Origin of the sequence: Candidatus Pantoea formicae, assembly GCF_011752625.1 — a bacterium.
Lineage (GTDB): Bacteria > Pseudomonadota > Gammaproteobacteria > Enterobacterales > Enterobacteriaceae > Pantoea > Pantoea formicae.
Window position 1 is genome coordinate 1 of sequence record NZ_VWXD01000020.1, and the last position, 45143, is coordinate 45143.

Sequence of the window (45143 nt, forward strand, 5' to 3'; positions counted from 1 at the left end):
ATAAATTCGAGGCGTTGCATGGTAACAGTCTCATTCCAGGGCATAGTGAGTCTCCTCTGCTATGCCATTTATAACTGTTACCCATGTGCCCGGTCTAAAGTGTTACCCATGTGCCCGGTTTGTACCTGAATGCGCCCCCTACGGGAAATGTAGAGTCACCGTTCGTGGTGACCTGTGGCTTATTAAATCTGGAAATCGATAGCGGGTTCAGACTCCGTTTCATAGGAGAGCGCCTGACGCTTAATCTCTTCCAGCGACAGATTGGCATTACACAGTTCCAGAAACTGCCAGACGTAATTGCGTTGCAGCTGGCCACGCTTCAATCCCAGCCACACGGTGTTGGCATCAAACAGATGATGAGTGTCGATTTTCACCAAATCTTCACCCTCATAGATGTCGCATGCCTGATCAGCCAGAATGCCGACGCCGAGACCCAGCTCAACATAGGTTTTCACTACATCCGAATCCTGCGCGCTGAGCACGATATCCGGTTTAAGGCCCGCTGCCTGGAACGCGCGGTCAACACGTGAGCGTCCCGTAATCCCCTGACGATAGGTGATCAATGGATGGCGACTCAAGCTAGCCAGCGTGATCGGCTGATGCTGTAACAGTTCATGGTCGTGCGGCACCAATAACGAGTGGTGCCAGCTAAACCAGGGAAAAGCAGCAAGACTGCTGTTGTTCACCAGTTGCTCGGAGGCAATACCAATATCAGCTTCACCCGCCAGCAGCATAGCCACAATTTCCTGCGGCGAACCCTGATTGAGTTCAAGACGAACATTAGGATAGAGCTGTCGGAATGCTTTGATCACACGCGGCAGACTATAGCGGGCCTGCGTATGCGTGGTGGCAATCGTCAGCACGCCGCTGGTTTCATTGGTAAACACATCCGCCAGGCGACGCACTTTGCCTGCTTCATCAAGAATGCGTTCAGCAATGGTCAACAGCGCCTTGCCCGGTTCTGTCATGCCCAACAGTCGCTTGCCGCGACGGATGAAAATTTCGACGCCGAGCTCATCTTCCAGATCGCGTATATGGCGGCTGACCCCGGATTGTGAGGTAAACAGCGTGTTCGCCACTTCTGTCAGGTTGAATTCGCAACGTGCTGCTTCACGTATAATTTTAAGTTGCTGGAAATTCACACCCTTTTCTCCTGTTCCCTGCCCTGTTTCGTCCATGTTATGAAGTTGGCGTCATTGCAGGAAATAATAAAAAACGGTGTGTTATGCGGAATAGTAATAAGGAGGCGGAGTTACGTCGACGTATGTGAAGAGGTTAAAGCTAGAAGCGTTTACCCCAGCCGTTGAAAGCTGGGGTATAGAAAGGGACTAACCGACCAGCATCAACTCGCGTTCTTCTGTCACCGGCTTATTCAGCAGTGACAGCAGGATGTTTTTCACTGCCTGCGCGGAAGGTGAGAGTGGCAGGCGCGCAGAGATATTCAGCGAGAGCGGCAGATTCAGCGATGGACTGTTAATACGAGCCATCCACGCGTGAGTTGAACTCACCAAGGCACGAGCCGCTGATTCCGGCAGAACGGTCACCCCCATACCGCTGGAAACCGCTGCGGTCAGGGTTGAAATTGACTCGATTTCACCGATGATTTTTGCGCTTAGACGGCGCAGAGAGAAAGCTTCATCTACACGTTTACGCACCGCGCTGTAATCACGCGGCAGGAACAGATTCATCTGCGCCACATCGGCGAGATCAACGGTAGCGCCCGGGCATGCGGTCGCACCGACCAGATACAATTCTTCTTTCATCAATGGAATGCTGTTAATGCCGGCTGTCGGAGCACGGTCATACAGCACCGCCATATCCAACTGACCGTTCATCACTTTTTCATTTAAAGACGTGCCGCTGTTCTCATGCAGATACACCAGCACATCAGGGAATTGTTCACGCACCGTTTGCAGCAGCGGCATCGTCAGCGAAGAAGCGGCGGTTCCCGGCGCCAGGCCAATCGATACCTGGCCATTCAATGCCTGACCCGCGTTGATGACGGCGGTTTGTGCTTGTTCACACTGGCGCAGAATAGTACGAGCATGAGCATAAAGAATTTTGCCCGCTTCGGTTGGTGTTACACCACGTTTGGTACGGATCAGCAACTGCTGGTCGAGTTCGTTTTCCAGCGTCGCAACCTGTTGGCTAAGCGCAGGCTGCGCGATGTGCAACACTTCTGCTGCCTGAGTCAGGCTGCCGATATCGACGATTTTAACAAAGTACTTCAGTCGTCTTAAATTCATATTGCCTCCGTCAATCCCCGAATAACCCGTTTGGGTGTTTCAGCCTGCTGGCTTGTGTTCATGAAGTTGCAATATGCAGGCCAAGTTTATTCGAAGCCTAAAAAAGCAGTGCCAGAATATTCCTAACGGCACGGAAAATAAGCCTTTCTGATTACCTCTTAAGAGTTAATAAGCTGAGCAGATGACGCAGGGTGATTAAAAACCAAGCATAATGCACCACCATGGTGCACAAATTGCGTAGCAGATGTGCAAAAAAGTGATGACCGAAAGCGTCGCAGTGGTGCATAACTCACAGAAAATGACCTAAAACGGTCAGAACGAAAGCAAACGCGGGGAAAGGAACAGGATCAACCAGTGGGAAAACTTATTGTGAGGACAGGCAGCTAAAATGAGACATGACTCAAGAAGCAAGGTTTTGATTCCAACACGCTCAAGGCTACATGTTCACTCATTCGCGCTGTAAAAACGGAAACGGCCGTTCAGCCTGGGGTATATAGATAACGGGTAGTGGTGAATGTAGCAGTGAATTGTTTTACAACCTACTCACTACTCACAAAAAAGCAGATACGCGAAATAATTCGCGCTGTAGCAAGGCGGCAAGCCCGTTTAGCCCTGGGAGCATAGATTACTATGTGACCAGGGTAAACGGGCGCAGCCAACGCAGCTACAGTGTGAAGTATGAAGCGTATCAGCGTTTTTTGCGGTTGCGGTGCATATCGATGGAAACTGCGGCGACGATGATTATGCCTTTAATGATGTCCTGCACGTAAGCATCGACGCCTACAAAGGTGAATCCGCTCTTAATCAGTCCCAGAATCACAGCACCAATCAAGGTACCCGTGATGCGACCGACACCACCCATCAGGCTGCTACCACCGATAACCGCGGCGGCAATGGCATCCAGCTCATACGCCACACCCATACTTGACTGGCCACTGCTGACGCGTGCTGCTAACACCACACCCGCCAAGCCAGACAGCGCACCTGCGATGGTATAAACGATAATCAAATACTTGTTAACGTTAATGCCTGACACCTTGGCTGAGGTCATGTTGCCGCCAATGGCGTAGACGTATTTGCCATAGCGGGTGTGCTTCAGGGCAATGTGGAACAGGAAAGCCACCACCAGGAAGATAATCACTGGCATCGCACCCTGGCCGATAGAGGTGAAACCATCAGACAAGAAGCTGATAGGGTTACCTTGGGTGTAATACTGTGCCAGACCACGCGCAGACACCATCATCCCCAGAGTGGCAATAAAAGGAGGGATGCCGGTTTTAGTAATCAGAAAACCGTTCATCAAACCACACAGCAGCCCCACACCAATACCGGCCACAATGGGAATCACGGCGGGCAAATTAACCAGTGAAGGATACATTGGCGTCAGACTATCGGACGTTTGTGCCAGACTCGCCGCGACTACCGCCGTCAGGGCAATAACGGAGCCGGATGATAAATCAATACCCGTAGTGATGATGACCTGTGTCACGCCCACCGCAATGATGCCGATAATCGCCACCTGTAAAACGATCAGCACTAAACGGTTGGTGTTGAGCAGGAAAGATTGGTCACGAACGTACCAGCCTGCAATTTCAAAGATCAAAGCAATGCCTAACATCACCACAAAGATGCCGGTATCTTTCGGCAACTTATGGCGCAGATTGCCAAAGAAGGATGTCGATTCCGCGGCCTGCGGGGCCGTAATTTTTACGTTACTCATAGATGTCTCGCGCCTCACTCGGATGCCAACGACAAAATGGTTTCCTGATTGGCCTCTTCTTTATCGAGGATGCCAGTTATACGCCCGCCGTGCATAACCATCACGCGGTCGCTCATGCCCAGAATTTCCGGCAGCTCCGACGAGACCATAATGATGGCCACGCCGCGGTTCGCCAGTTCGCTGATTAAGCGGTAAATCTCGGCTTTTGCCCCGACGTCAATACCGCGCGTCGGTTCATCGAGGATCAGAATTTTCGGTTGCGCCAGCAGCCAGCGCGCAATCAGCACCTTCTGCTGGTTACCGCCACTGAGGTTGTTGATGATCTGATCCATGGTCGGCGTTTTAATATTGAGTTTGCGGATCTGATCCATGCAGTCCTGCGCCATCTTCACGTGGCTAACGAAACCTGTTTTGCTCACATAATCCGGCATGTTAACGATGCTCATGTTCTCCAGCACCGACAACACCAGGAATAAGCCGGATTTTTTACGGTCCTCGGTCAGGAACGCCATGCCCTTCTCTATCGCTGTGGAAGGCGAATCAATTTTGACCGGCACGCCATCGATCAGCACTTCACCGCTGTCAAAACTTTCCATTCCGAATAAACTTTCCATCACTTCACTACGTCCCGCCCCCACCAGCCCGGCAACGCCCAGGATTTCCCCTTTGCGCACCGTAAAGTTGATATCGGTAAAACGGTCTTTGCAGGTCAGGTTGCGCACCGTCAGCACTTCTTCACCGATTTCACCATTGAATTTCGGGAACAGCTGCGTCAGTTCACGCCCCACCATCTGAGTAATCAGCGATTGACGAGTAAATTCGGAAGTGCTGTTGCTGCCCACCCAGGTCCCGTCACGGAAAATGCTGATCTCATCGGTGATGGTGAAAATTTCATCCATCTTGTGACTGATATAGATGATGGCTTTACCCTGCTCGCGCAGATCGCGGATGATGGTGAAAAGATGCGCCACTTCGGTTTCCGTCAGTGCCGAGGTCGGTTCGTCCATAATCACGATGTCGGAGTTCCATGATACCGCTTTGGCAATTTCCACCATCTGCTGAGCGGCGATACTCAGCTCGCCAACCATACGATCAGCTTTTAGACGGATATTAAGTTTGTTAAGTAATTCCTGCGTCTGCTTGTTCAGCAACGCGTGATCAACAAAGCCGTACTTCATCGGTTCGCGACCTAGCCAGATGTTCTCGGCCACGGTCATGTAAGGCACCAGATTCAGTTCTTGGTGTATCATCGAGATACCTGAACGCAGCGCATCCATGGTGTCCTGAAATTGCACCGGCTCCCCTTTAATGCGAATGGTGCCCTTATCGGGACGATACATCCCGATAAGGCATTTCATTAAAGTGGATTTGCCCGCGCCATTTTCACCCATCAGGGCATGTACCGACCCCGGTTTGATTCGCAGTGAGACATTGTCGAGTGCCTTCACTCCGGGGAAGAACTTGCTGATGCCTTCGGCTTCAAGCGCAAAAGCGGTCATACATCACCTCCGTACGGCTAAGTCGGGAACAATTACTTCTGGTTACGAGATTCGAACTGCGCCATGTTGTCTTTGGTGATCAACTGGTAAGGAATGTTAATCACCTTCTCCACTTTTTCGCCCTTCGCCAGTTTCACTGCGGTCTGAACCGCACCTTCACCCTGACCTTTAGCATCCTGGAATACAGTGGCCACCATTTTGCCGTTCTTCAGCATCTGCAACGCATCCGGTGTACCATCTACGCCCGCAATCAGGATGTGGTTTGGGTTTTTGCCCAGTGCCTGCAGCGCACCGATCGCCATTTCATCGTTGTTAGAAGCAATCGCCTGAATGTCATCGCCTGCGGTCATCCAGTTACTCACCACGTCCACTGCGTCATTACGGGTGAATTTTGCAGTCTGTTTCTGAACCACTTTCAGGCCCGGATATTTAGCCACTACCGCCTCAACACCTTTGGTACGGTCACGGGTGGATTCGTTAGCCAAGTCGCCCATCAGAATCGCGACGTTACCTTTACCGTTCATCGCTTTTGCCAGCGCTTCCATTTGTAGACGGCCCGCCAGCTCGGAGTCAGAACCGACGTAAGCCATTTTGTCGGTCAATTCACCTGCTGGTTTGCGGTTAACAAAAATCAGCGGCACACCGGCTTTAGAAGCCGCATCCATCAATGGTTTGACGGCGTTGGTATCCACTGGGTTAACGATAATCGCGTCAACGCCCTGACCGATGAAGTTCTGAATTTGTTGCAGCTGTTGGGAGACATCACCTTTCGCGTCTTCTACCTGCCCTTGCACACCATCTTTTGTCATCTCTTTCTGCATAGCCGTACGCAGAATGGTCAGGAAGTTGTCGTCAAACAGCGCCATTGAAACGCCCACCTGAAGGTCTTTTGCCATCACTGCGGCAGGTAACATGCAAGCTAACAGGGAAGTCACTAACGCTTTTTTGAATTTCATAGGTAACCCTTCTTATTTGTTAACAAGCTCAGGTTGGCTGATACGACGAATGAAAAATATTTTTTACATTCACTCAACGTCGCTGGCGTTATTTATCTGGTTGTAGAGGTAAGGCTTCTGGTCTAACGCTATCTGTACGGAAAAACTCCATATTTAAAACTATTTCTTATCAAGAAGTTATTTTCAAAATGATGTTTCAGATTTTGAATCTAGTTCCGCTCGTGATGATAAGCAGTTCATTTATTTCATCTGATCATCATTTGAAATTTTCATCATAAAAGCACTGAAATGATTGTTTTAAAATCGGCAAATAACAAAACTTTGACACGCCTCTAACATCTCAAAGGAATTGCGTTTAAAGTGAGATCTTGTTGGCAGTTTGAAATCTGAACATTTAAGGCAGAAAAACACCATTCCGCTGCTTTTACGTGCACTTAAACCAGAAGTGTGCGATCGGGCTTTGACAACGAGGATCGTCATCGCTAATATGCGCCTCGTTCACACGATTCCTCTGTAGTTCAGTCGGTAGAACGGCGGACTGTTAATCCGTATGTCACTGGTTCGAGTCCAGTCAGAGGAGCCAAATTCTCGTTTTTATGCTGCTTTGCGAATCCTTATATAGTTGAGATTCAATAGTTTAGTGTGAAAACTCTTCCCGATGCATTTTCATCCTATCCTTCGCATCGGGGAAATTTGGTGGTCAGAATTGGCGTCAAGTTGACTCGATGACGAAGTGACCCCCGAATATCTCTAAATGACTCAAAAATCCGCAAGCAAAAACCATCCAAAAAAACCTTCAAAGTTTTCGCTTCTCACAGTCTGTATTTTTTAGTTAATTCAGGCGGTTTAGGCCTTTGGTATCTCAAATAGCGCATCAATCAAAAAGAATCGCGCCTCGGCTTAAGGACCTATCGTGATGTATCTCTGGCCGAGAATGCAGTACATCAAAGAACCGGGGGCCTTCTTAAATAAAGAGATTAAAGATATCTGGGTAGCGGGTATGCAGGTCAAATTGAAGTTCTCAACAAAAACGCCTTCCACGTTAGCCGTGGAAGGCGTTTTTTAATCAGGCAGGAATTAATGACCGCTTAGCGCAACATCAATAGTTTTCAGTACCTGATGCAGCTGTGCAGCATCGACCTGGCCCGGCGCTGAAGCCGTACCCAACATACCGAAAGTCAGGTCGTCGCCAAACACTTCACCGGACAAACGGGAAATAGCACCCAATCCACCCATGGACATGGTCAGCAGCGGTTTGCGCGAATATTGATTACGAATCTGCGCAGTCGCATCGATCAGTTTCACCACATCGCCCGAATCATGCGGCATTACCGCGATTTTCAGGATATCGGCACCCATACTGTCTTGTTTACGCAGGCGGGATACGATCTCGCTGGTTGATGGCGTTTTGTGGAAGTCATGGCTGGACATCACCACTTTGATCCCTGCCTGGTGAGCCGCAGTCACCACCTGATGAATCACGGTCGGATCGCGGAACATTTCCACATCAAGAATATCGATGAAATGGTCTTTAATCAGCGCCAGATATAACTTGCCATAATCCTTATCGTTGATCGCTTTCGCGCCACCTTCAGACTGGGTACGGAACGTCAGGATTAGCGGTTTACCCTGGACATCTGCGGCAACCTGTTTACCCAGCGCGCCAACCTGGGCGGCGTCAGTGGCAAAATTTAGGTAATCAATACGATATTCAATCAAATCGCTATCCGGGTTGGCACCGATGGCTTTCGCCTGGGCCAAAACCTGGTCGGCTGTCGCCCCCGTGGTCGGAATAATGACTTTCGGCATGCCTTCGCCAATCGCAGTCTGGCGGATAACAATCGGCTCTGCGTGACTCACGCTAATTGCAGCGGCAGATAGGCTGGTGGCAGCGATGGCGTTACTCACGCCCATCAAGGCCAACAGCAAAGAAATCGCTAATACATTTTTACGCAAGTTCATGGTTTGTTCCTGTTTCGCTAATGACACACCTGACAGGATGAGAACGGCAGGGTTGCTGTCTCTTTCCGGTCGGACTATTTTTTTAATTTCAGGTGAATGCCGTCAGGTAATGCGATGTCGCAGCTTATCCAGGAAAGAGTTATTGCATTGGGGCTGGCTTACTTAATGGGGAGGTTGCACCGTCATTGGTGGTGGCTGTCGAGGTCACATTGGCAACCTGCAAATCAGCATTTACCCGAGTCTGATAGTGAATGGTCCCATTGCCTTGCGCATTAATTGCGACCATCTCATAACCGAGGAAATGCTCAGCTTCATCCATGGCAGTCTTGCTGTTGGAGAAGAACTCAATACGGTATTCCGTATTGGCTTCACCTTTGACATTACCGTCTACGGTCAGCGTGTTCTGATTACGGACGACACGGGTAATAGCCGGGGCATGCTGGTCTTTATTCGGTGTCGGTTCACAACCGGCAACGTTACCATCAATCGCGCAGATTTTTTCCAGTTTGCTGGTGTCATTGCTAATACCACCACCACGATTACCGATAAATGCCGCATGTTCCAGACCAGGCACATTAAATACAATCGCTCCGGCATAACCCGGTAGACAACTACCACCGGCAAAGCAACGTTTAATCTCTTTACCGTTGCCGACCATAATATTTTCAGTGATACGGTTTACGGCGGGGCCGGAGATACGGTTAATACCAAAGCTACCATTTTTACCCGGCTCACCCTGCGGACGAACAGAAACCGCGACGCGGTTACCGCTCATAATATTCCCCGCTACCACATTACCTGTACCACTTAAGGTTACCGCTGAAGAAAGATTGGTGAAGGTATTATCGGCAATATAGTTACGATTACCCCAGTTCAACTGTACCCCATCGGAATAATTTTCAAAGTGGTTGTGAATCACTTGGTTGCTATTACCCCATAACATTTCCAGACCCTGCGACGGTTCCTGATTATGTATGCTGTCCGTGGTGACAAAGTTATCCGCAATCAGATTGAATGAAGCGCCACGGGTGGCTTCCATTGCATCGCCGTTGTTAATAAAGGTATTGCGGATAATTTTATTACGCTCGGTAGTGGTTGCGGTGGAATTACCTTTGCCATCATCACCGGTCATCATAATACCGGCACCTCCGTGGTTACCGACAATACGGTTATCTTCGATGACGTTATTTTTGGCGCGATTGATCAGGATGCCGATACAGAAATTACGTACTTCAACCCCCCGCAAGGTGACATCATGGGTATCACGCAGGACCAGACCCGGCATAGTGGTGGTACGGACATTCGCGCCATATTGGCCGCTTACAGCCCCCGGACAGGATCGTGGATCGACTTCTTTAATGTAACCCGAACCGTCAATAGCCACATAGCTGCCATTTCTGAGAAAATCGCTGTTAATAATTTCTACTGGCCCTTTAATTTCCGGCAAAGGTTTAATAGGTTTAATAATCAGTGGCTGGTTATTAGTGGCATGTAATTCGATGCGATAATGACCAGGGTTTTGGTTATTTTTTTCCAATGCCCAACGCAGCGTACCATTGCTGCCATCGTCAACTGGAGAAGTCACCTGTAATACTTCCTGAACCTGTGTTGCGTTATCCGCTGCGTATGATGCCAATGGCAATAGCAAGGCTATTGCGCAAGTTATTTTATTTTTGATCATGATAAATTCCGATCTTGTTTAAGATACCGTAAAGTTAATCATCCATTTCCGGCCCCTGGATTTATAACATTTCCATCTCATCTATACTCTGTTACTTACATTCCTCCCTTAAAAGAAACTGGTCCATAGCGAAGAGATCGGCATGGCTAAAACCAGCGCAGGTAACATATTTGCCACCGGGAAGATTTTAATTCCGCAAATACGGAAGCCAGTCGCAAACATTAATACACCCCCGACCGCCGAGAAATCTGCCTGCATCGCTGGAGTGGTCAGCGGTAAAATAAATACCGCACCATAGGCCAGCAGTAGTTGAATAATTAACTGAGGCACCGCAACCACGGCTACAGCAAAACCCAAAGAGGTGGCAAAGATTGCGGCAGTGAACAGATCAAGGAACGATTTCGCAATCAGGACGCTGGTATCTCCGGTCATGCCTTCATGCATTGAACCGAATATCCCGGTGCCGCTGGCGCAAAACAGCACGATAATCGCCACATAACTTTGCAGAAATTGTTCCTGCGACTCCTGATCCTGCGCACCTGAACTGACAAACATCTCCACCAGCCCACGAGCCTTGCTGCCCAGCTTGCCAATGCCTTTCTCGAGATAACACATCTCACCGAGCAGTGCGCCTAGGATCACTGATAGCACCATCACCGGCATATGACTGACTTTCACCACCAGCACAATCCCCATACACATGGAGGCAGCGCCGAAGATCAACGGCATGGAGGTTCTGATACGCTCGGGCAAGCGTGAACTGAGCAACGCACCGACGATGCCGCCAATCAATACCGCAGAGCCATTAATATAGGGTCCAATTATCACGATTGATTACTCCTGGTCATTAAAGTCACGTCTTCTCCCCAACGCGGCAGATCGGCGCAATCCAGATCCATCAGCCCCAGAGCGCGTGCAACGCTATGTGCAATAATCTCTTCCACACTTTGCGGCTTGGCATACAGTGCAGGCACCGGAGGAAAAACAATCGCGCCGGATTCGGTCGCCTGTTGCATATTGCGAATATGACCCAGATGGAGCGGGGTTTCCCGCACCATCAGGACCAGCCTGCGCCGCTCTTTTAATACCACATCAGCAGCACGCGTCAGCAGATTGTCGGTCAGGCCGTTGGCGATAGCCGCCAGGGTGTGCATCGAACAGGGTGCCACCAACATGCCGAGAGTACGGAATGAACCGCTGGCGATCGCCGCCCCTACAGCACGGATGGGATAAACCACATCGGCCAACTCCGCCACATCCTCTGCGCTGAGGTTGGTTTCATGTTCACGATTAAGGTGCCCTGCGGGAGAGATCACCAGATGGCTCTCCACATCCAACTGACGTAAATAGCGCAATGCCTGAACGCCATAACAAAAACCTGAGGCACCGCTAATGCCCACAATCACCCGAGGTTTACCACTGTTGCGAATTACAGCCCCTGACATGCTGCCTCCTTATTTTTTGTTAAAACCTGGGATAAAACGATTCACATCCACTTCGAGAAACTCACTGCGGTGGAAATTTGCTTTCAGGTGATAAGGCACGGTGCAGTCAAAAATCGCTTTGCAGGCAATACCGTGGTCACGCACTGACGGGCTGTAATCTGGATCGGATGACGGATCGAGCGGATGGCAGCGCACGCCAGGAATCGTCACGGTATCAATATCGGCCTGATAGCGAGTGGTCATCGCCCACATCACGTCATTGATATCGAATACATCGACGTCTTCATCCACCAGCATCACATGTTTCAGCTCGGAGAAGGCGGCGAAGGCCAGCAGTGCCGCCTGACGCTGACGTCCTTCATCAACCGGAGTACGTTTTTTCACCTGTAATACCGCCAGATACTTACCGGTGCCCGGACTTGGGCAGTGTACAGTCTGTACAAAGCCAGGTAGCGCACGTTCCACCATTTGCATAATGCTGGCTTCGGTCGGGATACCGGCCATGTTGGTATGTTCATCGCTTGGACCGATACAGGTTTGCAGAATCGGTGAACGCCGATGGGTGATGGCTTTCACTTTAATCACCGGAACCGCGGCCTGGGCTGCGCCGGTATAACCTGGGAATTCAGGCATGGCTTTACCGGAGTTGGTGTTCTGGTCTTCTCGCACACGCACGCCTGGCAGCAGTTCACCTTCAATCACCACTTCGGCATTAGCGATACCCAGCGCTTTTACGGTCAGACATTCGGTTAATTCAACCGCCTGGTTGCGCAGGCTACCGGCGATGGACAGCTCATCAAAGCCCAGCGGTGTTGTTGGCGGCTCAAAACAGGCACCAATCTCGATCGCGGGATCGACACCGATGCTGATAGAAATCGGCAGCGGTTTACCAGCGGCTTCCGCTTTCTGACGGAAGGTATCCAGATGGCGACCCGGCACGAAATACATGGAAATTTCGTCTTTGCTCTGTACGCACAGACGGTGGATGGTGACATCGTGCTCGCCGGTTTCAGGATCAGCGGCATAACACATACCCAAGGTGAAATACGGACCGGCATCTTCCGGGGTATTGGTCGGTGCAGGCAGAATTTTCAGAATATCAAAATCCGGGTCGCTAGCCAGATGAACCACTTCCTGGCAGGCTGCCTTTTCACGCGGGATAACAATCGGTGCGATCGGGTTAGCGACGGAATCTTTCAACATAAATGCAAGGTTTTCCGGGGTGGTGCCAAACAGGCGCGCCACACGTTTACGTGATGAAAGCAGGCCGATAAGCACACGCATATCGTTGTAGCCTTCGATTTTGTTGAAAATCATCGCCGGACCGATTTGCGTTGGACGTTTCACTGTACCGTGAGCGCCAACATAGCGGTAAACGCCGGATAATTCCGCGATAGGGTTTACGGGTTCATCGGTATAGATCAATTCATCATCGTACTGGCTTAATACTTCCAGTGCGGAACGCAAATCAGTGACTTTCGTTTGCTTAACAGACATATCAATGTCCCTCTTAATCGTGGTAATCGGTGATGCAGCAGCGCAGACAAACGCAGGCACACCTTGAGTAAAAAAGCAGGCAATTCAGTGACATAAAATCTGAACATCCCGTCATTGCCCTCACAGTTTTAGAGGATCAGTGATAAGAGTCCAATAATAATACCGGTGGTTTTGATAAGGAGTTATTATCAGTAAAAATCAGGAGAGAACCGATGGATTACCGGCATTTACACGCATTCGTGGTACTGGCAGAGGAGCTACATTTCGGCAAGGCAGCACTGCGCCTGAATATCGCTCAACCGGCGTTAAGTCAATACATTAAGGCACTGGAAAAGGAGTTGGAATTCGCACTATTCACCCGTGACAGGCGGCATGTGGCGCTGACCTTCGAAGGCGAACAGTTGGTGGAGGATGCACGCATTGCGTCAAGCCATTACGTGAAGTTTCGCGATAATGCCCGCAGCTTACGCCTCGGTTATCGTGGGCAGATCAAGCTCGGTTATGTTGGGTCTTCCATCCTCGACCCGGCGCTGACGCTGTTAATTAACGGTTACCGCAAGCGTAAACCAGGCATTGATATCATGATTGAAGAACGCAATGTTCACGAACAACTTACACTTTTGTTAACTAATCAAATAGATGTCGCCCTGGTTCGCTCGCCTGTGCCACGATATGATCAGCTGGAATATCTCGATCTTGCCACCCGTCCGCTGATTGCGGTTCTACCACGCAGCCATGCGCTGGCCTGCCAACCGCGCATTGCGCTCTCACAACTCGCTACTGAACCGTTCATGATGCAGGAAGATCCACCTGGCGTCGGGCTTGGCTGGTCGGCACTGAACGCGTGTCAGTTGGCAGGATTTGTGCCGCAGAAAATCCAGCCGACCCATGATGTCTCGGTAGCAATAGGTTTAGTTTCGATGGGGATGGGCGTCACGCTGGTGCCTGAAACCCAGCGTTCGGTGATGATACCGGACGTCAGCTACTGCTTTTTACAGGATCAGTACGCCACCTCCACGCTAACCATGAGCTGGCAGCGGGAGGTAAAAAACAAGGCGTTACACGACTTTATCCAGTTTGCCAAGGAGCTGACACAGTAGTCAGACGCTAAGCAATTGTTGCGGCGACAAGCTTGTACCGCCCTACAGCACCCGCGGGTTGCGCGCAAACCTGAATTAAAGTTCGCCACTCTGCCGCCGATATCACGTAAGGAATCCATCAATCAGGGAATAACGATGTCCCTCCAACGCAATATCCTGGCTTCCATGATGTTACTCGGCGCAATCTCTCCGGCTATGGCCGCTTCTTTTGACTGCGCCCGCGCCAGCACTGCACAGGAAAAACTTATTTGCCAGAATCCGCAGCTCTCGGCATTGGATGAAGCCTTAGCCGCTGCTTATCGCAAAAAAATGTCTGGTCTTACCGGCCCCGATGCAGCGCAGTTAAAACAATCACAACGCGAATGGCTGAAACAATTACACAACCATGGCATCCAAGTGGGCCAATTACAGGCGGACTACCAGCAACGTATCGCGGCACTCATCGGTGCAGCTACTGCGCCTGTGGTTGAAAACAAAGCACCGGTCGCGCATACGCCAACCGCAGCAGTGACGTCTGTACCGGAGCAGCCGATCACCACGACTTATTATATCTATTATCAAGGCTCCACCACGCCGGAACCCTATACCCCACTTCGCCGCACCAATGTTACCCATGTGATGCCACCCGATGCGGTCATTATCCGCACTGGCACTTATAAATGCGGCTTCAATAATATCCCGGACCCGGCCAACGGTACCGCCTACACTCTGGTTGCTCTTCAGGTCGGAACAGATAGTATCAATATGCTTAATCAACATTTTCAGTTGATGCAGACTCAGCATCAGCCTAAAGACCCTAAGCGCAATGTTCCCTCGTATATGAGGAAGGAGTTTCGCTCTGCCGATAACCAGACCATTATTACGCAGCAATTCGATGAGTTTCATCTGATATTTACTGGCGAAATTAAGGGCATAAAGGTCAAGAAAGCATGCGAGTTTGACCACTAGAGAGTAGGCTCATACAGGAGCAAGGTGACGGAAAGATCGGTACACACCCAGCTCGCCGCTCCGTCAACATGAAAATCGTAGGTTTCCCCTTCTCAAAGCGATTCAACAGCGAGGTGGAAATCGTGCGCGGAAGTGCTGCGGAAAAGAACATCGGGTTGTTGTTCAGTGCCTGCAATACCGCCGCATGCAAACGATCGTACAGGCAGTACGGGTATCGATTTGCTGGTTGTCTTCTACCATGGCCCCTAATTAACAACCGTTAGCCGGCCATCGACCCACTCGCCCTGCTGCAGCAGGGTACTAAAACTGGCGACATCTTCCGGTGTCAGGTCGGCGAAATGTGAAACATCATCGCAGTATTCTTTCTGAAAAAATGATGCACAACGGCCCATATTAAACGCTTAGAAATGCACGTTGGCGGCCAATAGCTTACCCGAATGATAACGGTCACCACTCCATCACCAGGAGTGGTTAAGGTGTTCTCAACAAAGCCCTCTTGGTCAGAAATGTAAAACACAAAAAGCCCGCTCTGGTTTCCCTGAGCGGGCTTTTGCCATTCTTAAAATGTCTTCTTTATATTAGCGCGCCAGCGAAGCCGCCTGACTCAGCGTCATGTTGCGGGTTTCCGGTGCCAGCCATACCGAAACCAGCAGACCAATAAAGGACACAATCGCTGCAGCATACATGGTGTATTCAATGCCCAGACTTTGCAGGGAAATCGGCACCAGCCAGGTACCTGCTGCGGAACCAATGCGTGACATTGATGACCCCATACCTACCGCAAAGGCACGCACTTCAGTTGGGAACAGCTCGTTGGGATACACCAGTTCCAGCACCTGCGCACCACCGATAAATACCGCGTAAGCACCAAACATGACCAGCACTAGCATTTCAGAACCATGTGAGAACATCCCCAATGCTAGCAACGCCAGGCTTGACCACAAGAAGCTGTGGATGATCAGACGGCGGCGACCCATGCTATCAATCAAACGGGTAGCCACAACACAGCCCACCACAAACAGCAAGGTGATGGCTATCGAACCCAGTGACGCCCATTCGCCGTCCAGATTCAGGGCTTTCAATACCACCGGTGCAAACGAATACACCGCAAACATCGGCACGACAGCAGCACTCCAGAATACGGAGACAAACAACATACGTTTGCCATAGCCCGAACGCACCAGATCTTTCAACGTGACTTTGGCTTCCACCGACTCTGCTGGCATATTCTTCAGCGAAAATTCTGGACCGTAGACTTTCTTAATAATTTGCTCAGCCTCATTGAAACGACCTTTGCTGACTAACCAACGTGGCGATTCCGGTGTGCCAAGACGCAGAGCGAACAGCAGTATGCCCAGTACAGCCGGACTCGCCAGTACCAGACGCCAAGCTGCATCGCCGCCAATCGAGAGGATCAGGTTACCCACGATGTAAGCCAACGCTGCACCGGCGAACCAAAGAATGGTTAAACCGGCCAAACGTTTACCGCGGTGCTTTTGTGGCAGGAATTCAGTAAGCAATGATCCGGCAACCGGATACTCCAACCCCACCCCGACGCCTACAAGGAAACGCAGGATAAATAGCGTGAGCGCCGACTCTGCCCAGAAGGTACCAACCGACCCGAGGATAAACAGAATTGGCCCGACGAAAAACAGGCGGCGACGGCCGACGATATCGGTTAACCAGCCACCAAGAAAACCACTGCAGAAGGTGCCGAGCATCGCGGAAGCGGCAACCATTCCCTGCCAGAAAGTATCCAGTTGCAGATGCTGAGAAAACTGCACAATCGCCACGCCGATGATGCTCAGTACGTAGCCATCCAGAATCCAGCCGCCACCGGCGCGTAGAGACATTAACTGGTGAAAGTTATTAAGGGGGACATCTTCAATGGATATATTGTTGTTATTCATAGCAGGGTATCTCCTGTTAATTAATCTTTTTTGGGTACAGCTGTCCGCCTGAATCACAGGTGATTCAGTAAGCGTGAATTGGAAATAAGGGCTCAGGTCATTAAATTACGGGCATTCTTCTCCGGGATAGTCTGACTCAACAGGTTGTTACCTTATCTATCCCTGATGTAACGCGTGCGTTAACCTACTCTGGCAAGGTTTCAGGCGTGAGCGTTCCCAACACAAATCATGGTGAGTTGCGATGTGATAATCTTTTTTAGCTAATTAATCGCGCTATTTCTCGACCGGGCGTAAGTATATTCACCCCGTTATTTAAATAATATCAAGCTTTGCGATTGATTATTTCTCCGCGATAGATGTTGCCAGCTTTAGCACAGCGTTCGATCTTTCTGATTACGTGCTTTGTTGGTTAACTTCATGTTCAAACTATGCTGCTTTCACAGCGCTGTAAATACACTCAAGCGCACGATATTGCGAGAATGTGATCACTCTCAGAAATCAATTAGAAAATTATTTCACGCGATATGACTAAGTAAACATATGATATTTATAAATTTAATTTTTAACCTCGGTATTTTTATACTATTTTTTTGTATTTCCTTTGTATTTTTCATGTATGCAAAAAAGTTAACCACTAAGGTCATTTTTAGGGTGAGAGAGTTAGGCTTAAAGGAAAAATAATGGCGTGAAGGCAGCGCGTCAGCGGCGTGAGTACTCCCAAGCCCCTGAGCGGCCCCCTACTACGTTATCACCACATGTCTAACTGATAAGAATTAGCAGGCTAGTGGACTTCTTCGATAGGTTGACAAGTGAGCGAGAAAACCTAAACAACAAACTCAAAATGTGACCCGTCCGCAAGCTCGATATCCAGGCGAAGTTTTCCACCAGCGGCTTCAACATAACGTTTGAGTGTGGAGAGTTTAATGTCTCGCCCAGGCTTTTCCATTCCTGCCACCGTCGGCTGTTTAACGCTCAACGCTTGAGCCATTTCTACCTGTGTTTTACATACGCGTTCACGTAATTCAGCAAGGTGAATATTCAACAGGATTTCTGCCGCAATACCTTTGGCATCTGCAACCACTTCAGGTTTTTCTGTTGCAAGAATATCTTCAAGTGTTCTGCCCATGAGATTACTCCTTCGTTTTGCCACGCTTAAGATGATGGGTAAATTCCAAATCCGCCAAAGGAATCATTTGTTTATAAAATCGCTTCTCATTACCAACTTTATGACCAGCACAGAGCACGACGCCATTGCGGCAGGGATCAAAAGCGTAAAGCACTCGAATAGGATCACCTTTGCTCTGTACTCGCAGCTCTTTCATGTTGTTGTAGCAAGAACCTTTTAGGGTGTCCGCATAGGGCCTGCTCAATCCCGGACCAATTTGGCGCAGAACGAGCATAGACGCGAGCACACAGGCGCGATCTGTATCGTCCAATGCGACTAGCCAATGATCAAAAGTGTCCGTCGTTATTATCTGCCACATAATACTCCCTCACTGATATAGGTCAAATGCTATATAGGTTGTAGCCAATAATCAGTGTGCCGAGGCATAACGTGAAAAGCACCTCTTCAGGAATGGTTTGTAGAGCAGAATTCCAATAAAAAAACCCGCTCAGACATCCTGAGCGGGCTTTGTACGAGGTTTGTTAACTCAATCTATAGCAGATGGCAGAGGTGCCAACTCCAGACTGCTGCGGAAGTCATTGCCTTGGTAATCGCTATCCAACAGATTGCGACGGCGTAATTCAGGCAACAGTCCATTAAGCAGCGAGTCTTGCTGATCAGGATTACCTAAGCCGTGCAATGAGATCACATCCAGCACACCCGCACGGTAACGCTGTTCAATCGCATCCGCGAGTTGCTCTGGCGTACCTGCGACAAACCAGTGTCCTGTCTCTTCCGCTTTAATAATCAGCTCGCGCAGGCTCAGCCCTTCCAGCGCATACTGCCTGAAAATGGCGGCACGCCCCTGGCGGCGATGCACCTGTTCTAACGGCGGAATCAACGCAGCGGGCAATGGCTGGTCGAGCGCCACATCGTTGAGATCCACCTCTCCGCCCAGCATATCTGCCACACGTAACCTGCCCTGCTGATAATTAATGCGCTCATGTTTATCTCGCAGCCGACGCGCGACATCCGCATCGCTCTCACCAATGATGGAGTGGAACGAGTTCATGATCAGCGGAGAATTATGTTCACGGCCAAATCGACGCGCACGCTGCTGTACATCAGCAACAAATCCCTGTGCCGCTTCGAAGGTCGGCTGGGAAGTATAAATGACCTCTGCGTAACGGGCGCCCAAGGTCACACCAGCTTCGGATTGCCCGGCCTGAAACTGCACCGGACGCCGCTGCGGTGGGGGTGGCACATTCAGTGGCCCAGCGACCTGGAAAAAGTCACCACGATAATTGATAGGATGCAGTTTGCGGTGATCGACGCGAATACCACCGCTTGCAGTGCGCTGCACCGAGGCACGCTCGTTCGCGTCATAAAGCGCATTCATCACCTCAATAAACTCTGTCGCACGGGCATAACGCTCCTGGGGTGAGGGTAGCTGGCTGTCACCAAAGTTTTCCTCACCAACCGAAGAGGTCACTGCATTCCAGCCCGCTCGCCCGCCACTGATATGATCCAGCGTGCCAACCTGACGCGCTAAATTATAGGGATGAAGCCAACTGGTACTCACCGTGGCAATCAGGCCAATCTGTGATGTCACCTGGCTCAACGCGGCTAAAGCAATCAGCGGGTCTTGCGTTCCCGTCGTGCCCGCCAATCCAGCAGGATCAGCTTGCAGCAGGTCGGCAGTAAATAACCCCGTGATTTTTTCACGCTCGGCGATTTTCGCCAGTTCAATTGCACGCGCGATACCTACGCCAGGCTGGCTGTCATTGCCCGCTGAAATCACACTACTGGCACCCACTAAGGTTTTAAGTTTTCTACGATAGGTTTGCGACACAGCGATCTCCTTTAGGCTTGACGCGCAAAATCGGCTTTAACGGTGTGCAGGGCTTCGGCATCGGTTAACAGACGAAGCCCAGTGCGTGCCAGTACACGAGCGCCGATCAATAACGCTTGATAACCTCGCTCGGAGTTGGCCGCTTCGCGGAAGGGAACCGTGTGAAAAATCAGATCGTCGGGACCGATTTTCAGCCACGGATGGGCAGTCGGCACCGCATGGCTGATGTCTCCCGCATCCGTTGAGACTTTGTTTTTTTGGGGTGACACATCGACCTGTTCACCCGCCGCGCTAAACTCCTCCAGCAACAGTGCATCCAGCGCCGGGTTGAGTTTGAAATCACGCGGACCGATTTGATGGTCAATTTCCACGCGTGCTCCGGTCGCCAGCGCTACACCTTCTGCAATGGCCCGCAGACGGGGTTCCAACGATTCCACCACCTCGCGGCTATTGGCGCGGATGTAGTAATGCGCCGAGGCGTATTCTGGGATCACATTAGGCGCCTGACCGCCATCCGTAATAATGCCGTGCACCCGCACCCCATCAGGCAACTGCTGGCGTAGGACGCTAATACCGTTATAGAGCAGCACTAGCGCATCCAGGGCATTGATCCCTTCATGTGGCGCGCTGGCCGCGTGCGAAGGTTTGCCATAGAAATGGAAATAAAGATGATTGTTCGCCAGCGTCGATTCGGTGAGACGCGTTTTCCCTGAGGGATGCACCATCAGCGCCACATCAACTTCGTTGAGAAGCCCGGCTTCGACAAAACGTTTTTTGACGTTACCTTTGGGGCCACCGGGACCGGCTAAACCGCCCTCTTCCGCTGGCGTACCGAGCACAACAACCCGGCCACCGGTTTGTTCCAGTACCTGTGACAAGCTGATTGCCGCGGCAACACTGGTGGTGCCAATCAGGTTGTGACCACAGGCATGACCTATGCCGATTAATGCATCATATTCTGCAAGAAAAGCGATGGTCGGCCCCGGTTTGCCGCCGGTTTTCACTGCGTAAAATGCCGTTTCATGGCCGGCAACATTGCGTGTGACAGTAAACCCCTGCGCAGTGAGCAACTGGGTTAGTTGCTCGCTGGCAAAATATTCATTGTTGCCAGTTTCCGGCTTCGCAAAGATCGATTGGGCCACAGCGATGTAGCGGGCGCTGTGCTGTTCAAGATGGTTCTCAAGCGTGAGCTGAAGGGTGTTCAGCGACATAACGGATTCTCCTGAATCATGGCAAGTCATTGCCATCACTGTATGCGCGTTAGCTGCTGATGTTTAAAACGAAATAGTGATAAGGTTTGCGGGAAAATGCACAACTGATTGACGGCAAAAGCGCGCAAATCCCGCCGCTACGTTTTTTTTGCAGGGGGCGAGCCTGTATTGGGCGGCCTGAAGGCCGCCCCTCAAAAATGCTTGATGTGCAAGACGTCAGCTAAGATATGCAGCGCACCTAAATCGGTAACACCGCACGAAGTCTAGTGTCGCTTATCGATGCGCTGCACTAACCGGTCACCCAGCCACTGAATGCCGCACACCAGCACGATCAACACGGCGATCACCGCAAGCATCACCGAGGTTTCAAAACGCTGATACCCATAGCGGATGGCCAAATCGCCAAGCCCACCCGCACCAATCGCACCGGCCATCGCCGAGGCACCAATCAGTGCAACCAGCGTCACCACAAAACCAGAAAGAATGCCGGGCAGCGCCTCAGGAATCAGGACATCCCACACGATACGCAGCTTACTGGCCCCCATGGCGCGAACGGCGTCAATCAAACCGCGATCCACATCGCGCAGAGACACTTCGGCCACACGGGCGAAATAAGGCGTAGCGGTAATCGACAACGGCACAATCGCGGCCCAAATACCCAAAGAAGTCCCCACCAGAAAACGCGTTAAAGGAATCAGCGCGACCAGCAAAATAATGAAAGGCAGCGAACGGAAACCATTAATCACCAGCCCTAATACACGATTCACACCACGATGCTCAGCGATGCCTCCCGGGCTGGTCATCACCAGAATTAACCCTAGCGGCAACCCCGCCACCAGCGAAATCAGCCCGCTGATGAGGGTCATCAAAACGGTCTCACCCAACGCATTGAGCAGTAAATCAATCATTACTGGGGACATAACCCACTAACTCCACTTGCGCCTGCTGCGCACGCAGCCAGCTGAGAATCTGTTGCTCATCGGCGGCATTAGCGGCCGGAAGCGCGATAAAAAAGCGCACTATCGCATAGTGCTGAATATGGTCGATGCCGCCTTGTAACAGACGAAATTTTCCCGGCAACGCAGCAGCAAAACGGGTGAGCAAGTCGCCCTGGGCATCCTCGCCAGCATAATGCACGCTGTAGATGGCCTCTCCCTGCTTGTGCTCACCGATGCGTGCTGCAATGGCGTCCGGAAGCTGTGGCAGCAGGCCACGCAGTAAAGTGCGCGTCAGGTCCGACTGCGGATGGGCAAACACCTGCCACACCGGACCTTGCTCGATGATCTCGCCGGCATTAATCACCGCGACACGATGCGCCACCGATTTGATCACTTCCATCTCATGGGTGATAAGCAGGATCGTAATGCCGAGTCTCTGATTCAACGACGTCAACAGCGCCAGAATAGATCGGGTGGTTTCAGGATCGAGCGCAGAAGTCGCCTCATCACACAGCAGCAAAGCCGGGCTTGCCGCGAGCGCACGGGCAATGCCAACCCGCTGTTTCTGTCCGCCGGACAGTGCCGCCGGGTAGTGATGCGCCTTATCGCTCAGCCCTACCAGTTCCAGCAGTTCAGCGACTCGCTGCTGACGCTGTACTTTATCCAGCCCGGCAATTTTCAGTGGCAGCGCCACGTTTTGCGCCACCGTTTTCGCCGACAGCAGATTGAAGTGCTGGAAGACCATGCCCACACGGCTTCGCACGGTTTGCAGCTGCTTTTCCGACAGGCCGGTAATATTCCGGCCTTCGATTTCAATGACTCCTTCATCAGGTTGCTCTAGCCCATTGAGGCAGCGAATAAGGGTAGATTTTCCCGCGCCGCTGCGACCAATCAGGCCAAGGATTTCACCCTTTTTAACCGTGAGCGAAATATCGCGTAGCGCCTGCGTTTGACCAAAACGACGCGAAACACCCTGCAACCGCACCACGCTACCGTTATCCCGTGTGAGGCGTTCACGACCCTGTACATTTTCCACCACACCACGCGTGACTGCACCGAAGGGCGTTTCAGCGCCTGAGAATATCGTCATCTTAATTCCTTACCAGGCCGTTTCGCCCGTGCCTTTGTAAACCTTATCAAACACCGTCTTCACAGCGTCATTCTGATAGGAGGCCACCAGGGTTTTCACCCAAGGTGCGGACAGGTTCTCTTTCTTCACGGCGATAAAGTTGTTGTAGGGGTTATCCTTCACCGGCTCTTGCGCAATGCGGTCGTCAGCCGTCAAGCCGCTTTTCAATGCCCAGTCAGTGTTCACCACTGCCGCGTCCAGATCCGGTACTGAACGGCCAATAATGCCGGAGTCGAGTTCTTTGATTTGCAGATGATGAGGATTCGCGGTGATATCCGCGGTTGTAGCGGCAATGCCGACGCCTGGTTTCAGTTTGATCAGGCCTTGCTGCTCCAGCAGCACTAAGCCTCGCGCTTCGTTGGAAGGGTCGTTCGGCACGCCAATCACGGCACCGTCTTTCAGCTCAGCAGCCGTCTTCACTTTCTTCGAGTAAAGGCCAATCGGCCAGACTGCAGTATCGCCCACGCGGACGATATCGTAATGATTGACCTTGATTTGGTTATTAAGGAAAGGCTGATGTTGGAACGCATTGGCGTCGACTTCACCATTTTGCAGTGCTTCATTCGGCTGGTTGTAGTCATTGAACACCACCGTTTTCACCGTCAAGCCTTTGGAAGCCGCCTGCTTAATCACTTCTCGCCAGACGTCTTCATCCTCACCGCTCATGATGCCGACTTTAATCGAGGTTTTGTCCGCAGCATGCGCCAAAGACAGGGGAGCCAAGGCGGAGCTGGCCAGCAGCAAGGCGCCAGCCGTCATTAAAAATTTATTTTTGGCGGATGCCAGTCGTGTGTGCATTCAGTATTTTCCATAAGTAATCATTACGAGGGTCAAAGTACACTGTCGTGATGAACAGATAGCCGCAGTATACGCAGTTGCTTATTCCCCAATAATGCTATTTTCAGAATAACTATACCGAAAATGAATAAACGATTTCAGCCGCTCTCATCGCCACAAGCAATGCTGTGGCTGTGTTACCATGCGATTTTGATTGATCTGTTATTGAGCGATATGTCTGACACTCCAACTAAACGTAAAAATGACCCTGAAGGGCTAAAGAAACGCATCCTTGCCGGTGCCCTCAAAACCTTTGCTGAATTCGGCATGCAGGGCGCACGTCTTGAGCAGATTGCCGAACACGCCCAAACCACCAAACGTATGGTGGTGTATCACTTCGTCAATAAAGAGAAGCTTTATATCGAGGTATTAGAACAGGTCTATCAGGCGATCCGTGAGCACGAGACCGGGCTAAATTTGGCGAAGATGGAGCCGGAGGAGGCGATGATTAAACTGGTAGAAGCCAGCTTTGATTACCATGCTTCGCATCCGGACTTTATGCGCCTGGTGTGTACTGAGAACTTGTTACGTGGCCGTTATATCGTGCAGTCAGAGCGCATCAAAGCACTCAACAAAAGTACACTCGATCTGCTGGATGACATTCTGACGCGCGGTCAAAAACAAGGCATCTTTATTGAAGGCTTGAATACCGTTGATGTGCACCGCCTACTTAGCAGTATCTGTGTGCACCATGTGGCCAACCGTTACACCTTCCATTTTCTTTTCACACCCGATGATAAGGAAGAAGACAGTATTCGCCGTAACCGCCAACTGGCTGTTACCGCTACGCTACGCTACATCCGCAAGGCGTCTTAAACCTGGGCAGTGCTGTGATGGTCTACGCTTAAAGCTTGGGACCGTCACAGACCTCAGTATAAGGAACGCCGTAGTGAACAGAGATTCCCTCCTTTATCCCCTTCGCAACCCGAAAAATACCGAGCATGACAGCGCGCTGTGGAACTGGGCGCAAAACACCGTGGTGGGTCAGCGTAAGCAAGTTCATCAGCCGCAAAATGAAGCCGAACTGCAACAACTACTGAAAACGTCCAAGGGCAAAGTGCGCGTCATCGGCAGCCGTTTATCACCCGGACGCATGCTGTGTGTGAACAGCGACGACCTGTTGCTCGATCTCAGCGCCATGCAAGGCGTGTTGGGAGAGGATGACAACAGCATCACTTTCGCGGCGGGCACGCTTCTACAGCAAGTGTTTGACGCACTCACCGCGCGCAATCGCATGCTGGCCTGTTCGCCAGGCGTGATATCCGTTCAGACGCTGGCCGGCGCGATAGCGACGGGCACCCACGGCCAGGGATTGGATCAGAGTTCACTGGCTGATGAAGTGATAAGCCTACGCATGGTCATGGCCGATGGGAGCGTGCGGGAGTTTCAACGTGGCGACGGTGATTTCCCTGCGGCGCAGACCTCACTGGGCTCGCTGGGGATTGTGACCGCCGTGACGATGCGCACCGAGCCATTTCGCCTGTTTACCTGCCATAAATTTGCCGAGTCCGCTGATACGCTGGAGCAGGATCTGCCGCGCTGGAATCAGCAGTATGAACTGAGCAAAGCCTGGTGGTTTGTGGATGACAACCTGATGCACGTCTGGAATGCCAACCCCGCCAGTGAAGCAGAAGTTCAGGCGTGGCACGCCAATGGCGGTGAGGTGATCGAGCATGGCGATGACACTGACAGCAGTCTGAATGACACCATCGATCAGACGCTGGCGCAGATGCATCGTGATACGCAGATTGAAGGCAAGGGCGGTAAACAGTTCCGCACGGTCACGCGATTCCGCGATTTCACTGACCTCAGCGGCGACATCTATCAGCTGTTTTGTCGCGGTATTGCCGTGCCGCAGATCAACGTGGAAATTGGCGTGCCGTTAGAAAAAACGCCACTTATCATCAGCAAAATCAAAGCCTGGTATGCGGAGAATCATCCGCACATGCACTACCCCATCATCTTGCGTTGCACGGGCGCGTCGGAAGCCTGGCTCAGTCCGGCTTATCAGCACCCCACTTGCTTCTTTGGCTTTGTGGTCTATTACGCCGATGACGGTTCGCTGTCTCAGGACGGCCTGCATTTCCTCACTGAAGTTGAAAAGTTGCTGGCAGCAGAGGGCGGAAGACCCCATTGGGGCAAATACTACGATCCGCAGCGCTACATCTGGCGTGATATCTACCCTCAATGGGATGCCTTTCGCGAAGTGCGCGAGCGGCTGGATCCGCACCATCGTTTTAGTAATGACTATGTCACTGCTTTGTTTGATTAAATTTTTACGGGGGAGAAACTATGTTTGCCTGGGTAACACTGCTGACGCAGCCTGACTATTACATTGGCGTGCAAGCGCTACACCGATCGCTTAAACGCAGTGAGACAGAGTGGCCATTAATTGTCATGGTCACCGATGCCATCGATCTCGAAACCCGAGAAGCCTTGCAGGCGCAGGGCTGTGTGATCCATCCCGTCGAGCCAATGATGCCTGACGCGAAGCTGGAACAGCATTATGCCTCTGCACAATTTGGTGAAGTGTGGAGCAAACTGCGCGCATGGGAACTGACCGGCTGCGATCGCGTGGTGTTTTTGGACGCGGATATGCTGGTGCTGCGCAATATGGATGAGCTGTTTACGCTGGATCTGGGTGATAACGATCTGGCAGCCTGCCATGCCTGCCGCTGCAATCCCAACAAGATCGCCAGTTATCCCGCCAGCTGGCAACCGGAGAACTGTCACTATACCTGGCAGGACCGCGGCGAAACGGCCCCTGCCAGCTTGGATCGTTATCTGAATGGCGGCTTTTTGGTGCTCGAACCGGATGAAGGGGTGTTTAACTGGCTACAGCAAAAAGTCGCTGCCATCACTGATTTACGCCGCTATCCGTTCTCTGAACAGGATTTGCTCAATGAAGTGTTTGAGAATCGCTGGCTGCCGCTGCCGTATATTTACAACGCACTGAAAACGCTGCCGTTCCAGCACAGCGCTATGTGGCAAGAGGATGAAGTGAAGAACCTGCATTTTATTCTGGCTAAGCCATGGAAACGCGACCTCAACCAACCCGAAAGCGAGCGCGACCGCTACTACGCATTGGATAAGCTGTGGTGGGAGTTAGGGGTTAATTAACGTTAACTGAGTTGCTGCCTCAGAACGCCTGAGGCAGCAGCTTACTGATGCGGGCCTCTGTAAAAGCGCTGAGGCTATTAATCTGCAAACACGTGATCAACGCGTTTTGGCAATACGCTCCAGTGCCACCTGAGCCAGAAAACCCGAACGAGTTTTAAATTCAGGATGAGTAGCGACACAACGGTCAATACGGTCAATCAACAGCTTCGGCAGAGTGACATTAATCTTCTCTGAACCACCTAAAATACGGGTCACATCCACTTCCACCAGCACCCAAACATAACCAGTATAGGCGGGATCTTTCATCACACTTTTGAGTTCTGAAACTGCCGGAATATCCTGCTCCAGCTCAACCATTAACTCCAGGTGCCCGATGATGGCCTCTTTCGCGTTTTTCACCGCGTCTTCCAGCGTATCGCCAGCAGAAAAGCAGCCGGGTAAATCAGGAACCGTGACACCAAACGCGGTGCTTTCATCACCCGCTTCAATCGCAATCGGATAGAACATAAGGAATACCTCTCTCAGTTTAATGGACTGCAAGCCCGGCCTGTTTGCGGATGCTTTTTACCGTTTTTATCGGCAGATCTTTTTTCGGGTGCGGAATCGTCACTAAACCTTCTTAGTGGGATGCACAAAATGATGATGGCTGCCGTTAATCCGAATCAGCTCCCAACCATCGGCCTTGATCTCAGCCATTAATGACCTGCTATCCATGTCCATGCCCTGTTTCATCCTGAAAGTAGAACGATAACCCCAATAACTCTAAAAATCAAGAAATGGAGTTATTGGGGTTACCATTTAGTGCTGACTGATATTTGACCACTTCTTCTCTTAACCATGTAATAAACACTTCTTCTTCTGGCGCTGCCTGCCGATCCTGACGTGTGACCAACCAGTAAGGCCATGGATAGTCAACGCTGATTGAAGTGAGTTGCACCAACTCTCCCCGTTGGATAGCGTCATGCACCAATGAAAGACGTTCTAGTGCAATGCCCTGGCCGAGCCGAACTGCCTGCAGAACCAGATTGGAATCATTAATGACGATGCCTCTGGCTGTGATGGGTTGCGACAAGCCTGCGGCTTCACACCAGTCACTCCAGGACTCAAGGGTAAACATGATTTCGCTGGCGGCAATTTGCTGTGGGGTACGAGGCAAGTCGCCACCATTGAAGTGCGGTGCCGCAACGACCAGTAAGCGATCTTTAAACAAATGCTCACTGTGCAGACCCGCCCATTCACCTTTGCCCATTCGAATAGCGATGTCAGCTCCTTCCTGTTGTAAGTCAGTGACGCTGAGGTTGGCCTGAATACGTAAATAGACGTGCGGATACTGAGCGCGAAAACAAGCCAGCCGGGGCATCAACCAGTGGCTGGCAAATGAGGGCACCATAGAAAGCGATAGCTCAGCTCGTCTTGGCCTGACCTGAACCTGTCGGGTGGCATCTGCAATACGGAACAAGGCTTCGCGAATCTGTAGCGCATAGAGCCGCCCTTCTTCGTTGATTTGTACACCACGCACCTGACGGGTAAAGAGCCGCACACCCAATAGTTCTTCTAACGCCTTTATCTGCTGGCTGATCGCCGAGTGGGTAACATGCAGTTCAGTGGCTGCCAGTGTCAAACTGCCTAATCTCGCCACAGATTCAAAGGCACGTAGCATCGCGACCGGTGGGTAATCAGACATGAAAGTTTCCAGTTAATGTGCAAGAAGCATCAGCCTGGCATAGCTTGCGTAAGTTTTACTAACAAAATAGCTAATAAGCTGTTGCTGGTTCACATGTTAACAACGGGGTATTGTCGAGCACTCAGAGTGTGGAATGGACAAGGAGTTGTGATGAAACTGATCGGTATGCTGGATTCGCCCTATGTCAGACGCGTGGCCATCTCGCTGGCCATGTACGGCAAAGCATTTGAACATCAACCGCTTTCGGTATTTGGCGATTACGCACGCTTCGCCGATATCAATCCGGCGGTTAAAGCGCCCACACTGGTGCTGGATGACGGCACCGTGTTGATGGATTCCAGCCTGATGTTGCACTATCTGGAAGCCACTGTTCAGGATGGCAATAAGCTCCTCCCTTCAAATGCATCGGGACTGGCGCAAGATACCCGATTGCTAAGTCTGGCGCTGGCTGCCAGCGAGAAAGCCGTTCAACACGTCTATGAACATCGTTTACGGCCCGAAGATAAATGGCATCAACCATGGGTTGATCGCGTTACGCAGCAGCTGTTGGCGGATTGCACATTGTGGAATGTGGCACTTGAGGGAAGAGAGGCTAAGCGGGATCAGGTTGCGATCACCAGCGCCGTGGTGTGGAGTTTTATTCAACTGATGGTGCCGCACGTGGTACATGCTAATGACTTCCCAAATCTGCAAGCACATGCGCAGCGGATGGAAGCAATGCCTGAATTTATTGATTATCCGATGCATTAAAAAAGGAACGTAGCAGCACCCTACCTTGCGTATCTATCAGCCATAGGTGGCTTGAGAACAACGTAAGACATCGTGCCGCTACGCTTCAATGCTGCTAGTACATTAACGCCAACCCAGCTCAGGTGCGACGTGGGTCAGGATGCTTTCCATCACATGCGCACAGTAGTCCACACCCAACTGATTCGGGATAGTCAGCAGCAGCGTATCCGCTTCTGCAATGCCCTCATCCTGTGCCAGCTGTTTAATCAACTGCTCTGGCTCTGCCGCATAGCTGCGACCGAAGATGGCACGAGTTTTCTCATCAAGGAAGCCCACGGAATCCTGATCTTGCCCGCTGCGACCAAAGTAAGCACGGTCAATATCATTAGTCAGCGCAAAGATACTGCGGCTCACTGAAACGCGCGGTTCACGCTGGTGTCCAGCCGCTTTCCAGGCTTCACGGTAGGCACGAATCTGTTTCGCCTGCTGAATATGGAACGGCTCGCCGGTTTCATCATCCTTCAGCGTTGAACTTTGCAAGTTCATGCCCTGCTGTGCTGCCCAAACTGAGGTGGCATTTGAACCAGAACCCCACCAGATACGCTCACGCAGGCCTTCTGAGAACGGCTCCAGGCGCAGTAATCCCGGTGGATTCGGGAACATCGGCTGTGGATTTGGTTTGGCAAAACCTTCACCACGCAGCACTTCCAATAACTCTTCAGTGTGACGACGTCCCATATCGGCATCGGTTTCACCCTCTTTCGGATTAAAACCAAAGTAACGATAACCCTCGATAACCTGCTCCGGGGAGCCACGGCTCAAACCCAACTGCAAGCGCCCATTGGAAATCAGGTCAGCGGCACCGGCATCTTCTGCCATATACAGCGGGTTTTCATAGCGCATGTCGATGACGCCAGTACCAATTTCAATACGGCTGGTTTTCGCACCGACGGCCGCCAACAGTGGGAAAGGCGAACTTAACTGACGCGCAAAGTGGTGCACGCGGTAGTAAGCGCCATCTGCGCCCAACTCTTCCGCTGCTACGGCTAAATCGATGGACTGCAACAACACATCCTGTGCGGAACGGGTAGCTGACTGGGATGACGGGGTCCAATGACCAAAAGATAAGAAGCCAATCTTTTTCATAGTGAAATTCTCCTGGTGGGCCGCACTGGCCCGCACGTGATGCATTAAGTTTCGATGGAGAAAGGTTACGCCACGCGTGAGGTGACTGATAGCCAATAGTTTTCGTGCGCTTCATCAACTTTTTTGCATAAGTCATAAATACACGGTCTTTGTGTTTATCACGGTGATCAATCATCGTGCCAGGTACTTCCCTCGTTTTGCAGGTTTAGGGTGCCCACATGGCTAATGACTATATCAATGCACAGCAGTGCGCAGTGGTTCATCAGCTGGCGCGAAGCTGGCTGTGGCGCAGCGAGTTGCCGACTTGGTTGTTAATCGTGACCGTCTACAGCGGCTGGTTTGCCTGTGTCATTTTTTGGCAAACGCTGGGACTGTTCGCCACCACCCTGCTGCTGATCGTCTTGACCACTTGGTATATGTCGCTCCAGCATGAACTGATCCACGGCCACCCTACCCGTTGGCCACGCCTCAATCAGTTGTTCGGCACCTTGCCGCTGGCGGTGTGGTATCCCTATGGCTTATATCGCGATTCGCATCTGGCACATCACCGCAATCACACCCTGACCGATCCTGATGAGGATCCAGAAACCTATTACCTGTCACCAGAACGCTGGGCACAACTCAAACCCTGGCAGCAGCGCATCATCCATCTGCGCAATACCTTCCCTGGCCGTTTGCTGTTGGGGCCGCTGCTGGATAATGCCGCCACCCTGAAAGTGATGGTGCTGGCGCGCGAACGTGCAGCGATATCTATGTGGCTGATTCATTTATCGCTATTGGGTGGGCTTTTCTACTGGATGCAGCAGCAGGGGTTGTCGCCACTGTGGTTTGTAGGTGCCGTCAGCTATCCTGCACTGGCACTGACCAAGGTACGTTCATTCTATGAACACCGTGCAGAAGAGGCCCCGCTGGCGCGCTCGGTGAATAACGAAGCCGCGTGGCCATGGCGGTTGCTGTTCCTGAATCTCAACTATCATTCTGTACATCACGATCTGCCTGGTTTGCCGTGGTACGGCCTGCGTAAAGTTTATCTGCTGTACCGAGAGGGCTACCATCAGCGTAATCAAGGGTTTCGTGTCGCCGGTTATGGCGAGTGGTTAATGCGCTTCTGGCGCAAACCGGTCAACGTTAACGCCCATCCGGGAACGCACAAGGATGCACAGAATGCCGATCATTTCATTGCCGATGTACGACATCCATCACCCGACGACGCTCGGCCTGACTTCAGCGCTAACGACGCTGCTGACACAACGCGGCTTGCAGGCTGAGGTTGAGTGGCCCATCGCGCTCTTACCGCACTGGCGCGACGATAAGCTGTTGTTAAGTCAGACCTGCGGTTATCCGCTGGTCGCCTTACTGCCTGATGTACAGCTGGTTGGCGCGTTTCAATCCAGCGCGCAGGGCTGTGAAGGGCTGCGCTATCGCAGTTGGTTAGTGGCGCGAAAAGAGGACGAGAACCTTACCCTCAGCGATTATCGTGGCCGTCGTGCCGTATGCAACAGTGATGACTCCCACTCGGGCTACAACTCGCTGCGCTATGTCATCGCCCCACTGGCTAGCGCTGGCAACTTCTTCAGTGAAACGCTGCTTAGCGGCAGCCATCGTCAGTCGCTCGCGGCCCTGCGCGAGCAGCGTGCGGATATTGCGGCCATCGATTGCATCACATGGGCACTGCTGCGCGCCCACTATCCTGAAGAACTTAGCGGATTAGAGATCATTGGCGAAACGCCGCTGTGCGCTGCACTGCCATTGATCACCTCATTGAAAACCGATGCCGAAACGCTTGCGCATCTGCGTAGCGCGCTAAGCGAACTCACCACCAGCAAAAAATATCAGCAACTGCTGGCGCAGAGTCTGATCAGTGGCTTTTCCGTACCCGAGCGAGCGTTCTATGACGAGGTGCAAGCCTGGGAGGATCAGGCGGCGGAACAGGGTGTGACGGCGTTGTAATGCGGTGGCTAGCGGCGAAATCTCTTGTGTATTGCCAAGTGTTTTAGGCTTCAAAGATGTGCAAGCGATGGCGCCGCTACCGATTGTGCGGCGCGTTAACTCGATTTTACGCCACCTGCGGACGGCGCTGGGCAGCAAACTGATTTTCCGGCTCGGCTAATCCCAGGTTCTCACGCAAAGTCTCACCTTCATACTCTGTTCGATAGATTCCACGTGCCTGCAGTAATGGGATCACCTGCTCGACAAAATCATCAAAGGCATTCGGCGTGCCGCCGCGCACGATATAGCCGTCCGTCGCCCCCTCCAGGAACCACTGTGCCAGTCCGTCTGCCACCTGCTGCGCGGTGCCGAGGAAACTGGGCCGTGGCGTCGCCTCTTCCAGTGCCGCCTGGCGCAACGTCAAGCCGCGTTCACGGGCATTCTGTTTGATCTTATCAGTGGTGCTACGGAAGCTGTTTTCACCGAGATCGCCGATCTCCGGGAAGGGTTCGTCCAGTGCATATTGGCTGAAGTCATGATGTTCAAAATAGCGTCCCAGGTACTCCAGCGCTTTATCGATGGTCACCAGTTCCGCGGTTTGTTGATAGCGCTGCTCGGCTTCCTGTTCAGTTGCACCAATGATCACGCTGATGCCTTGGAAGACGCGGATTTCATCCGCATCTCGACCACGCGCCACCAGGCGGCGACGCACATCTTCACGAAATGCACGCGCCTCTTCCAGGGTTTCCTGGCGAGTGTAAATGGCATCTGCCGCTTCAGCTGCGAACGCTTTCCCCGCTTCAGAGGCACCGGCCTGGAACACGATAGGACGTCCCTGCGGTGAGCGGCCGACATTTAACGGTCCCTGCACGGCAAAGTATTTTCCTTTGTGATTCAGGGTGTGCAGCTTGCTCGCGTCAAAGAACTTCCCGCTGGCTTTGTCGCGCACAAAAGCACCTTCTTCCCACGAGTCCCACAGCCCTTTCACCACGTGCAGATATTCACTGGCGACACGGTAGCGCTCATCGTGCTCAGGATGGGTGGCACGTGAGAAGTTTTTCGCGGAACCTTCCAGCGGCGAGGTCACCACATTCCAGCCCGTGCGCCCATGACTAAGATGATCGAGGCTGGCAAACTGGCGTGCCACCGTAAACGGCTCGCTATACGAGGTGGAAAGTGTCGCCACTAACCCGATGTTTTTCGTCACCAGCGATAACGCCGAGAGCAACGTTATTGGCTCAAAGCGGTTAAGGAAATGCGGGATCGACTGGGGTGTGATGTACAAGCCATCGGCAACGAAAAGAAAATCGATCTTCGCCTGTTCGGCTTTACGCGCCAGATCCAGCACGTAATCCACATTGATGCTGGCGTCTGCCACCGCGTCAGGATGGCGCCATGCCGACATATTGCCGGATACACCTTGGATGATGGCGCCTAACCGCAGCTGGCGTTGTGTCTGACTCATGTCGTGCTCCTCTTATACGTGTGCGGGCTGCCAGTCAGGGATGACCGGCAGCGCCTGAAGTAGTTTTTGTGTCCACGGATGCTGTGGTGCGGCAAAGACTTGCGTTAGCGCCCCGCTCTCGACGATTTGACCGTTTTGCATCACCAGCACGCGATCCGCCAGATGCTGGATCACGCCAAGATCGTGAGAGATAAACAGCAGTGCGGTGCCATGCTCGGCCTGCATCTCTGCCAGCAGATCCAGCACCTGTGCCTGCACCGACACATCCAATGCGCTGACAGGTTCATCCGCCACTAACAGTGCCGGATTGGGAGCGAAGGCGCGGGCAATCGCCACACGTTGCCGTTGCCCACCTGACAGCTGTTGTGGATAGCGTTGCAGGAAGCGATCGCCAAGCTGCACTTCATCCAGCAGTTGCCGCACGCGCTGACGCCGCGCGTCGCCATAAATCCCCACGCTGTCGAGACTTTCACCGATGATTTTCTCGACCGTGTAACGTGGATCGAAAGAGCTGAACGGGTCCTGCGCGATCAGTTGTAGACGGGCGCGACGGGCGCGACGGGCTTTCTCTGGCAGGCGGTCCCAGCGTTCGCCTTCAAGTTGCAGCGTGCCGCTGTCGGGCTCGGTTAAGCCCATCACCACTTTCACTAACGAGGTTTTGCCCGATCCAGACTCTCCGACCACGCCCAAGGTTTCCCCGGCATGCAGTGTGAAATTGATGTTGTTCAGCACCTGCCGATCGCCATAGGCTTTATTCAGGTTAATGCCCTGCAGCAACGGTGCATGACCCGGCTGTGGACGTGGTGGCAACGGCGTGGGTTCTGCGGCACTCAGGCGTAGTCCTCGGGTGGCCGGTGTGGGCACCGCGCGCAACAGGCGTTGTGTCCAGGCATGCTGCGGGCGCTGCAGCAGCGGGCCACTCTCACCCTGCTCCACCACTTCGCCATCGCGCATCACCAGCACACGATCCGCCAGCTCAGCCACCACCGCCAGGTCGTGGCTGATCAGCAGCAAGCCATGCCCCTCGCGACGGCGTTGTGCCAGCAGCTGCAAAATCTGGCGCTGCACGGTCATATCCAGCGCGGTGGTAGGTTCGTCAGCAATCAAGAGCATCGGACTGCCCGCCAATGCAGTGGCAATTAACGCGCGCTGGCGCTGGCCACCGGAGAGTTGGTGCGGATAGCGCGTCAGGCGACTCTCGGCATCATGAATACCAGCCGCTTTCAGTAGGGACAGACTCTTATCTTCAATCCTTTCACGATGCCCAGCGGCATTCAGTGCATCACTCAGCTGTTGTCCAATGCGGCGCAACGGATCGAGTGAAACCAGCGCATCCTGCAATACATAACCGATGCGCCGACCGCGCAGTGCGCGCCAGTCAGCGCGGCTCGCCTTGCGCATATCGCGACCATCAATCAGGAAGCGGTCTGCACTGATCTCCGCTCCTTCAGGCAGCAGGCCAAGCAAGCTGCGTGCGGTCAGGGTTTTACCCGATCCAGATTCCCCTACCAGCGCCACCGATTCACCTGGCCATACCTGTAGGTTGAGATTTTTCACCACCTGTTGTGGGCCAAAGCGAATGCTGAGATTTTGAATATCAATAAATGGCTGGCTCATGCGCTTCTCCCTTCAAAACGGGCCTGCCAATAGCGGCCCAGCGTGTTCACCGCAATCACCGTCAGGGTGATAAATACCCCCGGCCATACGGCAATCCACCAGGCATTGCGCAGATAGTTACGCCCTTCCGCCAGCATCAAGCCCCATTCGGCGGTCGGCGGTTGCGGTCCCATGCCGAGAAAGCTCAATCCGGCGGTACCGATAATGGCCGTGCCGAGACCCAACGTGGCTAAGGCCGGCACCTGCGCGATGGCATGTGGCAGAATATGGCGAGTGATCAAAGTGAAGCGTGACAAGCCAAATGTACGCGCCTGCTCGACGTACCCAGAGGTCATCACCGTATAGGTTTGTGCACGCACCACGCGGGCAAAACGCGGCACCGATGCCACGCCAAGTGCAATGATCAGATTATTGGTGCCCGGTCCGGTAAAGGCGATCAGCATCAGTGCCAGCAGCAGATCCGGAAAGGCGGAGATCACGTCCACCGCACGGCTTAACAGCTCATCGATCACACCACGCGCCAGCGCGGCAAGCAGACCCAGGAAGGTGCCAAACACCACCGCCAAGGCCATGGCGGCAACGCTGATCAACAGCGAATAGCGGCTACCGTAAATGACGCGAGTCAGCAGATCGCGTCCAAGCTGATCGGTGCCCAGCCAATGTGCGGCGGAAGGCGGCAGCTGGGCATTGACCGGATCGGCTAACAGCGGATCGCTGTGGGTGAGCACACCTGGTGCTATCACCGCGATGGCGAGTAATACCAGGTAAAGCAGTGCCAGCCATACCGCGCTGGGTAATGTGGCGGGTAGCCTTTGCAATGCGGCAATCATGATTTGTTCTCCCCACGCAGACGCGGGTCGATCCACAACGACAGGATATCGACCAGCGTGCTCATCACCACGTAGATCAGCGCCGAGAGAATCGCCACTGCCAACACCACGGGCAGGTCTTTGGCTAAGACGGCATCAACGGTCAGCTTGCCGAGACCAGGGCGACCAAACACCTGTTCCGTGATCACCGCGCCGCTCAGCAAGCCCCCCACCAGCCAGCCGGTTAAGGTCACCGCGGGTAACGCAGCATGGCGCAGCGCATGGCGTAAACGTATAGTGGTTTCCCCCACACCCCAAGCACGCAGTGTCAGGGTAAAGGGAGCATCCAGAGCGCGCTCCAGTTCACGTCTCAGCAGCTGTGCAACCACCGCACCTTGTGCCAGTCCCAGCGCCAGCGCGGGCAACACCAGCGAAGATAACGATCGATCGCCAGCCACCGGGAACCAGCGCAGCGTGAAGCTGAAAATAAACAGCAATACGATGCCCATCCAGAAAGAAGGCGTGGACGCCAGCAGTAGCTCAACGCTGTTGGCAACACGGCGCCCGATACGGCGATGTGCTGTCGCCACAGCAACGGCCACGGCGAAAATAATGCTCACCAGCAGTGCCGCCAGCGTGAGCTTGATGGTCGGCCACAGCTGGGTCGCCAGCAGATGGCTTACTTCTGTGTTGAGCATGTAGGAACGGCCAAAATCGCCGTGCAGTACTCGCCACAGGTAGTGCAGATACTGCCACCACAGCGGCTCGTTCAACCCCCATTCGGCTCGGATCGCCGCTTCAATCGCCGGGGTGCGTACCTGCTCACCAATCAGCAGGCTGACTATATCACCGGGTGCTAAATGCACACCGAGGAAGGCCAGTGAGACGGCGGCCCACAGCACCAGTACACCTCCCAGCAAGCGGCCGATAATGCGGCGCGACAGTTCACCGCGCCAAAGGGCCGGCTTACGCGGTCGTGGTGCGCGGGTTACGATGCTTTCCAGACTCATCTTCGCCTCCTGATTAATGGTCACTTAGCCAGATGTCGTAAGCGTTCTCCGGCATCTGCTTATAACTGCGGAAACCTGCACCCTGCACATAGCGGGCTGCCGCAATCTGGTCTTCCGGTTCATACAACGGAATCGCCAAAGCCTGCTGCGCCAGTGCGTAGTGTTGCAGCTGGCTGTAGAACTTGCGGCGTTGGTTGATATCCAGGGTGGCGGCAGCTTGATCGAGCCAGCCGTTGATTTCCGGGCTATTTACCCGACTGTAGTTGATCGCCCCGCCGGCATTGACCGGGCGGTAGTGGTTTTCAATGTCGATACCGTCTGTCTCAGTATTGGAGTTGGCGATCGAACCGAAGTGGCCGCTTTTCCGCACCTCGGCATAGGTGCCGGAATCGACATAACGCAGTTTGATTTCGACGCCGAGACGTTGGCGCGCCTGTGCCTGAATCGCCTGTAGCAGCACATCACGCTGATCGCGCACCGTGGCCTGTGCCTGAATCACCTCGATGCTCAGGCGCTGGCCCGCTTTGGTGCGGAAACCGTCGCTATCACGCGCTTGCCATCCCGCTTCATCGAGCAGTTTATTGGCCACCGTCGGGTTGTTGCCGTACTGCCCTTCCAGATCGTTGTTATACAGCGGATCCACGGGTGAGGTGATGCCCCACGCACGGGTGCGCTCACCGCGATAAACCGACTTCAGCAACGGATCGATATCCAACCCTTGTAGCAACGCCTGACGCACCTTCACATCCTGCGTAGGACCATAGTCCACATTGAGAAATAACGAATAGGGTGTACCGGTGTTGAGGGCGTGCTGGTAGGTGAAATCCGCACTGTCTTTAAACTCGCTGGCATCATTCCCCGAGATGCCTTCAATCACATCCAACTGTCCGGAAAGCAACGCGCCGGTACGTACCGAGGATTCTGGCAGGAAGCGGTACGTCACCCGTTCCAGATATGCCGGACCTTGGTGATGTGCAGTCGCTGGAGCCCAGTTGTAGTGTGGATTGCGCACCAGCGTGAGCTGCTGCCCCTTTTCGTAGCTTTCGATGATAAACGGCCCGGTCCCGGCGATATCTTTACCGCCTGCTTTGAGCTGCCGGGAGTGCCAGCTAGCGGGTGCCAGAATCTGCAGCTTGGCGGCAAACGAGAGGAATGGCGCATAACCCTCCTTTAGGGTGATCACCACGGTGTCGTTATCGGGTGTCTCAACGCTGGCAATGCGTGCGCTCAAGGCGCAGATGCTGGTTCCGGCGCAGTATTTTGGATCCTGAACCTGGCGGAAGTTCTCCGCCACCGCACTGCTATTCAGTTTCTCACCGTTCGAGAAAGTGACGTCAGGACGCAGCGTGAATCGATAGGTTTTCGCGTCCGGGCTGACTTCGTAACCCGTCGCAAGCCACGGCACAAAACTGCCATCGGTGCGGCGCGCCAGCAGTGATTCCCACACATTACGCAGCGTGACTTCAGCTTTTGACTGACCATTTAACTGCGGGTTTAACGGTGCCGGTTCAGTTTCCACGCCATAGGTGAGTGAACCGCCACTGCGCGGTTGTTCTGCGGCCAACATCGCCGTAGTGTTCAGCAGGCACGCCAGCCCCAGAGCGAGCATGATTGAATTCGCTTTCATAATGTCCCTGTTATTTTAAATGCGCTAAATCAGGCAATATTGGCGATGGGCTGCGGGTGGAACTCCTTTTTCAGGAACACCAGCGCTTCGCCCAACGCATTGGTACGATGATAGAAAGGCTGATAGCCACGACGCAGATAAAGCTCGCTCAGCCATGGATGTTTAGTGGCCGTCGCCAGATAGACGCCCGGCGCTTTAAGTGTCTGTTTCAGCAGTGTGTCTTCGGCGTAGCTGATGATTTCACGGCCATAACCCTGCCCCTTGTAATCGGGGTCCACGGCAAACCAGTGGATAAACGGCAAAGAGGAAGGCGCATCCGTCTCTTGCTGCCATGGAAAACGTACCGTCACGGTCGCCACTGCTCGCTTCCATTTGCGCAGCACCAGCACCGTTTCCTGTTCAATCACACGACGGACTTGCTCCACGTTGCCCTGCGAGATGGTGAAATGCACATCCAGCGCCACCAGCGAGGCGTACGCCCGTTGTAACAGGGCAAATATTTCTTCGGCATCGTCGGGGGTTGCGACCTGAATAGATTGGCTCATCTGCGGGTTTCCTGAATTAATCTTCAGGGAATTATTGAAATCCGGGGAATTAAAGTAAAACGAGAATAGTGGCAATGGATTTGTTAATAATGGGAATAAAATCCTGCATCAATAAATAAAGGTCGTCATGAATGACGACCCGACAATTACCGCGCTAATTTTTCGTCAGGTGCCCATTAATGAGCACCTGTTTATTAATGTTTACTCAACCACACGTCATAGACGCTCTCCGGCATCTGCTTGTAACTGCGGAATCCGTAACCGTGCACATAGCTGGCGGTCGCGAGCTGATCTTCCGGTTCATACAGCGGAACCGCTAAGGCCAACTGAAGCAGTGCACGTTGCTGCAATGCGCTGTAGTGCTGGCGACGCTGATTCAAGTCCAGCGTGGCGGCAGCTTTATCCAGCTGTGCATTGAGTTCGGCGTCATTAACACGGCTGTAATTGATCGCGCCACCCTGTGCGATAGGTCGATAGTGGTTTTCAATATCCACGCCATCGGTCGGCGTGTTGGAATTAGCGATGGTGCCGAACTTGCCGCTCTTGCGTACGTCCGCATAGGTGCCGGAATCCACATAGTTGAGCTTGAGGTCGATACCCAAGCGCTGACGCGCCTGTGCCTGAATCGCTTGCAGCAAGACGTCTCGCTGGTCGCGTACCGTGGCCTGGGCCTGAATCAGCTCAATGCGCAGGCGTTCGCCATTTTTAGTGCGGAAGCCTTCGCTATCACGGGTTTGCCAGCCCGCTTCATCCAGCAGCTTATTGGCGGCATCCGGGTTATTGCCGTATTTCCCTTCCAACTGGTTGTTATAGAGCGGGTCAATCGGTGAGGTGATACCCCAAGCGCGCGTGCGTTCACCGCGATACACCGACTTCAGCAGCGGATCGATCTCCAGCCCCTGCAACAGCGCCTGACGCACTTTCACATCCTGGGTCGGACCGTATTCGACGTTGAGGAACAGCGAGTACGGCGTACCGGTATTGAGCGCATGCTGATAGGTGAAATCGCTGTTGTCCTTGAATTCACCGGCATCGTTACCCGAAATGCCTTCAATGGCATCGACCTGACCCGAGAGCAACGCGCCGGTGCGCACTGATGATTCTGGCAAGAAGCGATAGGTCACACGGTCAAGATAAGCCGGCCCCTGATGCTTAGCGGTGGCTGGTGCCCAGTGGTATTTCGGGTTCTTGACGAAGGTGACCTGCTGGCCTTTCTCGTAACTTTGCAGAATAAACGGCCCGGTGCCCGCAATCTCTGGACCGCCGGATTTCAGCTGCGACGATTTCCAGCTTGATGGAGAGAGGATTTGCAGCCCAGCGGCGAAGGAGAGGAACGGCGAATAAACCTCTTTCAGCGTGATCACCAGCGTATGATCGTCAGGCGTTTCGATCTTGTCGATATGCGATCCCATCAGGCACAGGCTGGTACCGGCACAGTATTGCGCCACTTGGGTTTGGCGGAAGTTTTCTGCTACCGCGTTCGCATCCAACTTTTCTCCGTTGGAGAAGGTCACATCGCGGCGCAGCGTAAAGCGGAAGGTTTTGCCATCCTCGCTGGCTTGATAGCTCTCGGCCAGCCAGGGCACAAAGCTGCCGTCAGGACGGCGTGCCAACAGCGATTCCCAGAAGTTACGCAGTGTGATTTCGGCTTTGTCCTGCCCGTTAAGCTGTGGGTTAAAGGTTGTCGGTTCCGTTTCCACGCCCACCGTCAGGCTGCCACCGCTGACCGGTTTATCGGCGGCAACGGCGTGATACGCACCGCCGAGCAAACTTAAGCCCAGCGCCAGAGAAATTGCGTTTATTTTCATATTATCCTTGGTGATAGCAGGTGTTATTTTAAATAGCCGTGGCCCGGCCTGTTTTTAATTTCCGCTAAATTATTAAAATCCAGATAAATAAATGTAAAACGACAATAGTGGCAAAGGATGTGATGAAATGATTTAAAGACGAAAAAAAAGCGCAATAAATTGCGCCTTTACGGATAGCGACAGGAGCGGATATTAAGTGGCGGCATCCTTTCCGCCCAATAAATCACACTGCACGTGCCTCGATAATGCTCTCGGCCACATTGCGCGGCGCTTCCGCGTAATGCGCAAACTCCATGCTGTAGGTCGCGCGGCCCTGCGACATGGATCGCAGCGTAGTAGCGTAGCCAAACATCTCTGACAACGGCACTTCAGCGCGAATGATGCGTGCACCAAATCGCTCATCCATGCCTTGCAGCGTCCCGCGACGTGATGAGAGGTCACCCATCACCCCACCGGCATACTCTTCTGGCGTCTCCACTTCCACCTGCATCACCGGCTCAAGGATCACCGGGTCAGCCTGTTTAGCTGCCGCTTTGAAACCAAAAATCGCCGCCATACGGAACGCCATTTCCGAGGAGTCGACATCGTGATACGAACCGAAGGTCAGTGTGGCCTTGAGATCCACCACTGGATAGCCCGCCAGCACGCCGGAATTCAGCGCTTCGCGAATCCCCTTCTCCACCGAAGGAATGAACTCGCGCGGGACTACGCCGCCTTTGGTGGCATCTTCAAAGGCAAAACCTGCGCCTGCTGCCTGCGGCTCCAGTGTCAGCACCACATGACCATACTGCCCTTTACCGCCCGACTGACGCACAAACTTGCCTTCCACATCACGCACCGTTTTACGGATGGTTTCGCGATAGGTGACCTGTGGCCGACCAATATTGGCTTCCACACCGAATTCACGCTTCATGCGATCAACGATGATCTCCAGATGCAACTCACCCATACCGGAGATAATTGTCTGCCCCGACTCTTCATCAGTGTGCAGGCGGAATGACGGATCTTCTGCAGCCAAACGCTGCAACGCCAGCCCCATTTTCTCCTGATCTGCCTTGGTTTTCGGCTCAATCGACAGAGAGATTACCGGGTCCGGGAACTCCATACGTTCCAGCGTGATCACCGCATTCGGATCGCACAGCGTTTCGCCCGTGGTCACCTCTTTTAAACCGACACAGGCTGCTATATCACCCGCGCGAATTTCCTCGATTTCGATACGATCGTTAGCCTGCATCTGCACGATACGTCCGATGCGCTCCTTACGCCCTTTCACCGCATTCCACACGCTGTCGCCTTTGCGTAAGACACCGGAGTAGACACGCACGAAGGTGAGTTGGCCCACATAGGGATCGCTCATCAGTTTGAAGGCCAGCGCCGAGAACGGTTCATCGTCATCAGCATGGCGTTCATCGTGTTCGCCTTTTTCGTTCACACCGGAAACCGGCGGCACGTCCAGCGGTGAAGGCATCAGCTCAATTACGGCATCAAGCATGCGCTGCACACCTTTGTTTTTGAACGCACTACCGCACAGCATCGGCTGGATCTCGCCAATCAGAGTGCGTTGACGTAATCCGGCTATCACCTCTTCTTCGCTGAGATCGCCCTGATCCAGATAGCGATCCATCAGCGCCTCACTGGCTTCCGCCGCCGCAGCGACCATGTTTTCTCGCCATTCTGCGGCCAGCGCCTGCAACTCATCGGGGATCGGCGCATAGCTGAACGTCATGCCCTGGCTGGCATCATCCCAATAAATAGCGCGCATCTTGTTGAGATCGACCACACCAGAGAAGTGCTCCTCCGCACCAATGGGAATCACAATCGGCACTGGGTTGGCATTCAGGCGATCTTTCATCATCTGCACCACACGGAAGAAGTCCGCACCTTGGCGATCCATCTTGTTGACGAAGGCAATGCGCGGTACGTGGTACTTGTTGGCTTGGCGCCATACGGTTTCCGACTGTGGCTGTACGCCACCCACAGCGTCATACACCATGACGGCGCCATCCAGCACGCGCATGGATCGCTCCACTTCGATGGTGAAATCCACGTGTCCGGGCGTGTCAATGATGTTGATGCGGTGCGGCGTAAAGCTGCCATCCATGCCCGGCCAATAGCAGCTCACCGCCGCCGAGGTGATGGTAATGCCACGCTCCTGCTCCTGCGCCATCCAGTCGGTGGTTGCCGCGCCATCGTGCACTTCACCCAACTTATGGCTCATTCCGGTGTAAAACAGGATGCGCTCGGTGGTGGTGGTTTTACCGGCATCGATGTGCGCGGAGATGCCGATATTGCGATAACGTTCGATAGGTAGGGGTCGGGGCATGATGCGTCCTTAGTCTGTTCGACTGGAAAAGTGGGCGAGCACCATTGCCCGCCGCTGCGCAACAGCATAGACCTATTGTACGAGTAAATACGAACAGTTTGAGCCTTTTCTAACCATCGGGAAAATCTTGCATTGAATTCAGCATTTACGGGCTGGCAAGCTTAGGTTCTGCGATTTATGGTAAGGGTTCCACTCTCTATGGGAAATCTAACCATGCGCATTCTGGTTGTCGGCGCCGGTGCCACCGGCGGGTATTTCGGTGCGCGTCTGGCGCAAGCGGGACGTGATGTGACTTTTCTGGTGCGTGAGCGCCGTTTTCATCAGCTGCAACAAAATGGCCTGGTGCTGAAAACGCCCAACGGTACGGAAGTGCTTCAACCGCAGCTGGCGCAAACCGGCAAGCTTACAGGCCAGTTTGATCTGATTATCCTGACGGTGAAAAGCTTCGGCCTGGAACAGGCAATTGCAGATATCGCACCGGCAGTGGGGCCAGACACGTTAATCATGCCGATTCTCAACGGTATGCGCCATATTGATACGCTGCGCGCGCGCTTTGGTGACAAGGTGATTGGCGGCCTGTGCAAAATCAATGCAACGCTGGGCGAACAAGGTGAAGTGGTGCAAATGACACCGTTGCACATTCTCTATTACGGTGCGCTGGATGGTCACAATGATGCGCGTTTGCAGCGCGTCGATGAGACATTGAAGATAGCGCAGTTTGATACGGTGTTTGCCGATAACATTATCAGCGAGCTGTGGGAGAAATGGCTGCTGCTGAGTACCTTGGGTGCAGTGTGCTGTATTGCGCGGGGTAATACGCAGCAGGTATTGCGTTCCCAAGGCGGAGAGGCGCTGTTGCAGGGGATTTTCGCCGAGGTGCTTTCAGTGCTCAGTGCTGACGGCTATCAGGAGCGGCCAGCGGTAACGGCCAAAATTTATGAGACGCTGAATAATCCGCAAGTCGCGATGACCTCGTCGATGTATCGCGATTTAACCCAAGGTTATGAGATTGAGGCGGATCAGGTGATTGGTGATCTGTTGGTGCGCGGTGCGCGCAGTGGTGTGGTGACGCCGTTGCTGAATGCGGTGTATGTGAATTTGCAGGTGTATTTGCAGAACCGCAGCGCATAAATGCGGCATTTGAACCTCTGCGGATTTTTGCCAGGTGCGCATAAAGGTACAAACCGGGCACATGGGTAACACTTTAGACCGGGCACATGGGTAACAGTTATAAATGGCATAGCAGAGGAGACTCACTATGCCCTGGAATGAGACTGTTACCATGCAACGCCTCG

General features: G+C 52.9%; 39 protein-coding genes, 1 tRNA gene and 2 pseudogenes. 11 read left to right on the plus strand and 31 right to left on the minus strand.

Translation table 11 applies throughout. From position 1 onward, the window contains the following. Positions 1-182: 182 nt before the first annotated feature. The 5 genes from cbl to F3J38_RS26855 all read right to left on the minus strand — a co-directional run bounded on the left by cbl (position 183) and on the right by F3J38_RS26855 (position 6421). Positions 183-1142 (minus strand): HTH-type transcriptional regulator Cbl, encoded by a 960-nt coding sequence (cbl, locus tag F3J38_RS26835; RefSeq protein WP_045832269.1) that lies wholly within the window; start codon positions 1140-1142, stop codon positions 183-185. 186 nt (positions 1143-1328) lie between these two features. Next, the gene (nac, locus tag F3J38_RS26840; protein ID WP_167144291.1) at positions 1329-2246 is read right to left on the minus strand and encodes a nitrogen assimilation transcriptional regulator NAC; all 918 of its coding nucleotides are present in this window, start codon (positions 2244-2246) and stop codon (positions 1329-1331) included. A 688-nt stretch (positions 2247-2934) separates the two neighbouring features. Continuing rightward, positions 2935-3966, minus strand: coding sequence for an ABC transporter permease (locus F3J38_RS26845; protein WP_167144292.1), 1032 nt, complete (start codon positions 3964-3966; stop codon positions 2935-2937). A gap of 14 nt (positions 3967-3980) precedes the next feature. Further along, positions 3981-5465, minus strand: coding sequence for a sugar ABC transporter ATP-binding protein (locus tag F3J38_RS26850; RefSeq protein WP_167144293.1), 1485 nt, complete (start codon positions 5463-5465; stop codon positions 3981-3983). Positions 5466-5497: 32 nt separating this feature from the next. Beyond that, on the minus strand, positions 5498-6421 hold the full coding sequence (locus tag F3J38_RS26855; RefSeq protein WP_167144294.1) for a sugar ABC transporter substrate-binding protein: 924 nt from the start codon (positions 6419-6421) through the stop codon (positions 5498-5500). 507 nt (positions 6422-6928) lie between these two features. Here F3J38_RS26855 and F3J38_RS26860 point away from each other — a divergent pair. Then, positions 6929-7004 (plus strand) — tRNA-Asn (locus F3J38_RS26860). Between the two features lie 330 nt (positions 7005-7334). After that, positions 7335-7487 (plus strand): hypothetical protein, encoded by a 153-nt coding sequence (locus tag F3J38_RS26865; protein WP_205298431.1) that lies wholly within the window; start codon positions 7335-7337, stop codon positions 7485-7487. 11 nt (positions 7488-7498) lie between these two features. Here F3J38_RS26865 and aroD read toward each other — a convergent pair whose 3' ends face one another. From aroD to F3J38_RS26890, 5 genes are all read right to left on the minus strand, one after another. Continuing rightward, a complete protein-coding gene (gene aroD / locus F3J38_RS26870; RefSeq protein ID WP_167144295.1) occupies positions 7499-8383 on the minus strand; it encodes a type I 3-dehydroquinate dehydratase in 885 nt (294 codons plus the stop codon). 139 nt (positions 8384-8522) lie between these two features. Beyond that, positions 8523-9968, minus strand: coding sequence for a NosD domain-containing protein (locus tag F3J38_RS26875; RefSeq protein ID WP_369411048.1), 1446 nt, complete (start codon positions 9966-9968; stop codon positions 8523-8525). A gap of 204 nt (positions 9969-10172) precedes the next feature. After that, the gene (locus F3J38_RS26880) at positions 10173-10892 is read right to left on the minus strand and encodes a DUF554 domain-containing protein (protein WP_167144297.1); all 720 of its coding nucleotides are present in this window, start codon (positions 10890-10892) and stop codon (positions 10173-10175) included. Continuing rightward, entirely contained in the window at positions 10889-11509 is a 621-nt protein-coding gene (locus F3J38_RS26885) for a UbiX family flavin prenyltransferase (RefSeq protein ID WP_167144299.1), read from the minus strand. The genes F3J38_RS26880 and F3J38_RS26885 overlap by 4 nt, the downstream gene beginning before the upstream one ends. A gap of 9 nt (positions 11510-11518) precedes the next feature. Continuing rightward, complete coding sequence (locus F3J38_RS26890; RefSeq protein ID WP_167144301.1) at positions 11519-13006, minus strand: UbiD family decarboxylase; 1488 nt, start codon at positions 13004-13006, stop codon at positions 11519-11521. 212 nt (positions 13007-13218) lie between these two features. Between F3J38_RS26890 and F3J38_RS26895 the strand changes: the two genes are divergently transcribed. Together F3J38_RS26895 and F3J38_RS26900 are read left to right on the plus strand one after the other, a co-directional pair. Then, a complete protein-coding gene (locus F3J38_RS26895) occupies positions 13219-14106 on the plus strand; it encodes a LysR family transcriptional regulator (RefSeq protein ID WP_167144303.1) in 888 nt (295 codons plus the stop codon). 135 nt (positions 14107-14241) lie between these two features. Next, positions 14242-15054: a lysozyme inhibitor LprI family protein gene (locus tag F3J38_RS26900; protein ID WP_167144305.1), complete on the plus strand. Its 813-nt coding sequence runs from the start codon at positions 14242-14244 to the stop codon at positions 15052-15054. Between the two features lie 5 nt (positions 15055-15059). On the opposite strand, the pseudogene F3J38_RS28235 reads toward F3J38_RS26900, so the two are convergent. The 9 genes and pseudogenes from F3J38_RS28235 to F3J38_RS26940 form a co-directional block, all read right to left on the minus strand. Then, positions 15060-15406 (minus strand): annotated as a pseudogene (locus F3J38_RS28235) (2OG-Fe(II) oxygenase family protein); the annotation flags it as partial. A gap of 226 nt (positions 15407-15632) precedes the next feature. Then, positions 15633-16964: an MFS transporter gene (locus F3J38_RS26905; RefSeq protein ID WP_167144307.1), complete on the minus strand. Its 1332-nt coding sequence runs from the start codon at positions 16962-16964 to the stop codon at positions 15633-15635. 823 nt (positions 16965-17787) lie between these two features. Next, entirely contained in the window at positions 17788-18090 is a 303-nt protein-coding gene (proR, locus tag F3J38_RS26910) for a transcriptional regulator ProR (RefSeq protein ID WP_084935201.1), read from the minus strand. A 4-nt stretch (positions 18091-18094) separates the two neighbouring features. Next, a complete protein-coding gene (locus F3J38_RS26915; RefSeq protein ID WP_167144309.1) occupies positions 18095-18448 on the minus strand; it encodes a type II toxin-antitoxin system RelE/ParE family toxin in 354 nt (117 codons plus the stop codon). A gap of 168 nt (positions 18449-18616) precedes the next feature. Further along, positions 18617-19921 (minus strand): NtaA/DmoA family FMN-dependent monooxygenase, encoded by a 1305-nt coding sequence (locus F3J38_RS26920; protein ID WP_167144311.1) that lies wholly within the window; start codon positions 19919-19921, stop codon positions 18617-18619. Between the two features lie 11 nt (positions 19922-19932). Beyond that, positions 19933-21132: a M20 family metallopeptidase gene (locus F3J38_RS26925; protein WP_167144313.1), complete on the minus strand. Its 1200-nt coding sequence runs from the start codon at positions 21130-21132 to the stop codon at positions 19933-19935. A 263-nt stretch (positions 21133-21395) separates the two neighbouring features. Next, complete coding sequence (locus F3J38_RS26930; RefSeq protein ID WP_167144315.1) at positions 21396-22052, minus strand: methionine ABC transporter permease; 657 nt, start codon at positions 22050-22052, stop codon at positions 21396-21398. Then, positions 22033-23160 (minus strand): methionine ABC transporter ATP-binding protein, encoded by a 1128-nt coding sequence (locus F3J38_RS26935; RefSeq protein ID WP_167144317.1) that lies wholly within the window; start codon positions 23158-23160, stop codon positions 22033-22035. The genes F3J38_RS26930 and F3J38_RS26935 overlap by 20 nt, the downstream gene beginning before the upstream one ends. 9 nt (positions 23161-23169) lie before the next feature. After that, positions 23170-23997 (minus strand): MetQ/NlpA family ABC transporter substrate-binding protein, encoded by an 828-nt coding sequence (locus F3J38_RS26940; protein ID WP_167144319.1) that lies wholly within the window; start codon positions 23995-23997, stop codon positions 23170-23172. Positions 23998-24210: 213 nt separating this feature from the next. Between F3J38_RS26940 and F3J38_RS26945 the strand changes: the two genes are divergently transcribed. The 3 genes from F3J38_RS26945 (at position 24211) to F3J38_RS26955 (ending at position 27156) form a co-directional block, all read left to right on the plus strand. Further along, positions 24211-24852 (plus strand): TetR/AcrR family transcriptional regulator, encoded by a 642-nt coding sequence (locus tag F3J38_RS26945; protein ID WP_167144350.1) that lies wholly within the window; start codon positions 24211-24213, stop codon positions 24850-24852. Positions 24853-24925: 73 nt separating this feature from the next. Further along, complete coding sequence (locus tag F3J38_RS26950) at positions 24926-26308, plus strand: D-arabinono-1,4-lactone oxidase (RefSeq protein ID WP_167144321.1); 1383 nt, start codon at positions 24926-24928, stop codon at positions 26306-26308. Between the two features lie 20 nt (positions 26309-26328). Next, the gene (locus F3J38_RS26955; protein ID WP_167144323.1) at positions 26329-27156 is read left to right on the plus strand and encodes a glycosyltransferase family 8 protein; all 828 of its coding nucleotides are present in this window, start codon (positions 26329-26331) and stop codon (positions 27154-27156) included. 96 nt (positions 27157-27252) lie between these two features. Here F3J38_RS26955 and F3J38_RS26960 read toward each other — a convergent pair whose 3' ends face one another. The 3 genes and pseudogenes from F3J38_RS26960 to F3J38_RS26970 form a co-directional block, all read right to left on the minus strand. After that, entirely contained in the window at positions 27253-27663 is a 411-nt protein-coding gene (locus tag F3J38_RS26960) for a type II toxin-antitoxin system HicB family antitoxin (RefSeq protein WP_100700930.1), read from the minus strand. Between the two features lie 19 nt (positions 27664-27682). After that, positions 27683-27870 (minus strand): annotated as a pseudogene (locus F3J38_RS26965) (type II toxin-antitoxin system HicA family toxin). A gap of 55 nt (positions 27871-27925) precedes the next feature. Next, positions 27926-28840 carry a LysR substrate-binding domain-containing protein gene (locus F3J38_RS26970; RefSeq protein WP_167144325.1) on the minus strand — a complete coding sequence of 305 codons (915 nt, stop codon included), beginning with the start codon at positions 28838-28840 and terminating at the stop codon, positions 27926-27928. A gap of 150 nt (positions 28841-28990) precedes the next feature. Between F3J38_RS26970 and F3J38_RS26975 the strand changes: the two genes are divergently transcribed. Then, positions 28991-29590 carry a glutathione S-transferase gene (locus tag F3J38_RS26975; protein ID WP_167144327.1) on the plus strand — a complete coding sequence of 200 codons (600 nt, stop codon included), beginning with the start codon at positions 28991-28993 and terminating at the stop codon, positions 29588-29590. A gap of 102 nt (positions 29591-29692) precedes the next feature. Here the strand turns inward: F3J38_RS26975 and F3J38_RS26980 are convergent, their stop codons facing one another. After that, positions 29693-30715, minus strand: a complete 1023-nt coding sequence (locus tag F3J38_RS26980; protein WP_167144329.1) for an LLM class flavin-dependent oxidoreductase — start codon at positions 30713-30715, stop codon at positions 29693-29695. 218 nt (positions 30716-30933) lie between these two features. Between F3J38_RS26980 and F3J38_RS26985 the strand changes: the two genes are divergently transcribed. After that, positions 30934-31983 carry a fatty acid desaturase gene (locus F3J38_RS26985; RefSeq protein ID WP_167144331.1) on the plus strand — a complete coding sequence of 350 codons (1050 nt, stop codon included), beginning with the start codon at positions 30934-30936 and terminating at the stop codon, positions 31981-31983. Continuing rightward, entirely contained in the window at positions 31880-32665 is a 786-nt protein-coding gene (locus F3J38_RS26990) for a phosphate/phosphite/phosphonate ABC transporter substrate-binding protein (RefSeq protein ID WP_167144333.1), read from the plus strand. The genes F3J38_RS26985 and F3J38_RS26990 overlap by 104 nt, the downstream gene beginning before the upstream one ends. 106 nt (positions 32666-32771) lie before the next feature. Here the strand turns inward: F3J38_RS26990 and F3J38_RS26995 are convergent, their stop codons facing one another. The 8 genes from F3J38_RS26995 to fusA all read right to left on the minus strand — a co-directional run bounded on the left by F3J38_RS26995 (position 32772) and on the right by fusA (position 43848). Beyond that, a complete protein-coding gene (locus F3J38_RS26995; protein ID WP_167144335.1) occupies positions 32772-34109 on the minus strand; it encodes an LLM class flavin-dependent oxidoreductase in 1338 nt (445 codons plus the stop codon). Between the two features lie 12 nt (positions 34110-34121). After that, positions 34122-35726 carry a dipeptide ABC transporter ATP-binding protein gene (locus tag F3J38_RS27000; RefSeq protein ID WP_167144337.1) on the minus strand — a complete coding sequence of 535 codons (1605 nt, stop codon included), beginning with the start codon at positions 35724-35726 and terminating at the stop codon, positions 34122-34124. Next, positions 35723-36556, minus strand: coding sequence for an ABC transporter permease (locus F3J38_RS27005; protein ID WP_167144339.1), 834 nt, complete (start codon positions 36554-36556; stop codon positions 35723-35725). The genes F3J38_RS27000 and F3J38_RS27005 overlap by 4 nt, the downstream gene beginning before the upstream one ends. Beyond that, the gene (locus F3J38_RS27010; protein ID WP_167144341.1) at positions 36553-37545 is read right to left on the minus strand and encodes an ABC transporter permease; all 993 of its coding nucleotides are present in this window, start codon (positions 37543-37545) and stop codon (positions 36553-36555) included. Before F3J38_RS27010 ends, F3J38_RS27005 begins: the two co-directional genes overlap by 4 nt. A gap of 13 nt (positions 37546-37558) precedes the next feature. After that, entirely contained in the window at positions 37559-39172 is a 1614-nt protein-coding gene (locus tag F3J38_RS27015) for an ABC transporter substrate-binding protein (RefSeq protein WP_167144343.1), read from the minus strand. Positions 39173-39201: 29 nt separating this feature from the next. Next, positions 39202-39717, minus strand: coding sequence for a GNAT family N-acetyltransferase (locus F3J38_RS27020; protein WP_038646074.1), 516 nt, complete (start codon positions 39715-39717; stop codon positions 39202-39204). Positions 39718-39911: 194 nt separating this feature from the next. Continuing rightward, entirely contained in the window at positions 39912-41525 is a 1614-nt protein-coding gene (locus F3J38_RS27025) for an ABC transporter substrate-binding protein (RefSeq protein WP_167144344.1), read from the minus strand. A gap of 223 nt (positions 41526-41748) precedes the next feature. Next, complete coding sequence (gene fusA, locus F3J38_RS27030; RefSeq protein WP_167144346.1) at positions 41749-43848, minus strand: elongation factor G; 2100 nt, start codon at positions 43846-43848, stop codon at positions 41749-41751. Between the two features lie 213 nt (positions 43849-44061). Here fusA and F3J38_RS27035 point away from each other — a divergent pair, with 213 nt between their 5' ends. Continuing rightward, entirely contained in the window at positions 44062-44979 is a 918-nt protein-coding gene (locus tag F3J38_RS27035; RefSeq protein ID WP_167144348.1) for a ketopantoate reductase family protein, read from the plus strand. Positions 44980-45143 lie beyond the last annotated feature (164 nt).

Excerpts from the sequence above, each read along its gene's own strand:
- F3J38_RS26985 (WP_167144331.1), top strand. The coding sequence starts at position 30,934 with ATGGCTAATGACTATATCAATGCACAGCAGTGCGCAGTGGTTCATCAG.
- F3J38_RS26885 (WP_167144299.1), bottom strand. The coding sequence starts at position 11,509 with ATGTCAGGGGCTGTAATTCGCAACAGTGGTAAACCTCGGGTGATTGTG.
- F3J38_RS26975 (WP_167144327.1), top strand. The coding sequence starts at position 28,991 with ATGAAACTGATCGGTATGCTGGATTCGCCCTATGTCAGACGCGTGGCC.
- F3J38_RS26940 (WP_167144319.1), bottom strand. The coding sequence starts at position 23,997 with ATGCACACACGACTGGCATCCGCCAAAAATAAATTTTTAATGACGGCT.
- F3J38_RS26895 (WP_167144303.1), top strand. The coding sequence starts at position 13,219 with ATGGATTACCGGCATTTACACGCATTCGTGGTACTGGCAGAGGAGCTA.
- F3J38_RS26845 (WP_167144292.1), bottom strand. The coding sequence starts at position 3,966 with ATGAGTAACGTAAAAATTACGGCCCCGCAGGCCGCGGAATCGACATCC.
- F3J38_RS27035 (WP_167144348.1), top strand. The coding sequence starts at position 44,062 with ATGCGCATTCTGGTTGTCGGCGCCGGTGCCACCGGCGGGTATTTCGGT.
- F3J38_RS26915 (WP_167144309.1), bottom strand. The coding sequence starts at position 18,448 with ATGTGGCAGATAATAACGACGGACACTTTTGATCATTGGCTAGTCGCA.
- aroD (WP_167144295.1), bottom strand. The coding sequence starts at position 8,383 with ATGAACTTGCGTAAAAATGTATTAGCGATTTCTTTGCTGTTGGCCTTG.
- F3J38_RS26970 (WP_167144325.1), bottom strand. The coding sequence starts at position 28,840 with ATGTCTGATTACCCACCGGTCGCGATGCTACGTGCCTTTGAATCTGTG.
- fusA (WP_167144346.1), bottom strand. The coding sequence starts at position 43,848 with ATGCCCCGACCCCTACCTATCGAACGTTATCGCAATATCGGCATCTCC.
- F3J38_RS26925 (WP_167144313.1), bottom strand. The coding sequence starts at position 21,132 with ATGTCGCTGAACACCCTTCAGCTCACGCTTGAGAACCATCTTGAACAG.
- F3J38_RS26980 (WP_167144329.1), bottom strand. The coding sequence starts at position 30,715 with ATGAAAAAGATTGGCTTCTTATCTTTTGGTCATTGGACCCCGTCATCC.
- F3J38_RS26990 (WP_167144333.1), top strand. The coding sequence starts at position 31,880 with ATGCCGATCATTTCATTGCCGATGTACGACATCCATCACCCGACGACG.
- F3J38_RS26855 (WP_167144294.1), bottom strand. The coding sequence starts at position 6,421 with ATGAAATTCAAAAAAGCGTTAGTGACTTCCCTGTTAGCTTGCATGTTA.
- F3J38_RS26850 (WP_167144293.1), bottom strand. The coding sequence starts at position 5,465 with ATGACCGCTTTTGCGCTTGAAGCCGAAGGCATCAGCAAGTTCTTCCCC.
- F3J38_RS26960 (WP_100700930.1), bottom strand. The coding sequence starts at position 27,663 with ATGTTCTATCCGATTGCGATTGAAGCGGGTGATGAAAGCACCGCGTTT.
- F3J38_RS26995 (WP_167144335.1), bottom strand. The coding sequence starts at position 34,109 with ATGAGTCAGACACAACGCCAGCTGCGGTTAGGCGCCATCATCCAAGGT.
- proR (WP_084935201.1), bottom strand. The coding sequence starts at position 18,090 with ATGGGCAGAACACTTGAAGATATTCTTGCAACAGAAAAACCTGAAGTG.
- F3J38_RS27015 (WP_167144343.1), bottom strand. The coding sequence starts at position 39,172 with ATGAAAGCGAATTCAATCATGCTCGCTCTGGGGCTGGCGTGCCTGCTG.
- F3J38_RS26930 (WP_167144315.1), bottom strand. The coding sequence starts at position 22,052 with ATGTCCCCAGTAATGATTGATTTACTGCTCAATGCGTTGGGTGAGACC.
- F3J38_RS26945 (WP_167144350.1), top strand. The coding sequence starts at position 24,211 with ATGTCTGACACTCCAACTAAACGTAAAAATGACCCTGAAGGGCTAAAG.
- F3J38_RS27005 (WP_167144339.1), bottom strand. The coding sequence starts at position 36,556 with ATGATTGCCGCATTGCAAAGGCTACCCGCCACATTACCCAGCGCGGTA.
- nac (WP_167144291.1), bottom strand. The coding sequence starts at position 2,246 with ATGAATTTAAGACGACTGAAGTACTTTGTTAAAATCGTCGATATCGGC.
- F3J38_RS26955 (WP_167144323.1), top strand. The coding sequence starts at position 26,329 with ATGTTTGCCTGGGTAACACTGCTGACGCAGCCTGACTATTACATTGGC.
- F3J38_RS27020 (WP_038646074.1), bottom strand. The coding sequence starts at position 39,717 with ATGAGCCAATCTATTCAGGTCGCAACCCCCGACGATGCCGAAGAAATA.
- F3J38_RS27000 (WP_167144337.1), bottom strand. The coding sequence starts at position 35,726 with ATGAGCCAGCCATTTATTGATATTCAAAATCTCAGCATTCGCTTTGGC.
- F3J38_RS26890 (WP_167144301.1), bottom strand. The coding sequence starts at position 13,006 with ATGTCTGTTAAGCAAACGAAAGTCACTGATTTGCGTTCCGCACTGGAA.
- F3J38_RS26935 (WP_167144317.1), bottom strand. The coding sequence starts at position 23,160 with ATGACGATATTCTCAGGCGCTGAAACGCCCTTCGGTGCAGTCACGCGT.
- F3J38_RS27025 (WP_167144344.1), bottom strand. The coding sequence starts at position 41,525 with ATGAAAATAAACGCAATTTCTCTGGCGCTGGGCTTAAGTTTGCTCGGC.
- F3J38_RS26905 (WP_167144307.1), bottom strand. The coding sequence starts at position 16,964 with ATGAATAACAACAATATATCCATTGAAGATGTCCCCCTTAATAACTTT.
- F3J38_RS26900 (WP_167144305.1), top strand. The coding sequence starts at position 14,242 with ATGTCCCTCCAACGCAATATCCTGGCTTCCATGATGTTACTCGGCGCA.
- F3J38_RS27010 (WP_167144341.1), bottom strand. The coding sequence starts at position 37,545 with ATGAGTCTGGAAAGCATCGTAACCCGCGCACCACGACCGCGTAAGCCG.